At 40.2% G+C, this 53,580-nt stretch carries 44 protein-coding genes and 2 pseudogenes (1 of these 46 cut by a window edge); 31 read left to right on the forward strand and 15 right to left on the reverse strand.

What is annotated here, in order from left to right:
- From atpB to glmS, 12 genes are all read left to right on the forward strand, one after another.
- Window positions 1-359 carry the 3' portion of a F0F1 ATP synthase subunit A gene (atpB, locus tag H5114_RS18330; RefSeq protein ID WP_124016585.1) on the forward strand. 436 nt of this gene lie to the left of the window's left edge, so the window shows 359 of its 795 coding nt (coding positions 437-795); its start codon lies beyond the left edge, outside the window; its stop codon occupies window positions 357-359.
- Window positions 360-424: 65 nt separating this feature from the next.
- On the forward strand, window positions 425-676 hold the full coding sequence (gene atpE / locus H5114_RS18335) for a F0F1 ATP synthase subunit C (RefSeq protein ID WP_011639455.1): 252 nt from the start codon (window positions 425-427) through the stop codon (window positions 674-676).
- A 37-nt stretch (window positions 677-713) separates the two neighbouring features.
- Window positions 714-1,184, forward strand: coding sequence for a F0F1 ATP synthase subunit B (gene atpF, locus H5114_RS18340; protein ID WP_124016586.1), 471 nt, complete (start codon window positions 714-716; stop codon window positions 1,182-1,184).
- Between the two features lie 16 nt (window positions 1,185-1,200).
- Window positions 1,201-1,734, forward strand: coding sequence for a F0F1 ATP synthase subunit delta (atpH, locus tag H5114_RS18345; RefSeq protein ID WP_182723703.1), 534 nt, complete (start codon window positions 1,201-1,203; stop codon window positions 1,732-1,734).
- A 14-nt stretch (window positions 1,735-1,748) separates the two neighbouring features.
- Window positions 1,749-3,290 (forward strand): F0F1 ATP synthase subunit alpha, encoded by a 1,542-nt coding sequence (gene atpA, locus H5114_RS18350; protein WP_124016588.1) that lies wholly within the window; start codon window positions 1,749-1,751, stop codon window positions 3,288-3,290.
- A 53-nt stretch (window positions 3,291-3,343) separates the two neighbouring features.
- Entirely contained in the window at window positions 3,344-4,204 is an 861-nt protein-coding gene (atpG, locus tag H5114_RS18355) for a F0F1 ATP synthase subunit gamma (RefSeq protein ID WP_124016589.1), read from the forward strand.
- 35 nt (window positions 4,205-4,239) lie between these two features.
- A complete protein-coding gene (gene atpD, locus H5114_RS18360; RefSeq protein ID WP_011639450.1) occupies window positions 4,240-5,631 on the forward strand; it encodes a F0F1 ATP synthase subunit beta in 1,392 nt (463 codons plus the stop codon).
- A gap of 36 nt (window positions 5,632-5,667) precedes the next feature.
- Window positions 5,668-6,096: a F0F1 ATP synthase subunit epsilon gene (locus H5114_RS18365; RefSeq protein WP_124016591.1), complete on the forward strand. Its 429-nt coding sequence runs from the start codon at window positions 5,668-5,670 to the stop codon at window positions 6,094-6,096.
- Window positions 6,097-6,247: 151 nt separating this feature from the next.
- Window positions 6,248-7,612, forward strand: coding sequence for a bifunctional UDP-N-acetylglucosamine diphosphorylase/glucosamine-1-phosphate N-acetyltransferase GlmU (glmU, locus tag H5114_RS18370; RefSeq protein WP_182723704.1), 1,365 nt, complete (start codon window positions 6,248-6,250; stop codon window positions 7,610-7,612).
- A 261-nt stretch (window positions 7,613-7,873) separates the two neighbouring features.
- Window positions 7,874-9,967 (forward strand): TonB-dependent siderophore receptor, encoded by a 2,094-nt coding sequence (locus H5114_RS18375; RefSeq protein ID WP_182723705.1) that lies wholly within the window; start codon window positions 7,874-7,876, stop codon window positions 9,965-9,967.
- Window positions 9,968-10,139: 172 nt separating this feature from the next.
- Window positions 10,140-10,910 (forward strand): DeoR/GlpR family DNA-binding transcription regulator, encoded by a 771-nt coding sequence (locus H5114_RS18380; protein WP_182723706.1) that lies wholly within the window; start codon window positions 10,140-10,142, stop codon window positions 10,908-10,910.
- 33 nt (window positions 10,911-10,943) lie between these two features.
- Window positions 10,944-12,773 carry a glutamine--fructose-6-phosphate transaminase (isomerizing) gene (gene glmS, locus H5114_RS18385; protein WP_182723707.1) on the forward strand — a complete coding sequence of 610 codons (1,830 nt, stop codon included), beginning with the start codon at window positions 10,944-10,946 and terminating at the stop codon, window positions 12,771-12,773.
- A gap of 234 nt (window positions 12,774-13,007) precedes the next feature.
- On the opposite strand, the gene H5114_RS20585 is transcribed toward glmS, so the two are convergent.
- Window positions 13,008-13,139: a hypothetical protein gene (locus H5114_RS20585; protein WP_257984938.1), complete on the reverse strand. Its 132-nt coding sequence runs from the start codon at window positions 13,137-13,139 to the stop codon at window positions 13,008-13,010.
- A 40-nt stretch (window positions 13,140-13,179) separates the two neighbouring features.
- A complete protein-coding gene (locus H5114_RS20750) occupies window positions 13,180-13,314 on the reverse strand; it encodes a zinc ribbon-containing protein (RefSeq protein WP_182723708.1) in 135 nt (44 codons plus the stop codon).
- A gap of 389 nt (window positions 13,315-13,703) precedes the next feature.
- Here H5114_RS20750 and H5114_RS18395 point away from each other — a divergent pair, with 389 nt between their 5' ends.
- The 5 genes and pseudogenes from H5114_RS18395 to H5114_RS18415 form a co-directional block, all read left to right on the forward strand.
- Entirely contained in the window at window positions 13,704-15,977 is a 2,274-nt protein-coding gene (locus H5114_RS18395; RefSeq protein WP_182723709.1) for an AAA family ATPase, read from the forward strand.
- Window positions 15,977-17,830 carry a UvrD-helicase domain-containing protein gene (locus H5114_RS18400; protein WP_182723710.1) on the forward strand — a complete coding sequence of 618 codons (1,854 nt, stop codon included), beginning with the start codon at window positions 15,977-15,979 and terminating at the stop codon, window positions 17,828-17,830. The genes H5114_RS18395 and H5114_RS18400 overlap by 1 nt, the downstream gene beginning before the upstream one ends.
- Window positions 17,831-18,085: 255 nt before the next feature.
- Window positions 18,086-18,460 carry a mCpol domain-containing protein gene (locus H5114_RS18405; protein WP_182723711.1) on the forward strand — a complete coding sequence of 125 codons (375 nt, stop codon included), beginning with the start codon at window positions 18,086-18,088 and terminating at the stop codon, window positions 18,458-18,460.
- Window positions 18,453-19,067: a hypothetical protein gene (locus tag H5114_RS18410; protein ID WP_182723712.1), complete on the forward strand. Its 615-nt coding sequence runs from the start codon at window positions 18,453-18,455 to the stop codon at window positions 19,065-19,067. Before H5114_RS18405 ends, H5114_RS18410 begins: the two co-directional genes overlap by 8 nt.
- A 137-nt stretch (window positions 19,068-19,204) precedes the next feature.
- A pseudogene (locus tag H5114_RS18415) lies at window positions 19,205-19,471 on the forward strand (IS3 family transposase); the annotation flags it as partial.
- A gap of 448 nt (window positions 19,472-19,919) precedes the next feature.
- Here the strand turns inward: H5114_RS18415 and H5114_RS18420 are convergent.
- Together H5114_RS18420 and H5114_RS18425 are read right to left on the reverse strand one after the other, a co-directional pair.
- Window positions 19,920-20,633: a M48 family metallopeptidase gene (locus H5114_RS18420; RefSeq protein WP_182723713.1), complete on the reverse strand. Its 714-nt coding sequence runs from the start codon at window positions 20,631-20,633 to the stop codon at window positions 19,920-19,922.
- Entirely contained in the window at window positions 20,633-23,941 is a 3,309-nt protein-coding gene (locus H5114_RS18425; RefSeq protein WP_182723714.1) for a type I restriction endonuclease subunit R, read from the reverse strand. Before H5114_RS18425 ends, H5114_RS18420 begins: the two co-directional genes overlap by 1 nt.
- A gap of 252 nt (window positions 23,942-24,193) precedes the next feature.
- On the opposite strand from H5114_RS18425, the gene H5114_RS18430 reads away from it, so the two are divergent.
- On the forward strand, window positions 24,194-24,355 hold the full coding sequence (locus H5114_RS18430) for a hypothetical protein (RefSeq protein WP_182723715.1): 162 nt from the start codon (window positions 24,194-24,196) through the stop codon (window positions 24,353-24,355).
- Between the two features lie 153 nt (window positions 24,356-24,508).
- On the opposite strand, the gene H5114_RS18435 is transcribed toward H5114_RS18430, so the two are convergent.
- The 5 genes from H5114_RS18435 to H5114_RS18455 all read right to left on the reverse strand — a co-directional run bounded on the left by H5114_RS18435 (window position 24,509) and on the right by H5114_RS18455 (window position 32,762).
- The gene (locus H5114_RS18435; RefSeq protein ID WP_182723716.1) at window positions 24,509-25,726 is read right to left on the reverse strand and encodes a hypothetical protein; all 1,218 of its coding nucleotides are present in this window, start codon (window positions 25,724-25,726) and stop codon (window positions 24,509-24,511) included.
- Window positions 25,716-27,035: a hypothetical protein gene (locus H5114_RS18440; protein WP_182723717.1), complete on the reverse strand. Its 1,320-nt coding sequence runs from the start codon at window positions 27,033-27,035 to the stop codon at window positions 25,716-25,718. Before H5114_RS18440 ends, H5114_RS18435 begins: the two co-directional genes overlap by 11 nt.
- A 69-nt stretch (window positions 27,036-27,104) precedes the next feature.
- Complete coding sequence (locus H5114_RS18445) at window positions 27,105-28,430, reverse strand: restriction endonuclease subunit S (protein ID WP_182723718.1); 1,326 nt, start codon at window positions 28,428-28,430, stop codon at window positions 27,105-27,107.
- Window positions 28,430-30,334, reverse strand: coding sequence for a type I restriction-modification system subunit M (locus H5114_RS18450; RefSeq protein ID WP_182723719.1), 1,905 nt, complete (start codon window positions 30,332-30,334; stop codon window positions 28,430-28,432). Before H5114_RS18450 ends, H5114_RS18445 begins: the two co-directional genes overlap by 1 nt.
- Window positions 30,327-32,762 (reverse strand): N-6 DNA methylase, encoded by a 2,436-nt coding sequence (locus H5114_RS18455; protein ID WP_182723720.1) that lies wholly within the window; start codon window positions 32,760-32,762, stop codon window positions 30,327-30,329. Before H5114_RS18455 ends, H5114_RS18450 begins: the two co-directional genes overlap by 8 nt.
- Window positions 32,763-33,190: 428 nt before the next feature.
- Here H5114_RS18455 and H5114_RS18460 point away from each other — a divergent pair, with 428 nt between their 5' ends.
- The 7 genes from H5114_RS18460 to H5114_RS18490 all read left to right on the forward strand — a co-directional run bounded on the left by H5114_RS18460 (window position 33,191) and on the right by H5114_RS18490 (window position 41,301).
- Window positions 33,191-33,475: a type II toxin-antitoxin system HigB family toxin gene (locus tag H5114_RS18460; RefSeq protein ID WP_182723721.1), complete on the forward strand. Its 285-nt coding sequence runs from the start codon at window positions 33,191-33,193 to the stop codon at window positions 33,473-33,475.
- A gap of 9 nt (window positions 33,476-33,484) precedes the next feature.
- Window positions 33,485-34,681 (forward strand): ImmA/IrrE family metallo-endopeptidase, encoded by a 1,197-nt coding sequence (locus tag H5114_RS18465; RefSeq protein WP_182723722.1) that lies wholly within the window; start codon window positions 33,485-33,487, stop codon window positions 34,679-34,681.
- 505 nt (window positions 34,682-35,186) lie between these two features.
- Window positions 35,187-35,996, forward strand: a complete 810-nt coding sequence (locus H5114_RS18470; RefSeq protein ID WP_182723723.1) for a TnsA endonuclease N-terminal domain-containing protein — start codon at window positions 35,187-35,189, stop codon at window positions 35,994-35,996.
- Window positions 35,993-38,086 carry a hypothetical protein gene (locus H5114_RS18475; protein WP_182723724.1) on the forward strand — a complete coding sequence of 698 codons (2,094 nt, stop codon included), beginning with the start codon at window positions 35,993-35,995 and terminating at the stop codon, window positions 38,084-38,086. The genes H5114_RS18470 and H5114_RS18475 overlap by 4 nt, the downstream gene beginning before the upstream one ends.
- Before the next feature lie 2 nt (window positions 38,087-38,088).
- Window positions 38,089-39,573: an AAA family ATPase gene (locus tag H5114_RS18480; protein WP_182723725.1), complete on the forward strand. Its 1,485-nt coding sequence runs from the start codon at window positions 38,089-38,091 to the stop codon at window positions 39,571-39,573.
- The gene (locus tag H5114_RS18485; protein ID WP_182723726.1) at window positions 39,542-41,059 is read left to right on the forward strand and encodes a TnsD family Tn7-like transposition protein; all 1,518 of its coding nucleotides are present in this window, start codon (window positions 39,542-39,544) and stop codon (window positions 41,057-41,059) included. Before H5114_RS18480 ends, H5114_RS18485 begins: the two co-directional genes overlap by 32 nt.
- 5 nt (window positions 41,060-41,064) lie before the next feature.
- Window positions 41,065-41,301 (forward strand): hypothetical protein, encoded by a 237-nt coding sequence (locus tag H5114_RS18490; RefSeq protein ID WP_182723727.1) that lies wholly within the window; start codon window positions 41,065-41,067, stop codon window positions 41,299-41,301.
- 499 nt (window positions 41,302-41,800) lie between these two features.
- Here H5114_RS18490 and H5114_RS18495 read toward each other — a convergent pair whose 3' ends face one another.
- Complete coding sequence (locus tag H5114_RS18495) at window positions 41,801-42,298, reverse strand: fasciclin domain-containing protein (RefSeq protein ID WP_124016596.1); 498 nt, start codon at window positions 42,296-42,298, stop codon at window positions 41,801-41,803.
- Window positions 42,299-42,886: 588 nt separating this feature from the next.
- On the opposite strand from H5114_RS18495, the gene H5114_RS18500 reads away from it, so the two are divergent.
- Both H5114_RS18500 and H5114_RS18505 read left to right on the forward strand, forming a co-directional pair.
- Window positions 42,887-44,251 (forward strand): DUF4397 domain-containing protein, encoded by a 1,365-nt coding sequence (locus H5114_RS18500; RefSeq protein ID WP_182723728.1) that lies wholly within the window; start codon window positions 42,887-42,889, stop codon window positions 44,249-44,251.
- 428 nt (window positions 44,252-44,679) lie between these two features.
- Window positions 44,680-44,862 carry a hypothetical protein gene (locus tag H5114_RS18505; RefSeq protein ID WP_124016598.1) on the forward strand — a complete coding sequence of 61 codons (183 nt, stop codon included), beginning with the start codon at window positions 44,680-44,682 and terminating at the stop codon, window positions 44,860-44,862.
- 78 nt (window positions 44,863-44,940) lie between these two features.
- Here H5114_RS18505 and H5114_RS18510 read toward each other — a convergent pair whose 3' ends face one another.
- Both H5114_RS18510 and H5114_RS18515 read right to left on the reverse strand, forming a co-directional pair.
- On the reverse strand, window positions 44,941-46,134 hold the full coding sequence (locus H5114_RS18510) for a class I SAM-dependent rRNA methyltransferase (protein WP_182698839.1): 1,194 nt from the start codon (window positions 46,132-46,134) through the stop codon (window positions 44,941-44,943).
- A gap of 602 nt (window positions 46,135-46,736) precedes the next feature.
- Window positions 46,737-46,931, reverse strand: a pseudogene (locus tag H5114_RS18515) (histidine kinase); the annotation flags it as partial.
- A 201-nt stretch (window positions 46,932-47,132) separates the two neighbouring features.
- Between H5114_RS18515 and H5114_RS18520 the strand changes: the two are divergent.
- The 3 genes from H5114_RS18520 to H5114_RS18530 all read left to right on the forward strand — a co-directional run bounded on the left by H5114_RS18520 (window position 47,133) and on the right by H5114_RS18530 (window position 49,755).
- Window positions 47,133-48,308, forward strand: a complete 1,176-nt coding sequence (locus H5114_RS18520) for a porin (RefSeq protein ID WP_124016600.1) — start codon at window positions 47,133-47,135, stop codon at window positions 48,306-48,308.
- Window positions 48,309-48,418: 110 nt separating this feature from the next.
- A complete protein-coding gene (locus H5114_RS18525; RefSeq protein WP_124016601.1) occupies window positions 48,419-48,952 on the forward strand; it encodes an FMN-binding protein in 534 nt (177 codons plus the stop codon).
- Window positions 48,953-48,993: 41 nt separating this feature from the next.
- Complete coding sequence (locus tag H5114_RS18530; RefSeq protein WP_182723730.1) at window positions 48,994-49,755, forward strand: PepSY-associated TM helix domain-containing protein; 762 nt, start codon at window positions 48,994-48,996, stop codon at window positions 49,753-49,755.
- Between the two features lie 68 nt (window positions 49,756-49,823).
- Here H5114_RS18530 and H5114_RS18535 read toward each other — a convergent pair whose 3' ends face one another.
- The 3 genes from H5114_RS18535 to H5114_RS18545 form a co-directional block, all read right to left on the reverse strand.
- Window positions 49,824-50,045, reverse strand: a complete 222-nt coding sequence (locus H5114_RS18535; RefSeq protein ID WP_182723731.1) for a DUF2061 domain-containing protein — start codon at window positions 50,043-50,045, stop codon at window positions 49,824-49,826.
- 198 nt (window positions 50,046-50,243) lie between these two features.
- Window positions 50,244-51,158: a 1,4-dihydroxy-2-naphthoyl-CoA synthase gene (locus H5114_RS18540; RefSeq protein WP_124016617.1), complete on the reverse strand. Its 915-nt coding sequence runs from the start codon at window positions 51,156-51,158 to the stop codon at window positions 50,244-50,246.
- Between the two features lie 97 nt (window positions 51,159-51,255).
- Complete coding sequence (locus H5114_RS18545) at window positions 51,256-51,603, reverse strand: hypothetical protein (protein WP_182698844.1); 348 nt, start codon at window positions 51,601-51,603, stop codon at window positions 51,256-51,258.
- Between the two features lie 76 nt (window positions 51,604-51,679).
- On the opposite strand from H5114_RS18545, the gene ccoG reads away from it, so the two are divergent.
- Window positions 51,680-53,107, forward strand: a complete 1,428-nt coding sequence (gene ccoG, locus H5114_RS18550; protein WP_124016619.1) for a cytochrome c oxidase accessory protein CcoG — start codon at window positions 51,680-51,682, stop codon at window positions 53,105-53,107.
- Window positions 53,108-53,580 lie beyond the last annotated feature (473 nt).

Genomic DNA, 53,580 nt, shown 5'->3' on the forward strand with positions numbered 1-53,580 from the left:
TTGTGCTGATTATTTATTACAGCATTAAAGTCAAAGGTGTTTCAGGTTTTGTTAAAGAACTAACATTTCAGCCTTTTAACCATTGGGCAATGATACCCGTCAACTTATTATTAGAAACAGTGACTCTAGTTGCGAAGCCGATTTCATTGGCTCTACGACTATTTGGTAACTTGTACGCTGGTGAGTTGATATTTATCCTTATTGCATTGATGTACGGTTCTAACGTGGCGTTATCTGCTCTAGGTGTAGGATTACAACTAGGTTGGTTAATTTTCCATATTTTAGTTATTACTTTACAAGCATTTATTTTCATGATGTTGACTATTGTTTATTTAAGCATGGCACATGAAGATCATTAAGGGTAACCGAAAAATTTTTTGACCTAAATCATTAATAACAACGATTTAGAATATTGGAGATAGATATGGAAACTGTATTAGGAATGACGGCTATTGCTGTTGCTCTACTTATTGGTATGGGTGCATTAGGAACAGCTATCGGTTTCGGCCTTTTAGGTGGAAAGTTTTTAGAAGGTGCAGCTCGTCAGCCAGAAATGGCGCCTATGTTACAAGTTAAAATGTTCATCGTAGCGGGTCTTCTAGATGCCGTAACTATGATTGGTGTAGGTATTGCGCTATTTATGCTATTTACTAACCCATTGGGTGCAATGCTTTAACTAACGCTTCTGTCTTTAATCTAACTAGGAGGCTGTTGTGAATTTCAACGCTACCCTATTCGGTCAGACGGTTGCCTTTATTCTCTTCGTGTGGTTTTGCATGAAGTTTGTATGGCCTCCGTTGATGAATGCCATCGAAGAACGCCAGAAGAAAATTGCTGATGGTCTGGCGGATGCCGGCCGTGCAGCAAAAGATCTAGAGTTAGCACAAATTAAAGCTACTGAGCAACTAAAAGAAGCAAAAGTAACTGCCAACGAAATTATTGAGCAAGCTAATAAGCGTAAGGCTCAAATCGTTGATGAAGCTAAAGTTGAAGCACAAACTGAGCGAGCTAAAATTATCGCCCAGGGTCAAGCAGAAATTGAAAACGAACGTAATCGCGTGAAAGACGACCTGCGTAAGCAAGTTGCTTCTCTAGCCATCATTGGTGCAGAGAAAATTCTTGAACGTACGATTGATCCAGAAGCCCACAGTGACATTGTTAATAAACTTGTTGCTGAAATTTGATTAAGGGAGTTGAGTTATGGCTGAATTAAGCACCATCGCTCGCCCTTACGCAAAGGCAGCTTTTGATTTTGCTGTTGAGCATAAAGCAGTAGATAGTTGGACAGAAATGTTAACTTTCGCTTCATTGGTGAGTGAAAACGAATCAATCAAGCCACTGCTAAATGGTACTCTCGCGAGTACACAACTCGCTTCACTGTTTATTAAAGTATGCGGTGAGCAAGTCAATGAGCAAGGTCAAAACCTGATAAAGGTAATGGCTGAAAACGGTCGTTTAGGGATACTGTCAACAGTATCGCTACTTTTTGCTGAATACCGTAATGAGTGGGCAAAAGAAGTTGAGGCCGATGTGGTTTCTGCTACTGAGCTAAGCTCTGAGCAACAGCAGCAAATTAGTGTTTCTTTAGAGAAACGTCTCGCACGCAAAGTTAAGCTGAATTGCAGCATCGACGCATCGCTTATTGGCGGTGTAATTATTAAATCAGGCGACCTAGTCATTGATGGCTCGGTAAGCGGTAAGTTATCGCGTTTGTCTGAAAAGCTGCAGTCGTAATTGGGAGTTTGAGCATGCAACTGAATTCCACTGAAATCAGCGATCTGATTAAGCAGCGGATCGAGCAGTTCGACGTCGTTAGTGAAGCTCGCAACGAAGGTACTATCGTTGCAGTAAGTGACGGCATCATTCGCATTAACGGCCTAGCCGATGTAATGCAAGGTGAAATGATCGAACTGCCTGGTGGCTGTTTTGCAATCGCGTTGAACTTAGAACGTGATTCTGTCGGCGCCGTAGTGATGGGACCTTATGCTAATTTAGCAGAAGGTGATAAAGTTAGAACCACTGGTCGTATTCTTGAAGTACCGGTGGGTCGTGGTCTACTTGGCCGCGTTGTTAACACTCTAGGTGAGCCTATTGATGGAAAAGGACCTATCGACAACGATGGTTTCTCTCCTGTTGAAGTAATTGCCCCTGGTGTTATTGAACGTAAGTCAGTATCACAACCAATCCAAACTGGTTATAAAGCCGTTGATGCCATGATCCCTATTGGTCGTGGTCAACGTGAATTGATTATTGGTGACCGTCAGACTGGTAAAACAGCGATGGCTATTGATGCAATTATCAACCAGAAAGAATCAGGCATTAAGTGTGTCTATGTTGCTATTGGTCAGAAAGCTTCTACCATCGCAAACGTAGTACGCAAGCTTGAAGAACATGGTGCATTAGCTAACACTATCGTTGTTGTTGCATCAGCTTCTGAAGCTGCAGCACTGCAATATTTAGCGCCATATTCTGGTTGTTCTATGGGTGAATACTTCCGTGACCGCGGTGAAGATTCTTTAATCGTATATGATGATTTGTCTAAGCAAGCAGTTGCTTATCGTCAAATTTCTCTACTATTGAAGCGTCCACCAGGACGTGAAGCATACCCAGGTGACGTATTCTATCTACACTCTCGTTTATTAGAGCGTGCTTCACGCGTAAACGTAAATTATGTAGAAAAGTTCACTAACGGTGCAGTAACAGGTCAAACCGGTTCGTTAACCGCGTTACCTATTATTGAAACCCAAGCTGGTGATGTGTCAGCGTTCGTACCGACCAACGTAATTTCTATTACCGATGGTCAGATCTTCCTTGAGACTGACTTGTTTAACTCGGGACTTCGTCCAGCAGTTAACCCAGGTATTTCTGTTTCTCGTGTTGGTGGTGCCGCGCAGACTAAGATCATCAAGAAACTGTCAGGCGGTATTCGTACAGCACTTGCACAGTATCGAGAGCTTGCTGCGTTCTCACAGTTTGCATCTGATTTAGATGATGCAACACGTGCTCAACTTGAGCATGGTGAGCGAGTAACCGAACTAATGAAGCAAAAGCAATATGCTCCTATGAGCGTTGCTGCCCAGTCTGTGTCTATTTTCGCAGCTGAAAAAGGCTACCTTAAAGGTGTTGCTTTAAATGAAATCGGTCGCTTCGAAGCCTCTCTGCTTTCATACATGAACAGTCAACATGCTGACCTAATGAACACCATCAATGCTACTGGCGATTATAACGCTGATATCGAAGGTGAGTTAAAGGCAGGCATGGACAAGTTCATTGAAACCCAAACCTGGTAATAATGAACACGGGGTGTCATTAGGCACCTCAGGTCCCAGATTGGAGAGTAGAGATGGCCAGCGCTAAAGAGATTAAAACCAAGATCGCGAGTGTTAAAAATACTCAGAAGATCACTTCCGCTATGGAAATGGTTGCCGCCAGCAAAATGCGCAGAGCGCAAGAACGCATGGCAGCGAGCCGTCCATATGCAGAAAATATGCGTAAGGTGATCGGTCACGTAGCGCAAGGTACTCTCGAGTATAAACACCCCTATTTAGAGGTGAGAGATGCCAAGCGGGTTGGTTACATTGTTGTAGCAACCGACCGTGGCCTTTGTGGTGGTTTGAACGCTAACCTATTTAAAAAGGTTGTGTCAGACGTTAAAAAGTGGAAAGAACAAGGTGCAAATGTTGAGTTTTGCCCAATTGGTGCCCGTTCTGTTCAGTTTTTTAAAAGCTTTGGTGGTGAAATATCCGCCCATGCATCAGGTTTAGGCGACTCGCCAAAACTTGCTGATTTGATTGGCACTGTTCGTGTCATGTTAAAAGCTTACAACGAAGGTAAACTGGATCGTCTGTACATAGTATTTAACAAATTTGTGAATACCATGTCCCAGACTCCGGTGATCGAACAGCTGCTACCTTTACCTAAGTCAGATGAAGAAGTAGCTAGTTATCCTTGGGATTATATTTACGAGCCTGATCCAAAAGAAGTATTGGATTTATTGTTAACTCGTTATGTAGAGTCTCAAGTATATCAAGGTGTTGTTGAAAATATTGCATCTGAACAGGCTGCCCGTATGGTAGCCATGAAGGCGGCAACAGATAACGCCGGCGAAATGATCGATGATTTGCAACTCGTCTATAACAAGGCCCGTCAGGCTGCGATTACGCAAGAACTGTCGGAAATTGTTGCAGGCGCTGCAGCGGTTTAGGTTTAGGTAACGAAATCAAGTTTAGAGGATTAATCATGAGCACAGGTACTGTTGTCCAAGTAATTGGCGCGGTTGTGGACGTAGAGTTTCCACAAGATTCTGTACCTCGAGTATATGACGCTCTGAAGATCACTGGTGAAGGCGCCTGTAATGGTTTGGTGCTGGAAGTTCAGCAGCAGCTAGGTGGTGGTGTTGTTCGTACCATCGCTATGGGTTCTTCTGATGGTCTGCGTCGTGGTCTAGAGGTAGCAAACTCAGGTTCACCAATTACTGTTCCGGTAGGGGTTGCAACCCTTGGCCGTATTATGAACGTATTGGGCGAGCCTATCGATGAAGCGGGTCCTATCGGTGAAGAAGAGCGTTATGTTATTCACCGTGCAGCTCCTTCATACGAAGATCAGTCAAATTCAACTGAGCTTTTAGAGACAGGTATCAAGGTTATCGACCTTGTTTGTCCTTTCGCTAAAGGTGGTAAAGTCGGTCTGTTCGGTGGTGCTGGTGTTGGTAAAACAGTTAACATGATGGAACTGATTAACAACATCGCTAAAGCTCACTCTGGTCTTTCTGTTTTCGCTGGTGTTGGTGAGCGTACCCGTGAGGGTAACGACTTCTACTACGAGATGGAAGATTCAGGCGTATTAGACAAAGTAGCCATGGTTTATGGTCAGATGAACGAGCCTCCAGGAAACCGTTTACGCGTAGCGTTAACTGGCCTGAGTATCGCTGAAAAGTTCCGTGACGAAGGTCGTGACGTATTGTTGTTCGTGGACAACATTTATCGTTACACCTTAGCCGGTACTGAAGTATCTGCACTATTAGGTCGTATGCCTTCTGCGGTAGGTTATCAGCCAACACTAGCTGAAGAGATGGGTGTTCTTCAAGAACGTATCACTTCAACTAAGTCTGGTTCGATTACTTCTGTGCAAGCAGTATATGTACCTGCGGATGACTTAACTGATCCGTCACCAGCCACAACCTTCGCTCACTTAGATGCGACTGTTGTATTGTCTCGTCAAATTGCTTCTTTGGGTATTTACCCAGCGGTTGACCCATTGGATTCGACTTCACGTCAGTTAGATCCACAGGTTGTTGGCCAAGAGCATTATGATGTTGCAAACGGTGTACAAACTGTATTACAGCGTTATAAAGAGCTGAAAGACATTATTGCTATCTTGGGTATGGATGAATTGTCAGATGATGACAAAACCATGGTATTCCGAGCGCGTAAGATTGAGCGTTTCTTATCTCAACCTTTCTTCGTAGCAGAAGTCTTTACTGGTTCTCCTGGTAAGTACGTTTCTCTTAAAGACACTATTCGTGGCTTTAAGGGTATCTTGGATGGTGAGTTCGATCATATCCCTGAGCAAGCGTTCTACATGGTTGGTTCAATCGATGAAGCTGTCGAGAAAGCTAACAAAAAGAAATAACTAGGCCGTAAAGCTTAGTTCTTTAAGGAGAACTTGATGGCAGCCAAAACAGTCCAACTTGATATTGTTAGTGCAGAAAACAGCATCTACCACGGCCAAGTTAGCTTCTTTGAAGTTACTGGTGCTGAAGGTGAGTTAGGTATTATGCCTAACCATGTTGCGTTACTGACAAAAATCAAGCCTGGTATGGCGCGCTTTATCAAGCAAGATGGTAGTGAAGAAGTGTTGTATCTATCAGGTGGTTTACTTGAAGTACAACCTACTGCAATTTCAGTACTTGCTGATGTAGCATTACGTGCCGATGATATTGATGAAAAAGCTGCTTTAGAAGCCAAAGAACGTGCTGAGCAAGCAATTGCCAACGCCGGAGTTGACTTCAATTATGAAGCCGCAGCAATCGAGTTAGCCAAATCTTTGGCTCAATTACGTGTTGTTGAATGCATCAAGAAAAATATCACCAGATAATCTGATTATTTGACGCTTAAAAGGCGACTCTTTATGAGTCGCCTTTTTTATTGCCTATTATCGGCTAATTAACCCCCTGCCTGTTTTCCCTTTTGACCATATTCCGTTAAAATGAGCGCAAATCTATATCGGTTCATTAAAGGAATGCTCAATGTCGTTAAATGTTGTGATCTTAGCTGCAGGAAAAGGAACTCGGATGCGCTCAGATCTCCCAAAGGTTCTGCATCCTATTGCTCATAAAAGTATGGTGCAACATGTGATAGATACTGCCAATGCCTTAGGTTCAGACGCTATTCAGTTAGTGTATGGTTATGGCGCAGATAAATTACAAACAGCACTTGGCGAACAAGCATTAAACTGGGTATTACAGGCTGAACAACTGGGTACCGGCCATGCGGTTGCCCAAGCAAACCCGAATATTAACGATAACGATACAGTATTAATCCTTTACGGTGATGTACCGCTTATTCAGCAATCAACCCTAGAAGCATTATTAGCTGCACGCCCTGTGAATGGCTTGGCTATTTTGACTGTTAATTTACCTAACCCAAGCGGTTACGGTCGCATAGTGCGCGAACAAGGCAGCGTCGTCGGAATTGTTGAGCAAAAAGATGCTAACGCTGAACAGCTAGCCATAACCGAAGTGAACACAGGTATCATGGTTGTGCCGGGTAAGCAGTTAAAAGCCTGGTTAAATCGTTTATCGAATAATAATGCTCAAGGTGAATACTACCTTACCGACATCATTGCCATGGCAAAGGCTGATGGCGTTGAAATTAGCACATCACAGCCACAATCGGCTATCGAAGTTGAAGGCGCTAACAATCGCGTGCAACTTGCCCAATTAGAAAGAGCTTATCAAGCTCGTGCTGCTGAAAAACTGATGCTCGACGGTGCTAATCTCCGCGATCCTGCGCGTATTGATATTCGCGGCGATGTGACTGTTGGTATGGATGTGATGATAGATGTTAACGTTATTTTTCAAGGTAAAGTAACCCTAGGCAACAATGTGACAATCGGCGCAGGTGCTATTTTGATTGATTGCGACATTGCCGATAATGCAGAAATTAAACCTTATACTATTGTAGAAGACGCTAAGCTTGGACAAGCCGCGAGTGCAGGACCTTTTGCCCGTTTACGCCCAGGGGCAGAGCTTAAAGAAGATGCTCATATAGGTAACTTTGTCGAAATTAAAAAGAGTGTATTAGGTAAAGGTTCTAAAGCTGGCCACTTAGCCTATTTAGGTGATGCACACATTGGCGCTGGCGTGAATATCGGTGCCGGTACAATTACCTGTAACTATGACGGTGCCAATAAGTTTATTACTACCATTGAAGATGGCGTATTCGTCGGCAGTGATACTCAGTTAGTAGCACCTGTTACCATAGGCAAAAATGCCACTCTAGGGGCTGGATCAACCATAACCAAAGATGTTGCTGAAAATGAACTGGTGATTACTCGCGTTAAACAGCGCCATATTACTGGTTGGCAGCGTCCGATAAAAATTAAAAAATAACGGTTAACTCAAATATAATCAAGCGGCCATGAGCCGCTTTTTTTATTATTTATAGATTTTTTATATGAAAATTATACTGAAAAAAGGTTTGTTATAAGTTTGATTTATGTTAATTAAATGTTCTCAATTGACTGGTTTTAAATGAATTTATAGCTATGTCACAAGTAAGTGTAAATTTTTCACAAATAAGTTTAAATAAAAACAATTCTCATTTATATTCCCCTCAATTGTTAGACTGAAAGTCTTATTGAGGAGTTGGTCATGGTATTTAAATATTCAGTTATAGGTTTGGCTGTTGGTTCAGCATTAATGGCGATGCCTGTTATGGCAGAAGTGTCGAGTGACGCTAACATAGAGCGCATTAATGTGACCGGTCGTACCTTTAACGATTATAAAGTTGCTACAGCATCTGGCGCTATGCGCGGTGATATCGACTTAATGGATACCCCACAGTCAGTTAATGTTATCCCTGATTTTGTTACCGATGAACAATTAGCTACTAACCTTGCAGAAGTGTTAGTTAACGATTCCAGCGTGACGGCAGGAACGACACGCTGGAACCGCCAAGTCTTTAGCATCCGTGGTTTTGAGTTAGATTCGGGTAATGGTTATCTGATTAATGGCCACCAGCAATGGTCTCACTATGTACAACCTATTGAAACGCTACAGCAAGTTGAAGTGCTGAAAGGTCCTTCTAGTATGTTGTATGGCCAATCTGGTCCTGGTGGTTTGGTCAATATGGTCACTAAAAAGCCGACTTATGATTCTATGCTTGATGTGGGTATAGATACAGATGGTTACGGTTCTACCCGTGCGCAGATCGATGCGGGAGGAAGCTTAAATGATGCCCAAAGTATTCGTTATCGTGGAGTGTTAGTTAAGCAAGACACAACATATTGGCGTGAATATTCAACCACCGAAGAAAATCAAGAACGCGATCGTTGGTTAGGTTATCTTAATATGGAATTTGACTTAACTGATGATGTATTACTGTCAGTGAAATACGATCACACTCAAGATAAAGCCGGTATTGATGCCGGTGGTTGGTTAGATAAACAAGGTAATGTCATTGGCGAACGTAAAACCGTTTGGGATGCGCCTTGGGCCTTTACCGATAATACCGTGTCAAACTTAGGTGCCGATCTTACTTGGCATATGAGTGATAACTGGAAAGTCAAAGCGGGCTATAACGATCAACAATTCAATCGACAACGTTTTGACTCAGCGCCACAATACACCACAGATCCTCTTAGCAATGGTTATAGCATTAAACCATTCGATCGTTACGATGACTGGCAACATAAAACGGCTTATGTAGATTTTACAGGCGAGTTTGATTTTGCCGGAGTTCAACATCAGTTATTAATTGGCGCAAATTACCTAGATTATTTTTATCAGCAACAGATCCAACGTGGTAAAGCCCAAACCGTGACTCCAGGGCAGCCTGTTATTAAGCCTGATCTTGATTACCATTCAAGTGTTAAAGGTGATCCTAGCGAATACAAATATTATGGCTTCTATTTGCAAGATTTAATGACGCTTAATGAACAATGGAAGCTGCTTACTGGTGTTCGTTACGATGAGCAAAAGAAAGACGGTTTAGGTCAGAACAGTTATGCGGTATCGCCTAAGTTTGGGGTGATTTACTCGCCCATGGAAAATGGCAGTATTTACCTAAACTATTCAAAAAGTTTTACCCCGCAAGGTGCTGTTAATAATCTATTTGATGTTAACGATGAACTGGATTTAAAACCTGAATATGGTATTCAGTATGAAGTTGGTACTAAGTGGGAACTGTTCAACGATAGCTTATTACTGACCGCGGCTGTATTTGATATCACCCTTGAGAATATTACAATATCTGAAGTACTCCCGACTCCAATAGGTCCCTATACTGATATTACGACTCAAGGTGGTGAGCAGAAGCATCGTGGATTTGAAGTGGGCGCTCAAGGCCAGATAAGTGACAATTGGTTTATGACATCTTCCATGATGTACCTTGATGCTGAATATCACACTGGCGATGAACGTGAAGGTAAAACGCCTGTTGATGCGCCAGAATGGTCTGCCAATATCTGGACTCGCTACCAAATGAACGAAGATTTTGCGCTGAATTTTGGTGCTATCTATGTTGGCGAGCGTTTTGCCAATACCGATAACAGTATTCGCAAAGACGGCTATGTTCGTTTTGACATTGGTGCCGCTTACACTATGGATGTTATGGGTAAAGACGTAAGCGTACGTGCAAATGTCAGAAACTTATTTGATACCGATTATATTGAAGGTGGTCAATATAATATGGTGACTATTGGTCAAGAGCGTAACTTCAGTGTTGCCGCAGAGGTTAAGTTCTAATATGGCTAGTTAACGCTAACTTATCTTAATTAGTTCATAAAAAGCCTCTGCATATTTCAGAGGCTTTTTTGTACATTTATTTCAACTTTTGAGTTATAAGATCTAGATAAAGTTTCATTTGATGCTAAAATACCTTTCGTTTCGAAACTTATGCGGAAAGTAGTTAATTTAAATGACTAAACGTAACACCCAACAACGTCGCCATTCGATCATTAAATTGGTTAATGAGCAAGGCGAAGTCAGTGTCGACGAACTGGCTAATTTATTTGCCACTTCCGAAGTTACGATCCGTAAAGATTTGGCTATGCTTGAAACCCATGGATTATTGTTACGACGTTATGGTGGCGCCGTGCCTTTACCACAAGAAATGACCCAAATAGCCAACGAAAACCTGTCTTTAAATAAACAAGCTATTGCTGCTAAAGCCGCTGAGCTGATCCGCGACCATAATCGGATCATCATTGACAGTGGCAGTACCACATCAGGCATCATTCAACAGCTTAATGGTAAGCATGGTTTAGTGGTCATGACCAATTCATTACAACTGGCTAATGCCATTCATGAACTTGAAAATGAGCCGACATTATTGATGACCGGTGGCACCTGGGATCCCCATTCCGAGTCTTTTCAAGGTCAAGTGGCTGAGCAGGTTTTACGTTCATATAACTTCGACCAACTGTTTATCGGTGCCGACGGTATCGACCTTAACCGCGGCACAACCACGTTTAACGAGCTAACTGGCTTGAGTAAAGTGATGGCAGAAATGTCACGTGAAGTGGTGGTACTACTGGAATCTACCAAAATTGGTCGACGAATCCCTAATCTTGAGCTGCCCTGGGAAGTGGTTAATGTCTTAGTTACCGACGACAACATTACCCAAGAAGCCGTTAACACTATTTCAGCACATGGCGTCAGAGTCATTCTCGCGCCATACGCTAAGTAAACAAATTAAATTAAAACAGTAAAGGAAACTAACATGTGTGGAATCGTAGGCGCTGTTGCGCAAAGGGATGTTGCAGAAATTTTAGTCGAAGGCTTACGCCGTCTTGAATATCGTGGTTATGACTCAGCAGGTATTGCTGTCATTCATCAAGGTGAGCTAAGCCGTACTCGCCGTGTAGGTAAAGTACAAGAGTTGTCATCTGCACTTGAGATCACCCCTCTAAGTGGTGGTACCGGTATTGCTCACACTCGTTGGGCAACACACGGTGAACCAACAGAGCGTAATGCACACCCACATTTATCTGAAGGTGATATTGCCGTTGTTCATAACGGTATCATTGAAAACCACAGTAAATTGCGCGAGAGATTAAAAGGTTTAGGTTATGTGTTCTCATCAGACACAGATACCGAAGTGATTTGTCATCTTGTTCATCATGAATTAAAAACAGCCGCGAGCTTATTAGTAGCAGTTCAAGCGACGGTTAAGCAACTTGAAGGTGCCTATGGCACAGTTGTTATCGACCGTCGTGATAGCGAACGCATGGTTGTTGCCCGCAGTGGTAGCCCATTGGTTGTAGGTTATGGTCTGGGTGAAAACTTTGTTGCCTCAGACCAACTTGCATTGTTACCGGTAACGCGTTCATTTGCATTTTTAGAAGAAGGTGATGTAGCAGAAATTACCCGTCGTCAAGTTAACATTTTTGATGTTAATGGCAACGCTGTTCAGCGCGAAATGAAAGAGTCTGAAGTGACTCATGATGCCGGTGACAAAGGTGAATACCGTCACTACATGTTGAAAGAGATTTACGAGCAACCAACTGCGATTGCGCATACTTTAGAAGGTCGTATTGCGGGTGGTAAAGTATTAGATTCAGCCTTTGGTGAAAATGCCGCTGAATTTTTAAAAGACATTAAACACGTGCAAATTATTGCCTGTGGTACCAGTTATCATGCTGGTATGGCCGCGCGTTACTGGTTAGAAGACTGGGCTGGCGTATCATGTAACGTCGAAATTGCATCTGAGTTCCGTTACCGTAAGTCGCACCTGTTCCCAAATAGCTTATTAGTGACGATTTCACAATCTGGTGAAACAGCAGATACTTTAGCGGCAATGCGCCTAGCAAAAGAAATGGGCTACAAAGCCACCTTAACCATCTGTAACTCTGCAGGTTCATCGTTAGTTCGTGAATCGGATATGGCTTACATGATGAAAGCAGGCGTAGAAATAGGTGTCGCATCAACCAAAGCCTTTACTGTGCAACTTGCTGGCTTGTTAATGTTAACCACCGCTATTGGCCGTCATAATGGCATGTCTAGTGAAATGGAAGCGGCTATTACTCAAAGCTTGTTATCAATGCCAGCTAAAGTGGAGCAGGCGCTTGGCTTAAATGATGCTATTGCTGAATTAGCAGAAGACTTTGCTGACAAACAGCATGCATTATTCCTAGGCCGTGGTGATCAATACCCAATCGCGATGGAAGGTGCATTAAAACTCAAAGAGATTTCGTATATTCACGCCGAAGCCTATGCCTCTGGCGAACTAAAGCACGGCCCATTAGCCTTGATTGATGCTGATATGCCAGTGATTGTGGTTGCGCCAAACAATGAGTTACTCGAAAAGCTTAAATCAAACGTTGAAGAAGTGCGCGCCCGTGGTGGATTGATGTATGTGTTTGCCGATGTCGATGCAGAATTTGAGTCAGACGACACAATGAAAGTTATCCAGGTTCCCCATTGTGATGCGTTCATGGCACCATTGATCTACACCATTCCATTGCAGTTACTGTCATATCATGTGGCATTAATTAAAGGTACTGATGTCGACCAACCTCGCAATTTAGCAAAATCAGTTACGGTTGAGTAAGGCTTTGATTTAATTTTAAATTTGTGGAAGTTAAATAGAGTTCGAAACTAGTCATAAAGATAGCTACTAACTGAAAAGTTAGAAACTAAACAAGTTAGCTACTGTGAAATGTTCGAAACTAAGAAAAAGCGACTGACTCATTGAGTGGTCGCTTTTTTTTTAAGATAAAAAGTTATGTTAATGCAATAGTCATGGGTAGTTAAATTCCAGGACGATAGCGTTTGTAACGCAAAACTATTTACCCGGTTTATGTTTATGCGTATCTAAACTTGGATGTTTAGATTTATTCTCAGGGGTAACACTACGTCTTTGATCTGTTTTACCTGTTGATTCAGCTTTTGGCTTAGGGCCTGGTTTTATGCTCATGACGCTCACCTCATGTATAAGTTTATATAAGGCCATTATTTTAAGGCGTGTAGTTAGTTGCTTCGCATTTAGGGCAAGGAGGAAGTGTATCGGAGTTATCATCTAAAATGACTTTTTGCCCACACTTTTTACATGTATAAACACCTTTCCCTGGTTTTTCGCCTGTGCTCGACATAAATATATCTCCTTGATAACTGAATTCAATAATACAAAATGTATTATTGAATCCTATATTGGGTCAAAAAAAGAACAATGCAAGAGTTATTTTTAAGCAGATTCTTAATAGAAATCATTCCAATGATTATGCATTAAGGGCATCATCATATTTCGTTTGATATTAAACTTTGTTAAAACGTTTTTGCCCTCAAAATGTGTTAAAAAATAAATTTATAGGGGCTGTGTTGAACGAGAAACAGACAGTCTAGAAATTGTCTGATAGTCTGAGCAATGGTCATTTTTTGACGAAAAAAAGGACAATTAAATGCGAATTTATAAAAATCGGTGAGTTTTATTTAGGAAAAACTCAGCTATGCATAAAATCAAAAGGACAAAAGGATTTCCCAATTGAAAATTTCCCATATTGATATTCAGAACTTTCGTAAATTAAAAACATGTCGAGTTGAGCTGGCGGATAAAAGTACAATTCTAGTTGGAGCGAACAATAGCGGGAAAACCTCCGCTATGGATGCGCTGATTATGTTTCTAAAAAAATCTAAGCGCAAAGAAGTTTGCACCACAGACATCACATTATCTAATTGGGCTGAAATTAATAAAATTGCCAATGATTGGCTTTCTCGTACTACCGAAGGAAAACCGGCAGATCTATCACTAGATTCTTGGCGATCATTATTACCGGCCATAGATGTTTGGCTTAACGTAGACGAATCGCAAATACACTACGTTAGTCACATTCTACCAACTCTAGATTGGGATGGAGGCCTATTGGGTGTTAGATTAATTCTAGAACCGAAAGATCCAGAAGCTCTTTATAAATCATTTATGGCCGCTTATTCAGCAGCCAAAGAAACCTTAGCTGCACGCAGAACCGAAAAACAAAAAGACAAAGACAAGACTCCCGATTTTGTATCAGCTTTGACCTTATGGCCTACGTCGATGCATGACTTTTTGGATAGAAAGCTACAAGATTTCTTCGCTGTTAATGCTTATGTGTTAGACCCCACACATGCAAAATTAGATCTACCACAGTTGTTTACAGAATTGATGGAACCACTTGAAAGCGACCCTTTTGATGGCCTCTTCAAAATAGACATAATCAACGCTCAAAGAGGATTCTCTGATCCGAACTCAGGCGAGGGAACTGCGAATACAGACCGCCGCCTTTCGTCGCAATTACGACATTACTTTAATGAGCATTTAGACCCAAGCGAGCTTCCAGATGCAAGCGATTTGGACGCACTTGAGGCCATGGAAGCTGCGAGAACAGCGTTCGATCAGAAATTGAAGAGCAGTTTTAGTGTCGCAATTGGTGAACTGGAAGATCTGAATTATCCAGGCTTTAGTGATCCACAGATTTTATTAGCGAGTAAAGTTAACCCTATTGAAGGGCTAAATCATGACTCAGCCGTTCAATTTAAAGTTGTACGCAGTGATGACTCCTCGGTCAATAATCTATGTCTGCCCGAAAAGTACAACGGCTTAGGTTATCAAAACCTGATCTCTATGATTTTTAATCTGATCCGCTTTCGTGATGAATGGATGCGTGTTGGAAAAGTAGGTAAGCGGGTAAACATTAGTAATACGTCGATAGAACCTTTGCACTTAATGCTTATTGAGGAACCAGAGGCACACCTGCATGCACAAGTGCAGCAGGTCTTTATTAAGAAGGCATATGGCGTATTGCGCAACCATACCGACTTGAAGGATAAGCATCAATTTTCTAGCCAGATGGTAGTAAGCACACATTCAAGCCACATTGCGCATGAGACAGACTTCACAGGTTTACGTTATTTCCAGAGAAAGAGGCTGGCAAGCGTGCTAGAAATACCTTTTGCCTCAGTCGTTAGCATGAAAACAATATTTGGTGATAGGACTGATACGTCAAAGTTTGCAACTCGATACTTAAAAACGACACATTGTGACTTATTTTTTGCTGATGCTGCAATTCTTGTTGAAGGTCCGGTAGAACGTATGCTGGTTCCTCACTTCATTAGAAATCACTATCCAGAGTTAGAGAGAAGCTATATCTCTCTTTTGGAGATCGGCGGTAGCCACGCGCATAGATTACGCCCGTTAATTGAGGCCTTGGGTATTCCCACGCTTGTTATCACCGATCTTGATTCAATTGATACAGAATCCACTAGTAAAGTACGACCGATGAGTGGGCAAAACCTGAGAACAGGAAACGATACATTAAAAAACTGGGCGCCCCAAAAAGCTACTTTAGATGAAGTCTTGGAAGCATCACCTGAAGAAAAAATAACTGACAAAGGATTGGTTCGGGTAGCTTATCCCTGTAGTACAAAGATTCAATATCTCTCAGGAAAAGATGAGGATGCTATTCCGTATACGTTTGAAGACGCTTTAGTACTAGAAAATCTCATGATGTTTAAAGCAATAACTGATAGCACTGGCCTCGTAAAGAAAATGGCCGCAGCCGTAAAAAAAGCAACGCTTGATGAGGCCTGCAAAGACATGTTTAATGCGCTCGATAAGAATGCTAAGAAGGCTGAAATGGCTCTGGAGTTGCTTTACACCACCGATCCAAATTCACTTAAACCTCCCACATATATTAAAGAAGGCCTTGATTGGCTTAAAACTATGCTAATCAATGATGCATCTTTGATAACTCCGTCGTTAGTTATGCCGGAGGATGTGTAATGACAGATGTAACCGACGCAAAAGCTGTTGATGATGAAATCTATAGCTGTCTTGACCTCGACCAGCCTAAAAGTTTTTTTCTATTTGCAGGTGCAGGATCAGGGAAGACTCGTTCATTGGTCGAAGTACTAAAACGGTTTCGTAAAAATAATATTCATCGCTTACGAGTTAATGCACAACAAGTGGCAATTATCACCTATACCAATGCAGCCTGTGATGAAATAAAACGACGGCTGGATTTTGACCCTGCGTTTAATGTATCGACTATTCATAGCTTTGCTTGGGAGTTGATTAAGCCACATACACATGATATTAAGGTTTTGCTTAAAGTACGCCTTCAAAATGACATTGATGAACTTGAAGTAGCGCAAAGCAAAGGACGAGCAGGATCAAAAGCGGCTGAAGATAGGCCTAGGCAAATAGCGTCAAAACGAAAACGGCTTGAGTCACTCAATACAATTCGAAAATTCACCTACAACCCCAATGGAGAGAACTCGGGCAAAGATTCGCTTAATCATGCAGAGGTAATAGCATTGACAGCGGAATTACTCGCAAGTCGTCCGCTTCTGCAAACAATTTTGACGCGTAAATTTCCAGTTTTACTACTGGATGAAAGCCAAGACACGAAAAAAGAATTAATCGAAGCACTTTTTACAGTTCAGCAAATGCATAAAACTCAATTTTCACTTGGGCTTTTTGGCGACACCATGCAGCGCATCTACATGGATGGAAAGGTAGACCTAGGACGGGATTTGCCTGATGATTGGCTGACCCCTAAGAAAATCTACAATTACAGAAGCCCACGTCGAGTCGTCAAACTCATCAATAAAATTCGAGAGGATGTTGATAAAAATCGGCAAGAACCTGCTAAAGAAAATGAAGGTTTTGTAAGGCTATTCATTGCAGATACCAGCCAGCCCATTGATAAAACCTCATTTGAAGACGCTGTTTGCAAAAAAATGGCTGAATTTACTAATGACAAGCTCTGGGCCGATCCAAAGGAAAATAAAACTCTGACCTTAGAGCACCATATGGCGGCTCAGCGTGGTAGTTTTTCAGATTTCTTCAACGCTCTGTACGTCGGTAAACTGAGAACTGGCTTACTAGACGGGACTCTATCTAGTATTACTTTTTTTTCTGAAAGGGTTCTGCCGTTAATTAACAACATAGAAGTTAATAATCAATTTTCGGTATCACGAATACTCAACAAACACTCTCCGTTAATGTTCAAGGAACAATTTGAAAATAGTGAAAACCCCAAAATTGAATTAAAAAAAGCGAAAGAAGCAGTAGATGCGCTTTACGCCCTATGGGAAAACGATTCTAGTCCAACGTTACAAAGTATTCTCAAAGAAATTAATCGCAGTGGATTATTCAAAGTACCCGACATTCTAGTAACAATTGCAGACAGACAAGAAAAAGACTTCGAGATTGCCGACGAAGATATTGACCCCATCATTGATGCTTGGGATAAGGCATTAACATCTTCCTTCAGTGAATTCAAAGAATATGTAAATTACATCTCTGATAAATCCCGTTTTGGGACGCATCAGGGGATAAAAGGACTCGAGTTTCCGCGCGCCATAGTAGTTCTTGATGATGAGGATGCCGGTGGAAATTTTTTTAGCTATGAAAAGTTATTCGGTGCTAAATCCCCTACAAAATCAGATGTTGATAATCAGGTAAATGGCAAAGAAACTAGTATTGACCGCACTAGACGATTATTTTATGTGACTTGCAGTCGAGCAGAAGAAAGTCTGGCAATAATTGCTTACACAAGTGAACCTAATAAGGTGAAAGAAAATGCCTTAAAGCAAGAATGGTTTACGGATGAGGAAATTGTAATGTTGTAGCGATTGATATTGTATTAAATAAATTTTATTGGTGATTTCATAAACATTTTATTTAGGATATCTCGGTTTGTTATTAGTTTTTGATAATAATTTATCCTCTTATATCAATAATATAGCGTATTTAAGATGGTATTAATCAATAACTTAAGCGGCCGACTTTATTTGGCGAGCAGTTCCATAAGCTGTTAGGCAAAACCATATGCTTTGAGTTTCATGTAAAGTAGAATGGCATAATTTAAACGAAGACGAAAATATATGATGTATATAACAATTGATGGTGATGATATTGGTCAGATGATTACATCATCATATTTGAAAAATGACGTAAGTGAGCTTTCAAGAATCAACCAAGTGGTAAATGAAAAAACGTCATTAATCTCTGACTTTCTAAACTCTCGAGGTTTCAACATCATATTTTGTGCCGCAGATGGCGTTGCTGGCTATTCAGAAGATGAAACTGTTGATGAAATAATTTTATTTGAAGAAATTAAATCTATAGCAGAACCTGAATTACGTTTCTCTGCAGGTCTTGGGGCAACGTTACAGGAGTCATACATAGCACTACTTTCGGCTAAAAGCAGTGGTAAGTACTGCCTGCATAACTTTTCGGTTTTAAATAAATATGTTTAGGATTATTGATTTTAAGTCACTGTTAAAATACGTGGCAATGATAACAACAATAATAAGTATCGGTGCTTATGAGTTTTTACAAAGCTATTGGATCAACGACCTATCGATTATAAAGGTAGTCAGCATAGCCCCATGGGTGGCATTTCTTATAATCATTGTTATTACAACTAACTTTTTTGCTAGGCCAATTTGGAAGTTATTCAAAAAGTTAAACCCTTCTTTATACCCTGATCTAAACGGTACATGGGAAGGTGAAATTACAACTCAAACAGGATTGGTAATATCTGTTCGAGTGCTAATTAAGCAAACACTTTTGGAAACACAAATAAATATCCATACTGAAACGTCAAAATCTATTACTTTAGAAACGACTCCAACTATCGAGGGAGGAGAACCTAAACTTTATTATATGTATCGATCCGTCCCAAAGAACCCTGACTGGAGTTCATATATAGGTTCTACTATTTTTGATATTCGTAAAGTTGATAGTAATTCTCAAGGTGCACTGGAATTGTCAGGGTGTTATTTTACAGATAGAAAAAGTACGGGAAGAATTAGGTTTAAACAAATGAGCACTGACGTAGATCAGGATATATCCTTCTACTGATCGGAATTTTTGCCTAATCGGATAACCGAAGGTGTTTAACCTCCAGCCCCACAGTAGAGGCCAATTTAACTCGACCACTACACTCTTACCCTGGCAGGTTAAACTAGGCAAGGCGTAGTTTACCGGACGCTTACCGCGAAGGTTTTAAATCGTTAGATGAAGCGTGTAAATGGGTCAATGAATTTGTTTATTGGTCCAACAGCGAGCATCGCCATAGCAGGATTAAGTTTGTGACACCAAACCAGAGACATGATGGTCTTGATGTTGGAATACTGGCGAAGCGAAAAGCGTTGTATCAGACAAAAAGAAATGAACATCCAGAGCGGTGGTCAAAAGAAGAGCGAAACTGGCAGCCAATAGGCGCTGTGGCGTTAAATCCAGAGCAACATAAAAAAGCTACTTAACAATTTAGGCGACAACTGTCTTGAAAAACGCCGTTAACCGCATAAGGTAATGCTCTGCTAATTCTGGTCTAGAAAAATTCCAATCACTTATTGTTACCTCCAATTACACGCAATTATCTAGCTCATGTATAATTACACGCAAGACAGGTAAATATGTGTAATTTAATTTACGGGTTTATTCCTATTCAATTAATTATTGTCTGAAGGCGAAGGTGACAAATGATATTCTCACTATCGCTTCCTCACCTTGGAATAGTGGTTCTGTAGTGGCGAAGTGAAGATGGCCACTTGCTTAGACGTTTTCAATACAAAATTTTATCTGGAGAGATATAAACAGAACTAGCTTTTTAAATCGTTGATGTCCAATGGTGAGCTAGTGAAAATCCAATTTTAACTTTGTTAAAACGTATTTATTTCAATATTTTTATTGACTTACATTATAGTAAGATTAAACAACCAACCTTCTAGCGTTCACCTTCAGCCACTCTTTGTGCTCGGCATAATCTGGCATCACTCGCTCAACTTCTTTCCAAAACTTAGGCGAGTGATCAAGTTGCTTTAAGTGGCAAAGCTCATGTACGACCACGTAATCAACGACTCGATTTGGCGCCATAACGATAATCCAATTAAAGTCGAGTTCACCTATAGGGCTGCAACTTCCCCAGCGACTCTTAAGTGTTTTAATGCTTACCGATTTAGGTTCTAGCCCCATGGTTTTTGAGTAACGTCTTACTTTTTCTTTAATCTTGCGTAACGCATTGAGCTTATACCAACGAATAACCGCATCTCGAACCAGATTGCTGCGCTTAGCTCCATCGGGTAAGGTCGCAACCAAGCGCCCCTGGATAAGTTTCACGGGAATATAAGCCCCTGTAACAACCTTTAAGCGATAATTTCGCCCAAGATAAGCATAGGCCTCGCCTGAAACAAATTCTCTGTCACTGGCAGGTTTGGACTCTTCATGCAGCGCAACCTTCTGCACTATCCATTGATATTTATCTTCCACCAGCTGCTGGATACGCTCAATAGCCAATGCTTTCGGAACAACCACAGAAACGAGGCCGTCATCGACCTTGATTGAAGCCGTTTTAGCCCTACTGGTTCTAACAACGCCAACATAAAGCCCTTTAACTTGTATTTGTTCAGGTTTAACAGCACTCACTATGACTTATTCCCAAACTTAGTCTTTGCCAATTCCATAAATCGCTCTTGAAGAATAGCCACCAACGCTTTATCACCAAACGGTTGATCCAATACTGCACGCTTAATCTCTTTCTTCATCCGTTTAACTTCATCATCTTTTCTGAAAAAGTCGATAATCTCTGTCGCTTCTTCTAGCATCGACACCAATACTTGAGTGGTTGTTTTGATTGCATCGTGAATGCTTTCATCAATCACATCACCATCGCTCGCTTGAGTGACTTCAGCCATCAAAATGCCATAGAAGGCGAACTCAGTTTCAGTTAGGCCGACATCTCGTGCCGCTTGCTGGTGGGCGTGACTAATATCATCAGTAAACTCAAATAGTAATTCAAGTTGCTCTGCCCACTTGCCGTGAGTTTTCTCAATAATGTCACGCAGCCTTAAGCTCAAAGATCGGTAATATTCAGGATCGTCATCAAGATTAATCGTAATGTGGTGCTTAATCGCACTTTCGATTTCAGATGCCTTAGACTCATCTGACTTCGTCGGTTTGATACTGTCTTTAAAGTTAGCAGCCAGTAAATCCACTGGTGGAATTTTAGGGTCTACGCCCGTACTCAAAATATGCTCATCCACTAATTGACGAACTTTCTCGCCAATCTCATGCATGTCTAAACCTTCATCACGATAAAGCGTCTTAGTCGCATTATGGATTTTGCCTAGTAGCTTCATATCAGCAATAAAAGGGATAGCGGCAACATCGGGTAAAATCACATTTAACTGTTTGGCAAATTGCTTAAAGGCCATATCAAATTGTGCACGGATCGACTCATCTTTTAATGCCAATACATAGTCATCAATATTTGCACTTGGTTGGCCATTTACCGTTACATTTTTAAAGAATGACATCGCCCGAGTGTGCTTGGCTTTTACCTTAGGTATTTCATCTTTTAAGCTTTGGTAAGTCCCTTCAACATCTTCACTGCTAAACAGATCTAAAGCATCCGTTAGGTAATTGGATAAACCGTGATAGTCCACAACATAGCCACACTCTTTGCCTTTATAGGTACGGTTAACCCGAGCTATGGCTTGCATCAAGGTATGATCTTGCAGCTTACGGTCGATATACATTACTTGCGCTATAGGCGCATCAAAGCCTGTTAGCAGCATATCTTTCACAATAAGAAAGGCGGTGTTATCAAACTTTTTATTTTTGTCTTCCGTACCCTGTTTATCAATACCAAAGGGTTTCTTAAAGTTATTGATAATCTGTTTTTGGCGTACTTTGTCCGTGTATTGAGCAATGTAAGCCTTGTCATTATGATCACCTGAAATGATTACTTCCGAAGGCGGTGCGCCTAATTCATCTAAGGTCTTTTTAAAGATGGCGGCGGCATGACGACTCCCAACCACAATCATGGCTTTAAAACCGTCAGGACGAATGCGTTCTTTATAATGCTTAATCAAATCTATACACACCCAGCGAATACGCGCCGGCGCTTCACGCACGGCTTTCTCTACACCATACTTTTTCTTAATTTCACGCTGTTCTTCTTCTGTGTAATCACCAAAATATTCTTCAAATAGTTTATCCAGTGATTCTCCAGCAACCTCAGATATCACTTCACGGCCTTCGTACAATAGTTTAACGGTTGCGCCGTCTTCGACTGCTTGGTTAATTCTATACTCGTCAATATAACCACCAAATGCTTGGCCCATTTTTTGGGTTTTAAGCAAAGGGGTACCAGTAAAGCCTATCTTGGGTGCATTCGGCAGGGCTGCATTAATGGTCATCGCCAAACCACCAAACTGGGTTCGATGTGCCTCATCAGCCAATACAATAATTTTATCGCTCGGATTAAGGTCGACAAACCCAGCAGCAACACCCTTTTGTTTTTCTTGTTCTTTCTCAAGGTCAGAAAACTTCTGCACCATTGCAGTCACTAAATCAGAGCTGTCTTTTTTAAGAAGTTCTTTAAGCTGCGCCACTGAGCCTGCGTTATAAACGGTTTCACCTTGGGCATCACGGAACGTATTAGATAGCTGCTCATCAAGTTGAGTTCGGTCGGTAATAAACACCAACTTGTACTTTTTTAGCTCCGGATCTCGGCGCATTTTTACTGCTAGCATCACCATGGTCAACGACTTACCACTGCCTTGGGTATGCCAAACTACACCGGACTTTTCTTTGCGATCTTTACCAGACTTTAAACGCTCAATGACTTTGTTTACCGCACGATATTGCTGATAACGCGCCACCTTCTTAATCACACGGCCATCATCGGTTTCAAACAATATAAAGTTCTGCAAAATATCTAAGAAGTTTGCTCTACTGAACATACCAGCCAATAAACGCTGCTGTGCCGTTACCTGAGTCAGCGCATCATAATTTTGAGTCATGCTGTCATTTGAAGGTAAATCGGAGGGTTGGGCGGAAGATTGAGCGGGTGTAATCGTATAACTAGCGGAAGACTCTGCAACTTGAGGCAGCACAATATGGCTGTCAGTGTCAGCAAGTACATCTTCGGGCAACTGTATATCCACAGGATGATTAAGGCGGACTATATTATTAAGTGATTGTTCAGAAAGCTGCTTCTCAGTAAAAGGGTAAGCGTCTTTCCAATCGCCATAATGTGACGAGTTTGAACTAATTGTGCCCACTTTGGCTTGATCACGACAGCTAGATACCATCAGCTGATTATACCAAAACAGTTTTTCAGCACCTTCATGATCTTCACTCTGGCGCAAATTAGCATAACGACGTAACTGGTTTATCCCTTCGCTCATCGGGCTTGAAATATACGGCGACTTACACTCAATAACAGCTAGAGGAATGCCATTCACAAAACAAACAATATCAGGGATGATATTCTGGTTAACGCCTTCAATTTTGAATTGATTAGTACAAACAAATTCGTTGTTTTCTGGCTTATCAAAGTCCACCAGCTTAACGGTTTGCCCCTTACGGCCCTTACCTAAATCTTGTTCGACTGATAAATAGCTGACTAAGGTTTGGTAGAACGCGTGGTTATACTCCATTAAGGCCGCAAAATTAGGGTGGGTCACATCACGCGATACCTTTCGCAGGTTCTCATCACTAATCCATGGGTTAATACGCTTAATTGCCGCTTCAAGACGCTTTACAAGTACCACATCACGCAAGTAAGTTCGCTCGCCTTTACCATCAGCATAAATATGCTCTGGTGATTCATTTACAGATGGCTTACTTGAAGGTGATAGATCCTTCCCAGAGATGTACTCCCAACCTAAACTCACTAGTTGCGCAATGGCGGGGGCTTCTACTTTATCGAACTCATCTTGATTCATAACTGAGGCTCTGTCCGTACAATTAAAATACTAAAAGCGCTAAAAACGAATGCGGCTTAAATTCCTTGTTCATCGATATTACAGATACTTAGCTTCATTAACAGCTCATATGTTCACGTTCATCGTAAAAAAGTACCCATTAATTCAAATTTGGACAATCTCCCCCCCACTGCAACAACAAAATACTCAGATATTATTCCCTCCGTTGGCAGAGGCTTCTACCAACATAACTTTATATTGGAGATACAAAAAATGAGTAATAACAAAACCCCAATGACCAGCGACGCAGCCGCTCGTATTCAAAGTGCAACGGCAAAGCAAAATGGTGGTTCAGTGCCTAAAGGTAGTGTTGCATCACGAGCGTCAAGTGCAGCAGCTAAAAATTCAGGTAGTGGCAAACAGGGGAGCAAATAATATGGCTAAGCATGATGATGATAACCGTTCACAGCAACTCAACCCTGAGCACGATGCCTATTGGCAGAGTCGCGGCGAAGATGATCGCCCTGATGATTGGCAAGAGCAGCTAGACGATTAAGTTTTATGTGTAAATAAAGCGCACATACAACATCATGTTGTTTGTGCGTTTTTATTAAAATAAACCAGCTTAAAACGTTCAAAATACTTAGGGTAGCACTCTAATACTTCAGCGATAATCACAAGGATTCTGTGATCATTTGTCTCTTCAAGTAACCTTTCGACTAAGGTATCGATAGCGTTAGCTATGCGTAGATAGATTAACGTCGACTCAATTTCATAATCCCCTAAGTCATTAGCAACATTAGTAATAAACTGTCGCAGCCTCTTATCTGAAGGCATATTTTTACGATTGCGCCAATCTCTAATCTGCCTATACTGCTTGTCGTTTAAAAGATCTTCTTTGTTACCGGACTCTTCAATATCAATGTAAGACGCTAATGCTCGCCAACCAGAATCGTGATCATGACGTGCTAATATGTTTCTTAGTTCCATTAACATTGCACCAAAACAAGTACACTCTTCGTTAGACACTGCGTAAGTGCTAATGACGGAAGAAAATACACCGTCATTAGACTTTATTTCAATCTCCGGCATTTGCCTCGAGGCATAAAGTAAAAGCCCGACCTCATAACTTGCAATTGCAGATAAATAAAAATCAAATCTTAGGTGATATTCTGCTTTTTTTACTGCGATAGCATTGGCTTCAACGTGAAACATGGGGTCATTAATGTTGCTAAAAAAATTGGTTAAGCAAGCTAATTGCTCTGCTGGCAGCATACTGTGCCTTGTCCATGTACCAAGTTGAGCTTGCCAAATCGCATTAGTATCATTCTTGTCTATTATTTTTTCCCTGATTTGATGCTTTATGCCTTTTACCATTTGATAGTCAGCTTCGGCTCTCATATCAATAAAATCAAATAAAGTAATAAACTCGCTATCATGACTTGAGAGCTTGAAGCCGTTAGATACTGAGTACCAAAGCCCTGCATTAGATCCTACACGCATGGCTCGATATGTTTTTAACATTAACGGAAGATCAATTAATTGTTTAAATGGAATGGGTAACTTATTCATCCAACCAGCTAACTTACTCATTGTCGGTTTTGCTACACCATTGTTGGTCATTTCTGCCCGAGAGCTTCTTCCTACATTTAATGGTATTCCGTGATGTTCTTCGGCAAGGGGGATCATTTTTATAATGTTAGCGGGAAGACCAAGTAACTCAGAAACATCTGATGGAGACGGTAAAAAAGTACTCTTATAGCTTGGCGATGCTATTACATACTTGCCTTGTTTATTAGGTTTCATTTGACGTCACCTTTGGCAACTGGCGTTCTATACAACGCAGGTAGTATGTTGGATACCCCCCCAATACACGTTTAAACGTTATTTCAAACTCCTCTGCTGAACAATGTAAACCAAGATTAAGGTTTTTAAGTGTAATGAACAAATTATCTAGCCCCATCGCTATTTTACTATAGGCTAAAATTACATCGATAAATTCACCGTCATCAAGGCTAAACAGTCGAATAAAAAACATCTGTAATTTACTATATGATGGAAGGTTCTTGCCTTTACGCCAATCTTTCAGCTGATTGTACTTTCTGTCGTTTAAGCTATCTCCTGAACCTGTAGCAACAGATTCATCAATATCAATACACTCAGCCAAAGTTCGCCAACTTATACCTCCATGTACCTTTTCAATAGTGCTCATTAACTCTATCAAAAAACCATCAAAACAGGTTTTAGCAGCCCCATCGGCGTACAACGACAAACCTTTTGTAAGAATGCCGTTTGGTTTAGTAACCTCTAGCATGTTTTCATGTTTTGTTAAAACCACGCCGACTTCATAATGGGCAATAGCCTCAAGGTAAAAATCTAACTGTAATGTAATAAAACACTCAAGCAGGGATAACTCAGATTCTTTGTCTTTTATCTGTTGTAGTTTATGCTGCTGCAAAACACGACAAAACATTTTCCACGTTGAATGCCCAACTTCTGAATGGCCTAACCACAATGGAGCTTGAAGCTGTAACTTATCGCTCAAGGTCATATCCTCAATGCCCTGCTTATCAACTTGCTGCTTTATATGCTCAAAGCACTCAACATCATCTTTGCAGCGTTGAGTCAAAAAAATAAGTAGAGGTTTAAACTCATCAAAATCGACAGCGGTATTTGCCCGCTGCATTTCCTCTGAGTTATTGAGTAACGAGTACCAGCCTAGTGCATTAGAATTGACCAGTGCACTTTGCGCAATATCCTGCCCATTAAAAATAGAGCTATCCGTAACAACACGACTAAACAGCTCTCTTGACCAGCGGAACATTTTCTTGGCTGACGGCAGCCCAACACCTGAAGTGGTTAACTTGTGTCGACTACTCGATTTAATATCAAGCGGTAAGTTTAAGTCTTGTTCAGCAACTTCAATGCCAAAAAGTATTGGGTTACTTATACCGAATAATTTCATCACCTCATTAGGTGGAGGTAAAAAAAGGTTACTTATATTACCTGTAGAAAATACTACTGGTTGCCCTGTTTGATATTCAGCTTTAAGCTGCTTAAATGATTCATCTAGCATTGTAACTAACGATTGTTTCGGCAAAGCATCCTTGCTCATGGTTCATCCTTGATGTTGTGCTTAATGTGTACTGTTACTTGGGATTCATTAGCTAATTCTTGCCGTCCATTAATCGACTTTCACGCGCACCTTGCCCGTGAGCAGATCTTGCATCAGGGCTTTTTTGATGTTTTTCTTGCTTGATAGCACTTCTTGTTTCAACATTATTTTCATATCAAGCTGTTCCAAAATAAGTACAACCTTATTTTGTTCTTCTATAGAGGGTAAGGCTAAGATAATTGACATAACATCAGATCCTGGAAGATTTGCTACAGTACCTTTCCGAACAAAAGAATCCACTTGTATCAAAGCATTATTAGTTTGCATAAAGTAGTTAATATACTTTGAATTCAAGCCTTTTCTTGGTGTCAACTTGATTGCGTAAGCACTTGCAATATAAGGTATTGATTGCGATTCAAATACTGCGGTAGCTCCACAATCGGCAGTTGTAATCATCACTAGATCACCATTCTTTAAGGCGTTTTTCTCAACTAATTTAGTATCCAATCTTGCAATAGGAACCTGTCTATACTTTATAACCCCATTATTAGAAAGATCTGTTCCTCGGATGGTTTTTACATTGCCTGAAGTATCATAATCTTTAGAGCTAAAGCGTGGACCATATTTATAATCGAGGAAAATATCTTTGAATTTAACAACCTCCCAGCTTTTCGGAATTCTGCCGACGGGTGAGTCTTTGAACTCGGTGTGGGGGATGTAACTTTCTCTACTAGCAATGCTATTGTGAAGAGTAGCGTCGTCTTGCTTAGTGCCAACACCACTGTTTTCAGAGGGAAGCAGCAGCTCTTGCATCATGGCAGTTTTGAGGTCTTTAAGCTTATCGATTTGCGCCTGTGTTTTGTCAATCACCTCATCCACTGACGTTAAAATCGCAGCAATCTTTTGCTGTTCAGGGAGTGGAGGGAGATCTATTACTAAATTCATAACATCTGAACCAGGTAAATTAGCAACCGTACCTTTACGAACAAATGAGTCGACTTGTTTTTTAGCATAGGATGTTTGCATAAAAAACTTTGAATATTCAGATGATATGAATTCAGTAGGCGTTAGACGAATAGCATACGCACTAGCAATGTATGGTATTTTCTGTTCATAAAACACAGCTGTCATACCGCAATCAGCAGTGGTAATCATAACAAGATCACCATCATACAATTGGTTGTTATCAACTAAAGTTTCATCAAGCTTTGCAGTTGGAACTTGTTGATATTTAATTTCACCAGTAGATGATACATCTGTCCCCCTAATTGTTTTAACATTGCCAAATTCATCATAATCCTTAGAGCTAAAGCGCGGTCCATATTTGTAGTCATGAAATACTTCTTTAAATTTTACAGCTCGCCACCCGTCAGGAACCACATTCAAGTTAGCCATTACTCAGCCGCTCCTGCGCATCCATTCGCTCGCGGCACTTGTGCATCCTCGGCAACCGTTCCCGACGTTGCTCTACCTACTGCATCCATGCAGTCGTGCACATTGTAACCCAGCTCCTTCAGATAGCCTTGCATCACTTGTTCGGCTGTCAACACTTCTGCATCGAGCTGGTGCAGTGAAACATGGTATTTATCCCACCAGCGTTCTAATTGACCTAACACAAGTGCCATTGCTGATGCTTGCTCAGTCGCATCGGCATCCGCAGACACTAAGCTTGCTTCAAAACTCTTTTCTACAAACGGTCTAATCTTCTCTTTAGTATCGATTTCTGCTTTGAAGTCATAATAATCAAAAGACTGTGGATTACCGCCCTCAAGGGAATGGCGAGGAGTGAAGACATAAGACACATCAAAGCCTTTTAGGATCTCGTCCCTAATGTAGACATCTTCCACTTCACGAACTGGAATGCCACCATGCAGAATGGCACGCACATCGAATATTTCAGCCGGTGGTGAAGTGTCGGCATAACGGCGTATGTTGAGGTTGTAATCGTTATCCGCTATTTCGCTTAACTCGACCACTTTTGAGTAGCGTGATAGTTCGGTGTAGTTATCAAAGGTGTCGACGATTTTGGCGATATCTTGCGGGCGCAGCTTGTTTTGGTTTTTACCCTCTTGATATTCTAGCTCGCTGTTGATAAACAGCACCTTGCCCTTACGCTCGGCAGGCTTTTGTTTATTAATGATTAACAAACAGGCTGGAATACCTGTACCGTAAAATAAACCTGCTGGCAGACCGACAACCGCTTCAAGTAGGTCATCTTCTAGTATGCCTTGGCGAATGGCTTTTTCGCTTGAACCTCGAAATAACACCCCATGCGGCATCACCACACCGACCATACCGTCGTTATTGGTACTGGCTATCATGTGCTGCACAAAGGCTAAGTCACCTGCATCTTTTGGCGGTGTGCCATAAGGGAATCGACCAAAGCCATCGTTGTCGCAATCCTCTTTACCCCACTTACTTAATGAAAATGGAGGGTTGGCGATAACGCGGTCGAAATGCATTAACTCACCACCAAGAGTATGTTTAGGGTCGCGCAAAGTATCGCCCTTGCGAATGTCAGCATTATGCACCCCGTGTAAGAACATGTTCATCTTACAAATGGCCCACGTATTTAGGTTCATCTCTTGGCCGAATAGCGACAAATTAGCCGCGTTCTCACCATGATCAGCTAGATGATTGCGCATTTGCACTAACATTCCGCCCGAGCCTGAGGTAGGGTCATAAATACGCATACCCGCATGGGGCTTAAGCAAGGCCACCAGCAGTTGCACCACTTCGCTTGGGGTATAGAATTCTCCGCCCTTTTTACCGGCGCTATCGGCAAACATCTTAATCAAGTATTCGTAAGCAGTGCCGAGCATATCTGGACGTTCAAAGTCGGCATTACGTAATCGATGTTTACTGAAGTGCGATAACAAGTCTTGTAGCTTTTTATCAGACAGCTTGTTTTTAATGTTGAAGTCGATAGTGACTAACACGCCCTCAAGGCTTGAGTTGTGTTCTTCAATCGCTTCGGCTGCGGTATTAAGTGCCTCACCAATGTTGTGTTTCAAATCTTTAAGCGCTGACCAACGGGCGATAGCGGGCATAAAAAACGTATCGTCGTACTCATCTTCATCATCGCTAAGCTCATCCGCTTGCGCCTGCGTTTTACCTTTATCGAGATAATACTGAACAACCTTTTCACGCTCTTCATCAAAGGCATCTGACAAGCGCTTTAGAAACATCATGCCAAAGATATAATCTTTAAATTCAGACGCATCCATATTGCCACGCAGAATATCGGCCGTTTCCCACAAGAATGATTCAAGCGTTTGAAGAGTGAGTTTATTAGTCATTGAGTAATGAGACCTTAAAATGATTTTGAATATATCGTAACATCGCCTCGCCACTGAGGGCTGGTGATGACGTATCGGTTCTGACGTGAAATTTTTCGTTATCTAAAAAAACAGGATGTGGGGAGCGAATACAATCTATACGAGCAACTATCATCTCATCTATTTTAACTTCTAATATTTTACAATATTGGTGATAATTTTTACCTAACCGAGACTCAAGTTGCGCACCAAGTTCTTGGATGTAGTTATCCATTTTGTTCCATCTACACTTTTTTAGTTCTAAATCTACACCAGTAATTTTCCCTTGGTCATTAACTCCAATCAGTAAAGTACCACCATCGCTATTCATAAAGGATGCGATATCTTTAATGACTTCAGCCTGAACATCTTTGTTTTTTTCCAGCTTCTCATTTGAACGAATCTTATCCACATTAGCGAAAAATGATTGCTTAAACTCCATCTGCCGGGTTTCACCCATTGCGATAAGATGCTTCAAATGCTTAGCGTCGCTCATACTGGACAAGGTATAAACCATTGCATCAGTATTATCCTCTATTAACTTATATTGTTTTGGTTCAGTCGTTAAATTTGAGAAAAAAACATCAATTTGTTGCTTTGCAATTAGTAACTTAGAGGCGACCTTAATTACTTCACTTTGTACCTCTACACTCGGTATGGGGATGTTCAAAGACTTGATAGAACTAGCTTGCAGCATTTGAATACTTACACCAGTTGGGATACGGTTTAGCATAAGTCGTCCTAAACTCGATTCGAAAAATAGCTTTGCATATTCATTAATTAGCTTATTTTTATGAAAAACTATCTCAATGTATGAACCTTTAGTTTTCTCTTTGCCAAACAGAGCCAATAACACAGGGCTTTTTTCAGGCTGATGTCGTCTCAAATATACTGCGTTCTCAATTTTTTCTGCATCTTCAGGCTTTGCGACTCTAATGGTTTTTACTAAGTCCTTATTACTGAGAGGAATACGCTCAAACCCTTCATGGTGACTCAATAAATGTGCGATTTCTTTGACTATTGGTGAGTTATCGACATAGCGAGTTATAGTTAAACTTGCTTCATGATCAAGCAATTTTTTGACATCAATAACTTTGCAGAAAGTGCCTTGTTCTTCAAAACGATCGAATGCCTCAATTACTTTTTCACTATCTTCGCTCCGCAGTCTATTCATTGAGCGCGTTGACTCGAAATCATGCGAAGCATCAATGAAAATAACTTTACCTTTGCGCTCAGCACTTTTGTTCTTATTTAGAATAAGCAAACACGTAGGAATGCCAGTGCCATAGAACAAACCAGAGGGTAGGCCAATAACAGCTTCAAGCAAATCATCTTCTATGATGCCTTGCCGGATTACTTTTTCACTAGATCCACGAAATAAGACACCATGAGGAACAACAACACCGATCATACCGTCATCATTGGTACTGGCTATCATATGTTGTAAAAATGCAAAATCGCCACTATTTTGGGGTGGCATACCATAAGAATAACGTTCAAAGGGATCGTCATTATGCTCTCCCCATTCCTTTAGAGAAAATGGAGGATTAGCGACCACGCGATCAAATTTCATTAATGTAGAGTTTTGAATATGCTGAGGATCACGTAAAGTGTCACCGACACGAACTGAAGAGTTATGAATACCATTTAGTACCATATTCATCTGACAAATAGCCCAAGTATACAAACTAATTTCTTGCCCAAACAACGACAAGTTATCAACATTACCAGTATGATTAGATACGAAGTTGTGGCTTTCAATCAACAGACCCCCCGCGCCACATGTCGGGTCATATATTCTCATACCTTTGCGAGGCTTAAGTAAGGCAACTAGTAACTGCACGACTTCAGGTGGAGTGTAAAATTCTCCAGCTTTCTTTCCTGCGCTATCGGCAAATCGTTTAATTAAATTTTGGAATGCTACGCCTAGTATATTTGGAGATTCAAAATGAGACTTCCCCAATCGTAATTTGCTGAAATGTGTTAATAAACTTCTTAGGTTGTTTACAGGCAGCTTATGCTTGTTATTAAAATCAATAAAAGTCAAAACTTCATGGAGGTAAGGATTTAGAGCCTCAATCTCATCCGCCGCTTGATTTACTTTATCACCAATATCATGCGTAAGTTTTGTCAGCTCAGACCATCGAGCGTTTTTAGGAATAAAGAAAATACCATCATAGTTATCTTTATTCTCCGATAACGTTACAGCTTCCGCCCGACTTACTCCTTCATCTAGATAGTACTGGAGCACCTTCTCACGCTCTTCATCAAACGTATCAGAAAGGTACTTCATAAAGGTAATAGCTAATACATATTCTTTAAATTCAGACGCATCCATATGACCACGCAAAATATCAGCACTTTCCCACAAGAATGATTCAAGCGTTTGAAGAGTGAGTTTGTTAGTCATTGAATTACCTAAAATGAAGGTGTGGGTCTGTATTGATAACAGGCACTTTATATTGCATGTGATTCTACGACTTTGTTGCAGGTGGAGCAATGAAGGCATGTTAGTTGTTTGATTTCGATACAAATACGATTGCTTGCTACAGCTATGAAATTAGCTATAAAGCTATTTCTTAGCCGCGATCTTATGGCTCTAAATGGTTGGACATAGGCAGTTAGAAAGTGTTTAGTATTTCTAGGGGCTACCACTCAGCAAGATTTATTAGAGCAGTTATTCATGTTCTACGATAAGCTTGAAGACGGTATTAAAGCAGAGCTGCCACTCAAGTGTATTTTGACGGTAGCGACAGCAGAGTAGTATCCATTGTGATAATTAACTTCCCTTTTTGGTGGTAGTAACTATAATTCCCTTGGTGGGAACCTTGAGGTGTAATGAAAGTCTTAGGAAGAGACAAACTTACAAAGTTTAGTCAAAAGCATGCTGACGCAAAAAAGGCACTTGAAGCTTGGTTTTCAGAAGCGAGTAAAGCTGACTGGAAAACCCCACAAGATATAAAGAATAGATATCGAAGCGCTGATTTCTTAGCTGATAATAAGGTTATCTTTAATGTGAAAGGTAACCATTACAGATTAGTTGTGAAAGTTAGATATCAAAATGGCATTGCTGTTATTGAATGGGTTGGAACTCATTCGGAGTATGATAAGCAAAGCTTTTAGGGAGGTATTATGGGCCACATTAAGTTAATTAAATCAACTCAAGATCATGAGCAAGCGTTAGCTCGCTTAATGCTATTAATGGATCGCGATCTTGCTCCGAACACTGCAGAAAATGATGAGTTGGATTTGCTTGCATTCTTGATCGAAAAGTATGAAGAAGAGGCCTTTCCTATTGAGTCTCCTGACCCTATTGAAGCGATTAAGTTTCGAATGGAACAACAAGGATTGATTAAAAAAGATTTAGTTCCATATTTTGGCTCTGCGTCAAAAGTAACGGAAGTACTAAACGGTACGCGAAGTTTAAGTCTTAATATGATCCGTAAGTTAAGCCCCGGTTTAGGGATATCTGCTGATGTCTTGATAAAAGAGCCTTGTCAAAAAGATACCATTTCCAAAGATGTTGATTGGGATGCTTTTCCTATATCAGAAATGCGCACCCGGGGTTATTTCGAAGGTTTTAAGGGCTCAATAAAGGAATTAAAAGAGTATTCAATTGAAAAGCTCAATCTGTTTTTAACGTCTGTTCCCAATGGCTTTTCTTTAAAACCAGCATTATTAAGAACCACTGCTCATTTACGTTCAAATGACAAAGAGACTAATAGTTACGCTTTATGGGCGTGGCAAGTCAGGATTTTACAGAAGGCGCAAGAAGAGCAGCTACCAGCTAAATATGTTAAAGGTACAGTTGATGCTAACTGGATGAAAAAATTGGCTCAGTTATCATGGTCTGATCAAGGGCCTAAGTTAGCGAAAGAGTTTTTGAACCGCCATGGTATTCATTTAATTATTGAAGCTCATTTACCAAAAACTTATTTAGATGGCGCTGTATGCATTTCTGCTAGCGGTAACCCTGTCGTTGCACTTACATTACGCTACGATAAATTAGATAACTTTTGGTTTTCGTTGATGCATGAGTTAGCACATATTGCGTTGCATGTGGATGGTACTGAAACATGGTACTTGGATAATTTAGATGCTGAAGGCGCCGACGAAGTTGAACAAGAGGCCGATGCATTAGCCCAGGAAAGCTTAATTCCATCAGGTTCTTCGAGTTTAGCCGAAGTGAAAGATGTTGATTGTGTGCAAAAACTTGCAAGTAAACTACACATATCACCATGCATTGTTGCTGGTAGAATCCGTTATGAGCGTAATGATCACTCTACATTTGGTAAAGCGTTCCGAGATAAGGTAAGAAGTCACTTTTAGTATGTAAGTTTCGCGTTTGATTGAAGTTTTTTTTTAAATGATTCTTAGCTCTGACATCGCATCGAGTTGTAAGCTCGTTCTCGTATCCACAAAGCACTGGAATAGCCTTTGACTGCGTTTGTGCTTTGAAGTATCCCTCACTATTTTAGCCATCATTTTATGATGGCAATCACACGCTAATTTTTATAAAGCAGCATCAACATCTCTCGTTAAGCCAAGAATATTCCCCTGTTATTTTCAGCAAAAACAAAAATAATGAGTCAAATTTAGTCACAAAACTAAGTTTCTTGCATTTATTTTCACTTTTTTTTATTCAAAAAAAATATCTAACTGCTTGAATAATATAGACCCCATTTATCCAGATTGTTTTTTGCTTTGTTATGATATCTGGTTTTGTTATTTGTTATCAATAACTTACATTTCCTGGTTTGTTTTTTGTGCTAAGATTGTTTTAGAAGTAATCGCACAGGATGATGCGATATAAATGTCGAAATGGAGTTTGACGATGTTGAGTAAAAATTTTGGTTGCGCTGATGATCAAGGGCAAAGACAAATGGACTTATACGATGGATGCAACAGTGAACATAATTCAATAGATGAATACAAGCCAGGCGTCACGATACAATCGTGTTCGTCACAGGGGCAAATGTGGCGTATTAAAAGTAGAACCACTGGTCGTGTATGTCATCTTTTATCTAAGCTTGAGTATCAAGTGTTTCTTCTCTTAGATATTCACCCGAATATCATTGAAATCAAAGAACAATATTCACACGACTTACCGTTGTCACTTAAAGTAGCTTTTGAGCTTGGCGTTAATCACCCACCGCAAAACAATCAAGAAAAATTACCGTTAACGACCGATTTTGTTGTTACTTACCAAGGGGTTGAGGCTAAGCAGATTGGCATATATGTTAAATATGCTAAAGATCTTAATAACTACAGAACAGTAGAAAAATTGTTGCTTGAGAAAGAAACACTAGCAAAAAGAAATATCCCGCTGTTAGTGATCACTGAAAAAGATATTGATACTAATGCTTTGAGAAATATAGAGTGGTTCTTAACGGCGGATGCATCTCAATATCAATTAGATGATGCTAAATCTAGAGCATCAAATATCTATGAGCAGCTTCAAGCTTCATCATCAGAGAAACTGACACAAATTCTAGCTCGTTTCGATGACGAGAATCAAATGCCAGCAGGCACACACTTAAACGAGTTGAAATGCTTATTGCAACTCGGATTTTTACATTTTGACTTAAACAAGGAATTTCATGAATTCTTAGGGCAAGATATATTGTTTGAGGCGGAGTTATGATTGAGTTTCTGCGCCCGAATGCTGTTTATTTGTGGAATGAACGTCCTTGTCGTCTTTTAAAAAATTTAGACTATTGCTGTATTTTTATTGATATAGAAAGCACTAGTGCTCTTCCATTTAAAGTCGATGCCGAAGATATAGACTTACATGACGAAATAGTTGAAATTGATGATCCATGGATTGAAATTATCAATCGGGCATATACGGCTGGTAGCGTTTACTTGAATAAGAGAGACAGCAATTACGAAAGGATAATACCACTGATTCAAAATGATGAGTTTTACGACAAAAATGTTAGAAGCGCAATAGTCGAGATATTAACTGCTCAAAGTTTTGGTTCTAAAAGTACGATATACCGCTATGCGAGGCGATATTGGCAGCGAGGACAAAGCATAAATACTTTATTGCCAGATTACTGTTATTGCGGAGGAAAGGGCAAGAAAAAGACTCGAAACGGTGTTCGTCTGGGGCGTCCGAAAGAATTCGGTGATTTACCTAATTCACTTTGGTCACCAGCGCTAGAAAGAATGATGCATTCCGCACTCTTAAATACCATTTTTTCAGAGCGTTATTTGATTGATAAAAAAGGAAAAAAGGTTAACAGTTGTGATTTAAATGCTGCATATACTGACTTATTAGCGCGATTTTGTGGTGGTGATATAAGCCGTTTGAGCAGTGGAAAACCCAGTAAGTCTATGTTGAAAGCATATTACAACAGTTGTTTTACTGTTGAGCGAAGAGCTCAAGCAAAACATGGTGAAATCTACTTTAAAGCTAACAATAGTCAGCTAACATCGAGTGTTAGAAAAGATATGGTAGGCCCAGGATCATCTTATTCAATAGATTCTACGCCATTTGATATTGGAGTAGCTAATGATGATCGACTGTTGCTCGGGCGACCGGTTTTATACCTATGTGTTGATGATTACTCATCTGCAATTACTGGCTTTTTATTAGTGTTAACACCTGCATCATACTTCAACGTAGTTAATGCGATGACGAGTGCTATTTCTAACAAAGTAAAGTTATGTGCAAAGCATGGAATGGATATTCAACAGAATGAGTGGCCTATGGAGGGCCTTCCCAAGGCTTTTTTTGCGGATTTAGGCTCCGACTTTAGAACTAAAAATATTGAAGCCGCGACATCTATGCACAATATTTCAATAATAAATAGTGGCGCAGGACAACCAAACAAAAGAGGGGATGGCGAGCGTGTATTTGGTCGTATACATGCTGAGTTAAGGCACCAGTTACCCGGATTAGTATCTCAATATACTTCAAAAAAATCAGGCGGAATGAGTAGCCAGAAGAACTATACCATGCACCTTGATGAGTTAAATAAAATCATCTTGAAAGCTATTCTTGTACTCAATAACAAACCGCTAGATAAATGGGATGGCGATAATGACTTCCCGGCCGAATTAGCTACGACACCGAATAATATTTGGAAATGGGGTGTCGCTCATAGGACTGGTTCTCTTCAATTGATAAACAAAGATTTTTTTTGGTTTTCATTACTTGAACAAGAAACCGCGACAATTTCAAATAGAAATATTTTAACAATCGATGGTGTTAAATATGTGCATCCGGAATTGTCTGGTCTTCGCGTTAAAGTTAATAGAAGTCAGCAGAAGCAAGTTGTTGTACGCGATAAAAGTGATGCTACAGCTATTTTTATAGTACCTAGTGAAGGTGCGCATGAGTATCTTCGATGCGAGCTTGAACCACATTTTCGACGGTTTAAAGGTCTGCCTTGGGCTGATGTTATCGATGATCTTAAAAAACGTAAACATAGTAATGCAAATGCACAACATTCTTATGAAGTGAAAAGAACCGCTGATTTTATTGAAAATGAAAAAGTCACTGAGGTTGCTACATGTGAGCGAAAAGAAGCTATAGATGGCTTATCGAAATCAGAACAAGTAGCTAATTTGGGCGATAAAAGTGAGCAACGCAGGCAGTCTCAAACTGTTTATAATAAATTAAAGCCAGAATTGGCTGTTAGTAATGCATGCATAAATGAGCCAATGATATATGAACAGGCGAATTCAGATGCAAGAGTAAAATTTTTCATGGATGAAGAGGATTAAAAATGGAGTTTAGTAATCAACGGCTATTAGTACCCGAAATACCACCCAGGGCATTTGAAGCTTGTTATATTGATGAAGCACATCCTTCATTTTGCGGTGTTCCATTTGTTGATGCGCTTATGCCTACTTTTAATGCAGCACAATTAAAAGAGAGCTTTAATAAAACAAATTATCGACAAGCATCGGTTGGTGACAGTGATATTGAGCGAAAACGTTGCGTTTATTCTCTTAAAGATGAATACACCGTTCTTGTACCAGAATTTCAAGATGTGTATGACAAGATAGATTTAGCTATAAAAAGTGGTTATCTATCGAGAGAGGACACTCTATATAACTATGAGCAACAGCGACAAAACCTGCATTATGCTATGAGTAACGATACTGTTCCATGGCGTGATTTAAGCGCGCCACGTCCTGTACGAAATGTTACATCTATAATTGGATGTAAAGGTTCTGGCAAAACGTTGGTGATGCAGCAATGTTTGTCAATGTACCCTAGTGTTATTTGGCATGCTAATAAATCTGAACAAGTTCAGATTGTTTATCTGTCAGTCAATTTAAAAGGAGCTACAAGCCCGATTGAGTATTGTAGTATTTTTTTACAATCGTTGGAAAACGCTATTGGGAAACAAAAGTATGCTAGCGAAGTTGTTGTTTCTCCAAATCTTAGAGCCGCATTGTTGAAAATACGAAGTTTGTTAATTACTTACAATGTCGGACTTGTTGTAATTGACTCTCTTCAAGTAATCGAAAAATGGAAATATGATGAGCGTAACATTTTTCTAGAACATATCGACGGTTTGGGTGATCTGGTGCCGTTGCTACTGATAAGTAATTCGAATGCGATATATGAGCTCAGTGATATTAGTCAGAGTAATATTGATTGGGATCCACTGATGCGTTTTTCTGGTAAAGATGATCTAATCGTTGAGCGTTGGTCTTTATTTAGCAAGAAGCTCTGGAAGCGGAATTGCTTAAAAAATCAATCACTAGAGCTCTCTGCTGAGTTAAGCTCTGAATGGTTTGATGCATGCGAAGGGGTTATCGGTCTTGCCGTCCATTTTTTTGTAGCATGTCAAATAGAAGCAATTAATTCAGGGGTAGAGCAGATTACGGTTAGCTTGATGAAGGACGTTAGGAGAAAAGAGTTTAGATTAAAAGAGGGTTTTTTATCAGCTATTAAGTCAGATAAAAATAAGATCTTCGAGCGTCTTGTAAATTCTCATGATAAGAGAAGAGTAAAACTCAAAAGCAACAAATCAAATCAAGCTCTAGCAAAGCCCCAAAATCCAGAAAAATTACAGCGTAATGACTTTAAACGCATCAGCAGAAAGGATTGGTCCAAGCTACCTCTCGATGACCTGAGGTATTTATTCTCACAAGATAAAAATGGCAGTTTTTATCACGTTCTAAAAAATGAAAAGCTTATCTTGTCTATGAGCGATTTGATTAGCTATGCTGAACTTCCCAGCGCCTTACCCAGATGAGTTAGTATATGGCATATTGAGCCGGGCCAGAGTACGCTTTTGCGTAACAAGTCCTAAGCGTTTACTCAGCGGTGTCATTGGCAGTCGCTCGGTTATTTCTTCAGTAAACTTTCCCTCTCGGCTTAACGATTTCACCTCGATTAATTCGTTAAATTTACCCTCGCCCATAGATCTTATTTATGGGCACACTCTATTCCCATTGTATAGTCCATTTCTACCCGAAAATAGAAGGTTAGAATGTTTAAACCATATGCAATTTAAGAGCTTTGGCTCGGTTCACCTCGCTTCTGGTTATGTCGCATCACTAATACCTAAATTACATGTGATGAGAGCTTGTCGGGATTGTATTGAAGAGCAACTGAATACAGTCGGTGAACCCTACTGGAGAAGAATACATCAAATTGTTGGAATAAATCATTGCTGTATACACGGAACTCCCCTAGTAAATATTCAACCCTACCATTCAATGCAACATAGGCATGAGTATTTTCCTCTGCAAACTCAACAAATAGAAACATTTTCACCTCAGATATTGATATCCAATCCTAAGTGGTTAGACGAGCAAGTGTGCTGGCTGCTTTATCGAGGAGAGCAGCAATCACTCAGTTTTGAGCAATGGACAAATCTGTATAGATATTTACTTGTTAAAAATGGATTCGCAAAAGGTTGTTTTTGTAATTACCCATTACTGAAAGAGGCTGTTGAGAGTGCCTGGTCAGAGGAATGGCTACGTTCGATGAATTTATTTCCAAATGAAACAGAGTCTAATTGGTTACATAAAATCACCAGAAAACATCGAAAATCCTTCAGTTATTTAGAGCATTTAGTCGCACTTTATGCCATTCAAAAAGATATCAAGCTCTCTGAGGTTATGGATAGAGGAAGGTCTTTAGTTAAATCAAATATCAAAACAGTTAAATTAACGACTTTCTCAAAAACAAAAATGCGAGAAAACCAAAAAATATGGCTAAATCAAGTTAAACAATTCGGGGCCAAAGTCGCTAGGGAAAATGGCTATGGAGGTACATATCTTTGGTTGTACCGCCACAATAGAGATTGGTTACTTAAAATTAATAACAAGTATAAGCGCCCTATTCCCGTAGTAAATAATAGAGTTGATTGGAAGAGAAGGGATATGGAAATTGTTAGAGCCCTTATTCGTATAATCGATAAACATTTTGATGATGTTTCGGGACCTCGATTATCGATTAAATGGCTTGTTTCTCAATTAGATACTGGAACGTCAGTGGAGAAATATCTATATAAACTGCCCTTGGCTTCAATCTATCTTGCCCGTTACTCTGAAAGTATTACTGATTATCAAATAAGAAGGATTACTCAAGTCATGATTATGACTAGACCAAATATACTTCCTAGATGGCAGATACTTAGATTGTCGGGATTAAGTGACGAGCGGATGACTCAAATGACATGTGAATTTTTGGATAGTCTACTAGCAAATTTTTGGGCTTTAAGAGGACTGTAACTAAAATGAACGAACAACAAAAATTAGAAGAATTACTAGGCCATTATTTTTCAGAACAAGATATAGCGTATATTTTCTCTTTACTACTGCCTTGGGCAGGAGACTACGAAGGCATTTCTAATTGGTTAGAAAAACCAATTTCAGCATTTGGTGATATTACTGCGATTGATGTTTGTGAAAGAGGGTTATCTAAGGACTTTATTGTATATTTAGCTGGGATTAATTGTGGTGGTTTTGCTTAATTAATGAGCTTGAATATCAGTTTCTAACATCACTATTATCGTACTATTTTAACCGCTTTTTAGTTTCTAACATTATTAATTTTCAGGATCGCACTTTGTTATAAAGATCATACATTTAGTTTATATTTTAGTTGCGTACTTTATTTAACTTCCACAAAATTTAATTTAACGGCTTCTTGGGAAGCCGTTTTTATTGGCTATAACACTGTAATAAAATAATTGATCATTTATCGCTTTAATTGTGAATCTGTCTATCTCTATGTTAATTATCGGCAAAGGATAAAGTCACTAACATTGCCAATAATGCTATTTAACGAGGATGAGGTTTATATCAATTGGATAAAATAAATTTACCGGCTAATGTGTAAAGTGAACATCATCGCTTCTGACATCAAGATGATAATTTTAATTGACCATTACAGTGTCGGTGAGATTGCATTTTTATAATTGAAAAATCAGGGGCGTGACATAAAACCAACGCCCCATCATTACTTAGCGATTACTTAGGTAACAGTACGGTATCAATTACATGGATCACACCGTTGCTAGCTTCAACATCTGTCATGATTACTTGTGCATTATTTACCATAACATTACCGTCTTTTACTTCAATGGTAACAGCTTGTCCTTCAACGGTAGTTGCGCTATCTAGGTTAACTACATCAGCAGCCAGCACTTTGCCTGAAACAACATGATAAGTTAGTACTGCAACAAGTTTATCTTTGTTTTCTGGTTTAAGAAGCATTTCTACTGTGCCTTCAGGCAACTTTGCAAACGCATCATCTGTTGGCGCGAATACTGTAAATGGACCCTCACCTTTTAATGTTTCAACAAGTCCTGCTGCTTTCACTGCTGCAACGAGAGTATTAAACGAGCCATTTTCAGCAGCGACATCAACGATATCTTTTTTCATACCATGATGCTCTGCATAAGAAACTGACGAGAACGCTAAACTAGCAAGGATAATAGCGATGATTGTAGTGAATTTATTTAACATTATATTTTCCTTTTTTGAGTGCATACCATTTTTGAGTTCAGCATTAGTTACGCATTCGTTAATTAATGAGATCAGTTTTTGTTTTAATAAACTAACGGGGTGAAATTGCAAAATAGTCGGTACTAAAAGATCAAGCTACGCTTCACAGCATCAAGCTCGTCGATAACAACATTTTATTTTAATGTGTAAAGTAGACTTGCTTGGTCAGTAGAGTTACATCAATGATTGATATTTTTACAGTTTAATTGTGTCAGTGACAGGTGATTAACTAATTGATAATAATGTTTATGTTGGTTTTTTTGTGGTGAGGCTAATAAGTCTAAACGTTAGGCTAGCAGTATTAACACTTCTTACCATCCGTTCCCTATAATGATGTTTGCGATATTGTGCCGCGGTTATTTTCATCATAGCCAGCATTCTTTTTAAAACAGCCAGCGCTAAATTATTATTTGTGCATATTTTATATTGGCATCAAATATTTATATCTTTTTATCTGAAAAGTTAATTATTTGTGTGTATTTTTTTTGAACCAGCAAATAAATCACCCCGTATAGAAATCGGTCACAATACTTAATGAGGATTTCTAAAATGAAACGGATTTACCCTTTTGCACTGTGTGTTTCTTTAATTGGTTTAACAGCTTGCTCTGACGACGATGATGTCATGGTTGTTGCTCCTGTAGAGCCAGAAATTTCATTCGTACGTGTTATTCATGCCGGTAGTGATGCACCATTAGTGAATGTTGTCGCTAATGGAAATGCATTACTGTCGAAGGTGGATTACGCCATGTCTAGTGATCTAATCCAAGTATCATCGGCGACTTACGATATTAGCGTTGATGCTGTTTTGGCCGATGGTAACACTGCAACCGTGCTCGAAACATCTCTTGATGCACAAAGTGATATGGAATATACCGCAGTGGCATTAGGGTTAGTGGCTAATGACACCCTAAATCTAAAACTGATTGCAAACCCAATAATGGACATTGCTACAGGTTACGCCAGAGTACAAGTTCTGCATGCTGCACCTGCAGCGGGCAATGTTGATGTTTATGTTACCGCCCCTGATGCAGATATTAGCGCTATGACTCCAACATTATCTGCAAACTATTTAGATGTAAGTTCGCAAATTGAGGTAGCTAATGGTGACTATCAAATTCGTATTACCGCATCAGGAATGAAAGATGTGGTATATGACTCAGGTACGGTTGCCTTAGCCGATATGCAAGATTACTTTATTAGCGCGATCCCTAATACCTGGTCTGGTGATTCACCAGTAGCATTACAAGTGTCGTTACCAGAAGGGCAAGTAATCTTAAATGATGTCAACAGCGGCGCAGATTTACGTGTTGTTCATGCTGTTGCTGACGCGCCTGCGGTGGACGTATTTGTTGACGAAGCAGTCACTCCAGCAGTTAACATGTTGTCTTTTGGTGAGGTAACGGGCTATGTCAATCTTGCTGACGGTACACATACAGTAACTGTTGCTGCGGATGCCGATAACAGTGTTGTGGTGATAGATAAGGCCGCCGTCGACTTAGATCTTGGTAAAAGTTATAGCACCTTAGCGGTAGGATCATTAATCGATAGCATGATTGAACCACTGGTGCTAGTTGAGCAAACCCGCCGCGTAGCGACTGAGGCAAAGTTAACAGTTACCCATGCTGCATATTCAGCACCAGAAGTTGATGTTTATCTTACAGCTTCTGCTGATATTACCGATGCAACGCCAGTATTAGAGGATGTACCATTTAAGGCCTCTTCTGGCAGTTTAAGTGTTACGCCTGGTAATTATGTAATTACTGTCACTGTTGCTAATACTAAAGATGTGGCTATCGGTCCGCTTGATGTGACCTTAGATGCTTCGGGTATTTATGCTGTCGCAGCTGTTGATAATGTCGATGGTGGATCGCCATTTGGGGTGATTTTATTAGACGACTTTACTGCGATGTAATATTTGCTATGTAAACCTTTTGCGGCTTATTCTTGCCAGATAAGCCGCTTTTTTTATACCTGTTAGATACACTCAATCACATTAAATTCTGAATACTTTTTATCTATGATTTAAATGGGACTTAAGCTCGCTGTGATTGTATAGATAGGTAGACATTATCAATACTCTCTATCTATATCGATAAGCTTAACTGTTTTATTTTATTGGTTTTTATGCTGACATTTATTACTGGCGCGTTATCGTTTTCTATAGGAATGGTGCTGTTGACTTTACAGGCACAAGCTGTGCAAAATTGCCCTCTATTTTATGTTGTTGAGTCAATTGATTACATCAATGGGATTGGCAACGGTTTACTCAGTTTTTTAGTTAATGTTAATGGTACATATCATCAAAATCATTTTTAAGGATAATTTAACAGGATGTTTACAATGGCGTTTACTATATTAATTCTATTGGTATTTTGGCTAATACCGTTAGTTATTATTGCCCGCAGCAAGAAAGTTAGCGCGAATGAGAAACTTGCCTGGTTGCTGGCAACCATATTTGTGAGTTGGTTGTCGTTTATTTTATTTCTCTTGCTCGCACCATTAAAACCTCGGGATAGCCATTAAGGTCATAGTTGTTGGTTATGTTCATGCAACAAAAAGGGAACAGTTACTGTTCCCTTTTTGTTGACGTCACATTATCAATTACCAAACTCGAGCGACTAGACCTTTGAGGTAATAACCTTCTGGGAATGCGCTGCTAATTGGATGATCGCTAGCTTGATGCATACGCTCAATAAACTGAACTTCACGTTTCGCATCCAAGGCAGCATCAGCAACCACTTTTTGGAATAGGTCTGACTGCATTAAGCCTGAACACGAGAACGTCAGTAATATTCCACCTGGATTAAGCAATTGCATCGCAATCATGTTGATGTCTTTATAACCGCGACATGCACCATCTAGCTGCGATTTATTGTCGGCAAACTTAGGCGGGTCGAGCACGATAACATCGAAAGTTTTAGCTTCATCTCGGTACTGGCGTAGTAATTTAAATACGTCAGCTTCGTTATAATTTACATGGTCATCATTAAGGTGATTAATCGCCATATTATCGCGAGCTGTTTGCAGCGCTAAGGTGGATACATCAACATTTTCAATACTCGCCGCGCCAGCTTTGGCGGCATATAAGCCGAAAGTACCAGTGTAACAGAAGCAGTTAAGTACAGATTTGCCTTTAACGAAACGAGCCGCCATAGCACGGTTGTCACGTTGATCTAGATAAAAACCGGTTTTGTGGCCTTTAATGACATCGACCGCAATCTTAATACCGTTTTCTTCGATGATAATAGGCATTGGGGGTAATTCGCCGTGAAGTAACCCTACGACAGGAACCAGGCCTTCTTTCTTTCTCGAGTCGACATCTGAACGCTCATAAACGGCGCAATCTGGATATTGAATCACTAGTTGTTCAACGATGGTATCGCGCCATTTTTCAGCACCAGTGCTTAATAGTTGGCAAACGAATACGTTGGCATAACGATCTATAGTGATACCAGGTAAACCGTCAGATTCTGCGGCAATTAAACGATAACCTGTAAGGCCTTGTTCGCGGATGAGTTCATCACGACCGGCTTGGGCCCTTTTTATACGTCTAGCAAAGAAGTCTGCATCGATGGTTTCTTCTTTGTCGAAGGTCCATATACGCACTTGGATTTGAGATTCTGGCGACCAGGCACCGCGTCCGAGCCAGTGCCCATCGTGCGCCACTACTTCAACAGTGTCACCAGCTTGCGGTTTGCCGCCATTGACGTTGTGAATTCCATTGGAAAATATCCAAGGGTGGCGTCGCTCTAATGAACGTTCGCGGCCAGGTTTAAGTTTAATTCTGATAGCCATGGTACTGCCTAATATAAAGTATAAGTGGAGAGTAAATTCGCTGCGCCTGATAACAACTGATTATAGGCCTTGTTCTGGGCTTATATGAGATTATCTAAGCTATATGGCTCAATTTGTGAGGGATATAAAGCTCGTGACGACAATGGGGTGATCATAGCGTGTTTTGAGTCTAAAAACCTGACAAATAATAACGCTGTAATATTAAGGTTAAGTTGACGGTATCGTTTGTTGATATTTGGATTATGGTTTTTTCGATGGCCTTTTTATTAAAGGTTTATCATTAGGTGTGCGCCGCCATAAACGTTGCTGGCTATTGTGCCTGCAAATAGTGCTGTATTAACAGATATCAGCAGGAATATTTTAGTTTGAGTAAGTTAACACTAAGGCTGAATATGTTTAACTTGTATTGTTTCATAGCCAAGTGACTATGGGATAAATCTGCTTGGTTAAGGTGTTGCCTTTAAAAGTGCGACATGATTATCGCTGTCCATTATCACTAATAATGACATTACTGGCCATAACGCTTTATTGGCTTTTCAGGCAACAAAATTTACACGTGAAAAAAGCAGAATATAGCCCTTAAATGGCAGAGCTTACTCAACTTCTGGATGGTCGTCATTTGCCGTAATATCGGCATGTTTTTCGTTGAGTAGTAAACTTGATAGGGCGATGCCACAGCCTATTTCTAGAATTCTTTTACCTTCAGTTTTGTAATCCAACATATAGTTAGCCAGTACTAAGCTTGATGGCCAAACAATACCAAAAATAGGCCAGCTGGCCGAGGATATTCTAAGTTTTATCCTATTTGGCACTCTTCATGTCAATCATCGATTATCTCGTGTCATTAAACACAGAGTGGTAGTTATTAAATATGTGATACATGTAGGAAGCTTAATGATAATGGTTTGCATTAACATATTCGTTATGTATAATTCACGAAAATTTACACTACTTTACATAACACACTAGTTGTTTACATTGTCTGATCGGGATGGAATATGAAAAAAACGTTAATAGCTGCAACACTATTTAGCCTTTTGGCTAGCAATCAAGTTATGGCTTCTGATGAAACGACTGAACTACGCCAGATTATTGAGCAGCAGCAGAAAGTGCTTAAAGATCTTGAAAAGCGTCTTGAGCAAACTGAAAAACGTGTAGAGGCGACGGCTGATGTAGTAGAAGCAAGCGCATCAAGCAAGTCGGCAACCACTATTGGTGGATATGGCGAATTACACTACAACAATATTAGCAATAACCAAACTGGTGAAGACAAGAAAGAATTCGACTTCCATCGCTTTGTATTATTTGTCGGTCACGAGTTTAATAGCAGTACACGTTTTTTCTCTGAACTCGAAGTTGAGCATTCCATCGCAGGTGAGAGCCAAAATGGCGAAGTTGAGTTAGAGCAAGCCTATATCGAGCATGACTTTAATGAGATGTTTACCGGTAAAGCTGGTCTATTTTTAATGCCTGTCGGTATTATCAACGAAACTCACGAACCAACAGCATTCTATGGTGTTGAGCGTAACCCAGTAGAAAAAGACATCATTCCTGCAACGTGGTGGGAAGGGGGTATAAACCTTAATATTAAAGCGGCGCCAGGTTTAGCCTTTGATACCGCAATCACTTCTGGTTTGTATTTAGACCAAAGCTCTGGTTACAAAATCCGTAATGGTCGTCAAAAAGTTTCTGAAGCTAAGGGCGAAGATTTAGCCTATACCGGCCGTGTAAAATACACTGCTGTTCCAGGTTTGGAGCTAGCAGCAACGGTTCAGTATCAGTCAGATTTAACTCAAGGTACTGCCGATGTTGATTCTGCAGCAGCAACATTGCTTACCGCACATGCCATTTACAGCATTGAACACTTCACTGTAAAAGCTCTATATGCACAGTGGAATATTGATGGTAAAGAAGCTGAAGCATTAGGTCGTGATAAGCAAAATGGTTTCTATATTGAGCCTGCTTACCGTATTAATGAACAGTTTGGTGTGTTTGCTCGTTATAACGAGTGGGACAACAATGCTGGTGATAGCGCCGATACTAAGAAAAAACAAACCAACGTGGGTGTTAACTACTGGTTACACGAAAACGTAGTGTTTAAAGCTGATTACGAAAATATTGGTGGCGCTGCAGATTCAGACGGTTTTAACTTAGGTGTTGGTTACCAGTTCTAAACCTGAGAATTCTCAGAGGTAAGACGCATCGATAAAAACGTTTATCGGTAAATGGGGGCCTGCAGTGTATATTGTTGGCGCCCGTATTTTTATGATGTTTGAGGGCTGTCATGCAAACAATATTACGATCATATTTGATGGTATTTATGCTGGGGTTAGCGGCTTGTTTGTCAGTATTTAATAGCGTTGCTGCCACACAATATCAGTCAAATGAAGCGTTTATTAGCCAAGCATTTAATGGCAGTAGTGGCGAGTCTAAGGTGCTATGGCTTGACGATGAGCTCAAACAAGCGATAGAAGTTATCTTAGCCCATCGTTTTAATAAAATGCGGCTGCGTTATTGGCTACACAATAATGCAACGGTATGGATAATGGACGAGATAGGTAAAGAATCGCCAATTACAGTGGCTATCCATGTAAAAGACAATCAAATAGAACGAACTAAAGTGTTAATCTATCGTGAAAGTCGCGGTGATGAAGTGCGTCATGATTTTTTTACTGATCAATTTAAGTCGGCCAAGCTAGATGACCAATATCAGCTTGATAAGCATATAGATGGCATTACAGGCGCGACATTATCAGTAAGAGCGTTAACTAAGTTATCGCGTATTGCATTATTACTTCATGCGCATGTGGTGCCATAAGCCCAATTTCAATTCCAGCGGATCATTTCAAGCAGGTTAGTGTGACTCAGACATCTCGACGTAATCGTTTTAGACTTAAGTTGTTACGAGCACTTCGTCCTTGGCATCGACGCTTAGGCTTAGCGAGTGTTTTATTTATCCTATTACTCGTGTTCACAGGTGTAGCGATAAATCACAGTGATGATTTTGGTTTAGACCAAACACCTGTTACCCAGTCTTGGTTACTTGATTATTATGGTATTCCAGCTCCTGCGCATGTCGCTCAGTTTTCTGCTTTAGATAAGCGTAATTTACCTGCACTTTATATTACTGATAATTTATTGTGGCAGGGAAAACAGGTTATTTTTGAAGGCCCACAAACGTTAATCAGTGCCAGTTATGCTGCCAATATGCTGGTGGCAATGGATAACAATCAGTTGTATTTATTCGATAGCGCAGGGCATTTACAAGAAACACAGAATAGCAGTACCGGTTTACCGGCTGGCTTATTAGCGCTGGCAGTAGTGGATGGTCGAGTATGGCTAAAGACAGACTCTGGTGTTTATCAAGCTGATGAGCAGTTAATTGATTGGCAACCTACTGTACCGCTCAAGCCGTTAAGTTGGCTTATGCCAAATCCTCAAGTTAATGCTGAGTTTATTCAACATGCTCGTAGTGCGCATTTAAATTGGCAACGCGTAATGCTAGATCTACATAGTGGTCGCCTATTTGGAGCGTTAACAGTGTGGCTATGGGACTTGTTTGCGCTAGCATTGTTGTTGGTATCATTAAGCGGTTTCTGGATTTGGTACCAAAAAAAATAATGGTAACAATGCTTTTATAATTTCATAAAGAGCGCATAAGATGGACTAGCAAGCTCATGGTTATAACGTTAGCCCATCAAGAGTGCCGACTCTTTAGATCGCTCAGCTTGCTGCACTTTCTTTAACTCAATTTTTTTCCAAACCTTGTCATGAAAGTAAAATACAACTGTATTAACGGCAGGCTCAAGCAGGGCTATGGTGCCACCGATAATAATGCTCCCGGTTAATAAGTAGGTAATCGTAAATGCGACACCGAAGTGTAAAATGGCAAAACTGAAAGTTTTTTTCATGGTTAAGTCCCCCTTTGTTAATTTGCTTAAATGATAACAGTTATCATTATCATGTAAAGCGGGTTAATTCGATTATTACCAATGAAAATTTCGATTACGATTATATTTTTTAATACCGAAAACAATAAAAGCCCTTAAAGGGCCTTTATGATGGCAGAAAATATCCGTTAATTTAGAGTATAACCCTATGTGCTGGGGTTAGTAATGCCAAGGAAAGCGGGAAAAATCTTGGTCGCGTTTTTCTAAAAAGGCATCACGGCCTTCTTGAGCTTCTTCACTCGCATACGCTAAGCGTGTGGCTTCACCGGCAAACAGTTGTTGGCCTACTAAGCCATCGTCGGCCATATTAAAGCCATATTTAAGCATACGCATTGCGGTAGGCGATTTAGAGTTAATCTCTTTTGCCCAAACTAATGCTTCTATTTCGAGCTCAGCATGGGGAATCGCTCGGTTTACCATGCCCATATCAAAGGCTTCTTCTGCTGAGTAATTAAAACCAAGAAAGAAGATTTCACGAGCACGTTTTTGGCCAATCATCTTAGCTAAATATGCACTGCCATACCCGGAATCAAAACTGCCCACATCAGGGTCAGTTTGTTTAAAGATAGCGTGTTCTTTAGAGGCTAATGTTAAGTCACACACTACATGTAAACTATGGCCACCACCCACAGCCCAGCCTGGCACAACTGCAATAACCACTTTGGGCATAAAACGAATCAAACGTTGTACTTCTAATATATGTAGGCGTCCCATGCGTGCGACATCAGGCTTACCTTCCTCTGCGCCTTCATATTTATAGCCGTCTTTACCACGAATACGTTGATCACCGCCTGCGCAAAATGAGTACTGACCTTTTGCTGATGGCCCATTACCTGTTAATAGTACACATCCTACATCAGACCATTGTCTAGCATGATCTAGAGCGATAAAGAGTTCGTCTACGGTTTTAGGGCGAAATGAATTAAGGCAATCAGGCCTGTCAATGGCAATACGCACTGTACCTTGGTGTTTTGCCCGATGATAAGTGATGTCTTCAAAATTGAATCCTTCGACAAGATCCCATAAGTCTGGATCAAAAATGTCGGATACTGATTCTGTGTGTGATTGAGTCATAAAAACCTAGCCCCTATTGTAGATATTACACAAAGGCTAGGCTTATTTGATATTTAGGTCAATTTGAGAGCATAAAACCGTTAACTAACTCGAGTTATTAGATTTTATCGCAAATAAATTGTAAGTTTTCTTTGGTGAAAACCGGGTGGCGAGCACTGCTATGGCAGTATTGATCTTTAAACTCAGCTATTGCTTCATTACTGGTAAACACACCATCTAACTCACGGATCTCAATAGTTGATAAGCGTTCGTAAATTTCCGCTTTAATTTGCGGTAAGTGTTTATCAATTTTAATGATTTTTGTGCCCGTCATCGAATCAAGCTTTTTGTCAGCCTTAGTAAACATTGTTTTAATGTCATGGATTGGCTTATCAAGCTTGTCTGTTTCCGTCGCGAAATAATAAATAATTCCCGCAATTATTATTAATCCTATCCAGCCTCTCATCTTTTTATCCAATAATGTGTTATTACCTATATAATAAGCTAGTTATCGTTCAATATTAAAGCAGTAAGGCTGTAACATGACGACAGAATCTAACCCCAAGGACTTTTCTAAACAACAACGTATTAAAATCCATCAACCTGATGCCAGTAAAGCAGACCGTTTCAATCCGCGCAACCGTATTTATGTAAGAGCTGTAGATGGCTTATGGACAACGTTACGCCGTTACATGGGTTGGATTGCTATGTTGTTCTTCTTATTGTTGCCCTGGTTGCCATGGGGCGATCGTCAAGCAGTTTGGTTTCATCTGGCCGAGCAAAAATTCCATGTGTTTGGTTTAACTATCTGGCCACAAGACCTCACCTTACTCGCAGCACTGTTTATGATAGCTGCATTCGGGTTGTTTTTCGTTACTACTTATCTCGGTAGAGTGTGGTGTGGCTATACCTGCCCACAAACGGTGTGGACCTTCATTTTTATCTGGTTTGAAGAAAAGTTTGAAGGCGCACGCAATAAACGCATTAAGCTTGATCAAATGCCATGGAGCTTTAATAAGCTATGGCGGAAAACCGCTAAACATACCTCTTGGCTACTGGTATCACTATTAACAGCCACAACCTTTGTATCTTACTTTGTTCCAAGCCGTGAACTGTACATTGACATCTTTACCTTGAATGCCGGTGGTGGAATATATTTTTGGGTTATTTTCTTCACTATTGCGACATATGGTAATGCCGGATGGATGCGTGAGATCATGTGTATTCATATGTGTCCTTATGCCCGTTTCCAAGCGGCTATGTTTGATAAAAATACTTATATAGTCGGTTACGACACTCAGCGTGGTGAAACGCGTGGTCCTCGTTCTCGCAAACAAGACCCAAAAGAAATGGGCTTAGGCGACTGTATTGATTGTGACTTATGTGTACAAGTCTGTCCGACAGGGATTGATATACGTAATGGTCTGCAATACGAATGTATTAACTGTGGGGCCTGTATTGATGCATGTGATAACACCATGGAACGCATGGGTTACGAAAAAGGGTTAATCAGTTACACAACAGAAAACAAACTTGATGGCGTACAAGAAAAGGTATTGCGACCTAAGCTGGTCGGTTACGGTGTAGTGCTGACTGTGATGATATTAATATTCATTTATGCCAGCGCAACTATTGCGCCTGTTCGTATGGATGTTATTAGAGATAGAAACTCACTGTATCGTCAAAACAACCAAGGCAATACCGAAAACACCTTTACGATAAAAATTCTTAATAAGACAGAACAGCCACAAGAGTATGAGTTAAGTGTCGAAGGTCTGCCGAATGCTAAATGGATTGGCCCGCAGCACGTCTCAATCGGATCTGGTGAAGTCATCACCTTGCCAATTAGTATTGCTGTCGATCCTATCGAGCTGAAGAGAAGTATTACTAAAATCGATATTAAAATTAACGCAGTTATAGACGGTAGCCCAATAGAAATAAAACAGGAAACTCGATTCTTTGGTGATTAGAACCGAGCAAAATAGGCAAAAAAGGGGCTGGTAGTTCCTTTTTTGTTCATTTCGATTGAAAAAGCACCTCTCAGTCATGTTTTTGCAATATTTAGCATTTTTATGCTTGCACTAAATCTTAAGCTGCCTATAATGCGCATCCACTGACACGGCAGACAGCGAAAGCGGTCACCGAGTTGGGTTGAATTAAGTGCTTCAAAAAACTGGATTCAAGGCGAAAAGAAAGTTTGAAAAAACACTTGACGCCGACACGGGAAAGCGTAGAATACGCACCCCAAGCCAACGACCTAGCGTCTTACGGCGATGTCTGAAAAATCGACATCACGTTCTTTAACAATCTAAACAAGAAATCTGTGTGGACATTCACAGGTATTGAGTTATTCGAAATTGTCTTCTGTTCTTCGGAATGTTGGCAATCAAAAAATTTAAACTCAATGCAACGATGAATGTTCATAGTAATATGTACAAAGACT

Source organism: Shewanella sp. SR43-8 (genome assembly GCF_014163775.1).
Classification (GTDB): domain Bacteria; phylum Pseudomonadota; class Gammaproteobacteria; order Enterobacterales; family Shewanellaceae; genus Shewanella; species Shewanella vesiculosa.

Excerpts from the sequence above, each read along its gene's own strand:
- glmS (WP_182723707.1), top strand. The coding sequence starts at position 10,944 with ATGTGTGGAATCGTAGGCGCTGTTGCGCAAAGGGATGTTGCAGAAATT.
- atpA (WP_124016588.1), top strand. The coding sequence starts at position 1,749 with ATGCAACTGAATTCCACTGAAATCAGCGATCTGATTAAGCAGCGGATC.
- H5114_RS18425 (WP_182723714.1), bottom strand. The coding sequence starts at position 23,941 with ATGAATCAAGATGAGTTCGATAAAGTAGAAGCCCCCGCCATTGCGCAA.
- H5114_RS18540 (WP_124016617.1), bottom strand. The coding sequence starts at position 51,158 with ATGACTCAATCACACACAGAATCAGTATCCGACATTTTTGATCCAGAC.
- H5114_RS20585 (WP_257984938.1), bottom strand. The coding sequence starts at position 13,139 with ATGAGCATAAAACCAGGCCCTAAGCCAAAAGCTGAATCAACAGGTAAA.
- H5114_RS18480 (WP_182723725.1), top strand. The coding sequence starts at position 38,089 with ATGGAGTTTAGTAATCAACGGCTATTAGTACCCGAAATACCACCCAGG.
- H5114_RS18545 (WP_182698844.1), bottom strand. The coding sequence starts at position 51,603 with ATGAGAGGCTGGATAGGATTAATAATAATTGCGGGAATTATTTATTAT.
- H5114_RS18430 (WP_182723715.1), top strand. The coding sequence starts at position 24,194 with ATGAGTAATAACAAAACCCCAATGACCAGCGACGCAGCCGCTCGTATT.
- H5114_RS18485 (WP_182723726.1), top strand. The coding sequence starts at position 39,542 with ATGCTGAACTTCCCAGCGCCTTACCCAGATGAGTTAGTATATGGCATA.
- atpD (WP_011639450.1), top strand. The coding sequence starts at position 4,240 with ATGAGCACAGGTACTGTTGTCCAAGTAATTGGCGCGGTTGTGGACGTA.
- H5114_RS18475 (WP_182723724.1), top strand. The coding sequence starts at position 35,993 with ATGATTGAGTTTCTGCGCCCGAATGCTGTTTATTTGTGGAATGAACGT.
- H5114_RS18495 (WP_124016596.1), bottom strand. The coding sequence starts at position 42,298 with ATGTTAAATAAATTCACTACAATCATCGCTATTATCCTTGCTAGTTTA.
- H5114_RS18445 (WP_182723718.1), bottom strand. The coding sequence starts at position 28,430 with ATGGCTAACTTGAATGTGGTTCCTGACGGGTGGCGAGCTGTAAAATTT.
- atpH (WP_182723703.1), top strand. The coding sequence starts at position 1,201 with ATGGCTGAATTAAGCACCATCGCTCGCCCTTACGCAAAGGCAGCTTTT.
- H5114_RS18525 (WP_124016601.1), top strand. The coding sequence starts at position 48,419 with ATGCAAACAATATTACGATCATATTTGATGGTATTTATGCTGGGGTTA.
- H5114_RS18460 (WP_182723721.1), top strand. The coding sequence starts at position 33,191 with ATGAAAGTCTTAGGAAGAGACAAACTTACAAAGTTTAGTCAAAAGCAT.
- H5114_RS18400 (WP_182723710.1), top strand. The coding sequence starts at position 15,977 with ATGACAGATGTAACCGACGCAAAAGCTGTTGATGATGAAATCTATAGC.
- H5114_RS18505 (WP_124016598.1), top strand. The coding sequence starts at position 44,680 with ATGGCGTTTACTATATTAATTCTATTGGTATTTTGGCTAATACCGTTA.
- H5114_RS18465 (WP_182723722.1), top strand. The coding sequence starts at position 33,485 with ATGGGCCACATTAAGTTAATTAAATCAACTCAAGATCATGAGCAAGCG.
- glmU (WP_182723704.1), top strand. The coding sequence starts at position 6,248 with ATGTCGTTAAATGTTGTGATCTTAGCTGCAGGAAAAGGAACTCGGATG.
- H5114_RS18470 (WP_182723723.1), top strand. The coding sequence starts at position 35,187 with ATGTTGAGTAAAAATTTTGGTTGCGCTGATGATCAAGGGCAAAGACAA.
- H5114_RS18520 (WP_124016600.1), top strand. The coding sequence starts at position 47,133 with ATGAAAAAAACGTTAATAGCTGCAACACTATTTAGCCTTTTGGCTAGC.
- H5114_RS18405 (WP_182723711.1), top strand. The coding sequence starts at position 18,086 with ATGATGTATATAACAATTGATGGTGATGATATTGGTCAGATGATTACA.
- H5114_RS18365 (WP_124016591.1), top strand. The coding sequence starts at position 5,668 with ATGGCAGCCAAAACAGTCCAACTTGATATTGTTAGTGCAGAAAACAGC.
- H5114_RS18435 (WP_182723716.1), bottom strand. The coding sequence starts at position 25,726 with ATGAAACCTAATAAACAAGGCAAGTATGTAATAGCATCGCCAAGCTAT.
- H5114_RS20750 (WP_182723708.1), bottom strand. The coding sequence starts at position 13,314 with ATGTCGAGCACAGGCGAAAAACCAGGGAAAGGTGTTTATACATGTAAA.
- H5114_RS18510 (WP_182698839.1), bottom strand. The coding sequence starts at position 46,134 with ATGGCTATCAGAATTAAACTTAAACCTGGCCGCGAACGTTCATTAGAG.
- H5114_RS18410 (WP_182723712.1), top strand. The coding sequence starts at position 18,453 with ATGTTTAGGATTATTGATTTTAAGTCACTGTTAAAATACGTGGCAATG.
- H5114_RS18380 (WP_182723706.1), top strand. The coding sequence starts at position 10,140 with ATGACTAAACGTAACACCCAACAACGTCGCCATTCGATCATTAAATTG.
- atpE (WP_011639455.1), top strand. The coding sequence starts at position 425 with ATGGAAACTGTATTAGGAATGACGGCTATTGCTGTTGCTCTACTTATT.
- H5114_RS18490 (WP_182723727.1), top strand. The coding sequence starts at position 41,065 with ATGAACGAACAACAAAAATTAGAAGAATTACTAGGCCATTATTTTTCA.
- atpG (WP_124016589.1), top strand. The coding sequence starts at position 3,344 with ATGGCCAGCGCTAAAGAGATTAAAACCAAGATCGCGAGTGTTAAAAAT.
- H5114_RS18375 (WP_182723705.1), top strand. The coding sequence starts at position 7,874 with ATGGTATTTAAATATTCAGTTATAGGTTTGGCTGTTGGTTCAGCATTA.
- H5114_RS18500 (WP_182723728.1), top strand. The coding sequence starts at position 42,887 with ATGAAACGGATTTACCCTTTTGCACTGTGTGTTTCTTTAATTGGTTTA.
- H5114_RS18450 (WP_182723719.1), bottom strand. The coding sequence starts at position 30,334 with ATGACTAATAAACTCACTCTTCAAACGCTTGAATCATTCTTGTGGGAA.
- H5114_RS18440 (WP_182723717.1), bottom strand. The coding sequence starts at position 27,035 with ATGAGCAAGGATGCTTTGCCGAAACAATCGTTAGTTACAATGCTAGAT.
- H5114_RS18455 (WP_182723720.1), bottom strand. The coding sequence starts at position 32,762 with ATGACTAACAAACTCACTCTTCAAACGCTTGAATCATTCTTGTGGGAA.
- H5114_RS18535 (WP_182723731.1), bottom strand. The coding sequence starts at position 50,045 with ATGAAAAAAACTTTCAGTTTTGCCATTTTACACTTCGGTGTCGCATTT.
- ccoG (WP_124016619.1), top strand. The coding sequence starts at position 51,680 with ATGACGACAGAATCTAACCCCAAGGACTTTTCTAAACAACAACGTATT.